Here is a 52,697-nt window from a genome sequence, read left to right on the forward strand (position 1 = left end):
CGCCGTATGAAAACCCGATTCACGTCGAGGGCTTCACCGACAACCTGCCGATCGCCACGGCCCAATATCCCAGCAACTGGGAACTTTCCGCGGCGCGGGCGGCCAGCATAGTGCGGATGCTGTCCATGGACGGCGTCAACCCCGGGCGTCTGGCGGCGGTGGGGTATGGCGAGTTCCAGCCGGTGGCCGACAACGCCACCGCCGAGGGGCGCTCGCGCAACCGCCGGGTGGTACTGGTGGTGTCGCGCAACCTCGACGTGCGCCGTAGCGTCAGTGGCGTGGGCAGCGGCAACGCCAAGCCGGACGACGCACTGAGGCGGGCTGGCACACAATCTGCACCACCGGCTCCAGAGGTGGCGCCACAGAGCGGTCCCGCCAATTTTTCGACGCCGGCGCCGTGAGGCACCGGCCAGTTCTCGGCAAGGTCCCGACAATGCCGGGAGGACGACGAGCATGAAAGTCTGGGCAGTAGCCAATCAGAAAGGTGGGGTCGGCAAGACCACCACATCCATCGCCCTGGCAGGCCTGCTGGCCGAGGCCGGCAAGCGTGTGGTGGTGGTCGACCTCGATCCGCACGGGTCGATGACCAGCTATTTCGGCCACGATCCGGATACCCTCGAACACAGCAACTTCGACCTGTTTTTGCACCAGGGCAACGTGCCCCAGGGCCTGCCGGCCAGCCTGCTGCTGCCGACCAGCCACGAGCGCATCGCCCTGTTACCGTCGAGTACCGCCCTGGCCACCCTGGAGCGCCAGTCCCCGGGCCAGAACGGTCTGGGCCTGGTGATCGCCAAAAGCCTGGCGCAGCTCTGGGACACATTCGATCACGCCGTCATCGACAGCCCGCCGCTGCTCGGTGTGCTGATGGTCAATGCCCTGGCCGCCAGCCAGCAACTGGTGATCCCGGTGCAGACCGAGTTCCTGGCGGTGAAGGGGCTCGAACGCATGGTCAGCACCCTCAACATGGTCAACCGTTCGCGCAAGCAGCCGTTGCCCTACACCATCGTGCCAACCCTGTTCGACCGCCGCACCCAGGCCTCCCTGAGCACCCTGCGGGTGTTGCGCAACACCTATCCCGAGCACCTGTGGCAGGCCTACGTGCCGGTGGACACCCGCCTGCGCGACGCCAGCCGGGCGGGGCTGACGCCTTCCCAGTTCGACGGCAACAGCCGTGGCGTGATCGCCTACCGCGCCCTGCTCAAACACCTGCTGGCGGGGCAGCCGGCCTCTCAGGTAGCCTGATGCAAACGCGCGGGCCGACCGGCCGGGTTCAAGTCTCCGGCCACCCCTGCCGATAGGCTGTACAGACACTTTCGTGGACCATCCTATGAGCCGTACCGCCAGCACCGCCACCCGTCCTCAGCAGGCCTTGCAGTCCTACCTGGATGCACTGCTGCAGGAGGCGGCTGTCGAACTGGAGCAGAGCGTCAGCCTCGACGAATTCGAGGCCGCCGTGCTCGAGGAGCAGGTGCGCGACGCCCGTCGGGAGGAGGCCAGGCCGGTGCTGGCCCGCCCGCTGGCCCTGGCGGAGCCCGGACCGCAGGTGCTGCCGACCATCGAATTGCGCATGCCCGAGGTGATCGCCGAACCGCTGGTGGAGGCCCCGGCCGAGATCAGGATCGAGATCGCCGAGCCGGAGATCGAGGTGCAACCGGTGCCCGAAGTGGCGCCCGCCGCCGCGCCGAGCTTCGACGGTCGGCCGAGCTGGAGCGAGGAACCCTTCGAGTGCCTGCTGTTCGATGTGGCCGGCCTGACCCTGGCGGTGCCGCTGGTCTGCCTGGGCACCATCCACCCCCTGGCGGGAACCGAGCTGACGCCGCTGTTTGGCCAGCCGGACTGGTTTCTCGGTATCCTGCCGGGCCAGGCCGGCAACCTGAAGGTGCTGGACACCGCCCGCTGGGTGATGCCCGAGCGTTACCGCGAAGACTTCCGCGAAGGGCTGCAGTACGTGATTTCCGTGCAGGGCTACGAATGGGGTCTGGCCGTGCACCAGGTCAGCCGCTCGATCCGCCTGGACCCGAGCGAGATCAAATGGCGCAGCCAGCGCTCGCAGCGCCCCTGGCTGGCCGGTACCGTGATCGAACACATGTGCGCGCTGCTGGACGTCTCGGCCCTGGCCGAGCTGATCGCCAGCGGCGCGACGCGCAAGGGCCAGGCCCGCGCGCATTGAATGCAACGCCCTCGTCCGTACGGGGCTCTATAGTTAACGACAAGCGGGCTCACCCGCGAACTTGAGGCTAGGGACATGAAGAAATCGTCAGCGCAAGGTTCCGAAGATCCGATTCTGCAATGGGTGACCTTCCGCCTGGATAACGAGACCTACGGCATCAATGTGATGCAGGTGCAGGAGGTGTTGCGCTACACCGAGATCGCTCCGGTGCCGGGGGCCCCGGCCTACGTGCTGGGCATCATCAACCTGCGCGGCAACGTGGTGACCGTGATCGATACCCGCCAGCGCTTCGGCCTGTCCTCGGCGCCGGTGACCGACAACACCCGCATCGTCATCATCGAGGCCGACAAGCAGGTGGTCGGCATCCTGGTCGACAGCGTCGCCGAGGTGGTCTACCTGCGCCAGTCCGAGGTCGAGACCGCGCCGAATGTCGGCAACGACGAGTCGGCCAAGTTCATCCAGGGCGTGTGCAACAAGAACGGCGAGCTGCTCATCCTGGTCGAGCTGGACAAGATGATGAGCGAGGAAGAGTGGTCCGAGCTGGAGAGCATCTGATCCATGCTGGAGATCGCGGTGGCCGTGCTCGGCCTGTTCTGTGTGCTGCTCGCCGGCTTCTGCTATCAGCTGTCGCTGAAGCTGCGCCAGCAGGCGGAGCTGCAGAAGGAGCGCGATGCACTCCGCGATCAACGCCTCAAGGAGATTTCCCGGCGCCTGGACGCCTACCTCACCGGCAGCATCCGCATGGGCGAGGAGTTGCATGAACTGCGCCGGGTGGTGGCGCCGCTGCCGGACAAGCTGAGCCAGATGGAGCAGCGCGATCCTACCAGCCTGTCCTTCACCCAGGCCGCCCGCCTGGTGGGCATGGGTGCCAGCGTCGACGACCTGACCCATTCCTGCGGCTTGTCCCAGGCCGAAGCGGAACTGGTCAGCCGCCTGCACAAGGCCCAGAAGCAGCGTTCCTGAGCGCTTCCTTACTCCTCCCGGTTCTGAGTCTCCCGCCTCGCGGCGCCAATGGTTCCAAGGCGCCATCCTCCCTCCGTCTAACCTGAACGCATGGGGTCCGGCTTCCGAGGAGGTCCGCCATGCGTGCCGCATTGCTGTTGCTGTTGTGCCTGATCGTGCCGAGCGTGGGAGCCAGCGAAGCGCCGCTGGAAGTCAGGGGAGCGACCACGGTGAATGCCATGCAGGCGCGCCAGCTCTACGAGTACGGGGTGCTGTTCATCGATGTGCGCCCGGCGCGCGAGTGGAGCTGGGGGCATGTGCATGGCGCACTGCACCTGGCGCTGGATGGGCGCTTCGCGGAACTCCAGGGGGATGACTGGCCGCGGGAAATGCCCCTCGTGCTGTACTGCGACAGCGAGGTTTGCCCGCACAGCGCCGAGGCCGCCCGGCGTGCCGTGGGCTGGGGCTTCCAGCAGGTGTACTACTTCCGTTCGGGCTACTTCGCCTGGCAGCTGCTCGACTTCCCGCTGGGCAAGGGCCACGAGGGCGAGCTGTACGCCTTCATCCTCGGGGTGCCGCCAACCGCGGCGGGCCCGATGGTGGAGTGACGTCGCGCTCCGCCGGTTCCTCGACGAAGCCCTCCGGGCGCTTGCCCTTGAGGTACCAGGCGAAGGCGATGATTTCCGCGATGGTGCGATAGAGCGGCTCGGGAATCGCGTCACCCAGTTCCAGCCGCGCCAGCAGGCGCACCAGTTCGGCGTTCTCGTAGATCGGCACTTCGTACTCGCGGGCGATGGCCAGGATCGCCTCCGCCAGTTCGTCGTCGCCCTTGGCGGTAAGGCTGGGCGCGTTGCTGCCATCGTAGGAGAGGGCGATGGCCTGGCGCGGGCGCTTGTCCTGCTTCTTCATGCTGTTTCATCCACCCAGCGCTGTTCCAGATGGGTCTTCGGCCCCTGCGGTGGCATGCCCTGGCGGCAGCTCAGCTCGCCGACCTCGAGGCCGGCGCCGAGCAGGCGCTGACGCAGGTTGTCCAGCTCCCCGGTGATCAGCTCGACGGTGGCGGCGCGCTCGGCCCACAGCTGGCTGGACAGGCTGCCGCGCAGCAGCTGGGCCTGCACCTGCAGCGGGCCCAGCGGGTCGAGGTCGAAGGCCAGTTCGACCCGCCACAGCGTCTCCTTCTGCTCCTTGCGGCTCTCCGTGCCCTGTTCCTCCCGCTGCAATTTGACCTGCAGCGGCACCACGTCATGCTGATTGCGCATCGGCAGCTCCAGCTGCCAGGTGGTCAGCAGATTACCTTCCGGCGTCACCTGGGTCTGCGCCAGGCTCGACAACTGGTGGGTCTGCAACCGCGACACGGCGGCGGCGGCCAGCTTCAGCAGGGTTTCCAGATCGGCTTCCTGATCCATTGATTGCAAGAGGCGCGAGGGCAGGGGAAAGCTCATCGCCTGCTGGCGCAGGCTGACCTGGCCGAGCGCGCCGAGCGCGTTGCGAACGAAGGCGGGCAGGGCCTGGGCCAGGGCGCTGCTGGCGCTGGCGGCGGGTAGGGGGGCGCCGCCGGGCAGGCTGGGCAGCAGCTGCGCCACCAACTTCAGCAGGTTGGCCTTCAGGTCCTGCGGCAGGTTCTGGGTGTGCCCGCTGAGCAGCTTGGCCTCGAGGAACACGCCGCTCTGCTCCAGAGCCTTGGCAAGGCCGTCGGCGCTGCCCAGCTGCTTGCCGTCGGGCATCAGCCCGAGCAGTTTGTCGACGGTGGCGCGCAGCTCCGCCGGCAGGCCGTCCTGCCGGGCCATGCCCTGCAGGCCCTTGAACAGACCTTCGAGCGAACCCTGGCGCCCCTGCTGGGCGGCCAGCTGCTCGCCCAGCACCAACTGATCCAGGCGCCCGCTGAGCGGCAGGAAGGCGAGGTTCTGGCTGCCCTGTACCTGGGCGGTGAGCAGGCTGCCGATGGGCAGCGGCAGCGGCGTCTCGACGTTCAGCTTGCTGCCGGCCAGGGAGGTGTTGAGCAGGTTGACCACCACTCGGTACAGGGTCTGCTGGGCCTTGAGCTGGACGATCTGCTCGCGGGACTCGACCTTGCCCTGCAGCACGGTGCCGGCCGGCAGTTGCTCCAGGTCCAGGCTGCTCAGCAGCTTGGTGTCGCCGCCCTGCAGCGCCAGGGCCAGGCGGGTTTCGGAGATCGCGGTGACGGCCACCGTGGTGCCCTGGGCCAGGGGGCGCGGGCTGCTGGCCTCGAGGGTGGTCTGCTTGCCGCCGTTCAGGGTCAGCTTGAGCAGGAGCTGGAAGCTCTGCGCCACTTCCTTCGCCGCCAGCACCTCGGCCTTGGCGGTCTCGCCGGCGGCCAGCATGCCTTCCAGCGGCTGCAGCAGCTTCACCGCCAGGTCGGCGGCGTTGGGAGCGGCAGGGCGAATGGCCGGTGGCGTCGCGGGAAGCGGGCGAGGACTGCTGATTTCTGCCATGGCCGGGTCACACCCTGTCAAAAAGCCGGCTTCGGAGGGTGAAGCCCGACATGTATAATGCCGCCCCGTTCGGGCTGGCTCTATGGTCAACTTGCCACAGTATAGCGGCCGGCCCCCCTCCGACTTGAACCCCTCCGGGAAGCCATGCAGTGATCAGCCCTCGACTCCAAGCCGTTGCACTCACCTGTGAGCGGGACTGGCGTCTGCTGTTCGAGGGCCTGGAGTTGGACCTCGCGTCCGGCACCCTGTTGCAGGTGGCCGGGCCCAACGGCAGTGGCAAGACCAGCCTGCTGCGCCTGCTCGCCGGGCTGATGCAGCCGACCGCCGGCGATGTGCTGCTGAACGGCAGGCCGCTGGCCCGCCAGCACGGCGAACTGGGCAGCAGCCTGTTGTGGATCGGCCACGCTGCCGGGATCAAGGGCCTGCTCACCGCCGAGGAGAACCTCGCCTGGCTCTGCGCCCTGCACCAGCCGGCCGGGCGCGAGGCCATCTGGCAGGCGCTGGAGGCGGTCGGCCTGCGCGGCTTCGAGGACGTGCCCTGCCACACCCTGTCCGCCGGCCAGCAGCGCCGCGTGGGTCTGGCCCGCCTGTACCTGGACGCGCCGCCGCTGTGGATTCTCGACGAGCCCTTCACCGCGCTGGACAAGCAGGGCGTGGCGCAGCTGGAGAGCCACCTGGCACGGCACTGCGAGCAGGGCGGCCTGGTCGTGATGACCACCCACCACACCCTGGGCGAGAAGCCCGCCGGCTATCAGGTGCTGGACCTGGGGCGCCGCGCCGCATGAACAACGTCTTCTTCCTGCTGTTGTCCCGCGAAGCGCGCCTCTTGTTCCGCCGCCCGGCCGAGCTGGCCAACCCGCTGGTGTTCTTCGCCATCGTCATCGCCCTGTTCCCCCTGGCCGTAGGTCCGGAAACTAATCTGTTGCAGACCTTGTCACCGGGCCTGATCTGGGTGGCGGCGCTATTGGCCGTGCTGCTCTCGCTGGACGGGCTTTTCCGCAGTGATTTCGAGGATGGATCGCTGGAGCAGTGGGTCCTTTCGTCGCACCCGCTGCCTCTTCTGGTCCTGGCCAAGGTGCTGGCACACTGGCTGTTCTCGGGGCTGGCCCTGGTGCTGCTGGCGCCGCTGCTGGCGCTGATGCTCGGCCTGCCCGGGCGCTGCCTGCCGGTGCTGCTGGGCTCGCTGCTGCTCGGCACCCCGGTGCTGAGCCTGCTCGGCGCGGTGGGCGCGGCGCTGACCGTCGGCCTCAAGCGCGGCGGGCTGCTGCTGGCGCTGTTGATTCTGCCGCTGTACATCCCGGTGCTGATCCTCGGCACCGGGGCGATGCAGGCGGCTCTGCAAGGATTGCCGGCGGCCGGCCACCTGTTGTGGCTGGCCAGCCTGACCGCCCTGGCGGTCACCCTGACACCCTTTGCGATCGGCGCCGGACTGCGAATCAGCGTCGGCGAATAAGAAAGAACCGTGATACGTGGCCCGGACGCAATCCGGGCTACGTTTGAATGATGAGACGAATTATGAACTGGACCTGGTTTCACCAGTGGGGTTCGCCCAAGTGGTTCTATGAGCGCAGCGGCCGCTGGTTGCCCTGGCTGGCCGCGGCCGCCGTGCTGCTGCTTGCCGTCGGCATCGTCTGGGGGCTGGCCTTCGCGCCGCCGGAGAAATACCAGGGCAACAGCTACCGGATCATCTACATCCACGTGCCGGCGGCCTTCCTCGCCCAGTCCTGCTACCTGCTGATGGCGGTGGCCGGCGTGGTCGGCCTGGTGTGGAAGATGAAGCTGGCCGACGTGGCCCTGCAGCAGGCCGCGCCGATCGGCGCCTGGCTGTGCTTCATCGCGCTGATCACCGGGGCCATCTGGGGCAAGCCGACCTGGGGCACCTACTGGATCTGGGACGCGCGCCTGACCTCGATGCTGATCCTGCTGTTCCTCTACTTCGGCGTCATCGCCCTGGGCAACGCCATCAGCAACCGCGACAGCGCGGCCAAGGCCTGCGCCGTGCTGGCGCTGGTCGGCGCGGTGAACATCCCGATCATCCAGAAGTCGGTGGAGTGGTGGAACACCCTGCACCAGCCGGCCACCTTCAAGGTCACCGGCAAGGCCAGCATGAACGTCGAGATGTGGCTGCCGCTGCTGCTCTGCGTGCTCGGCTTCTACTGCTTCCTCGGTGCCGTGCTGCTCTACCGCATGCGTACCGAGGTGCTCAAGCGCGAGGCCCGCAGCAGCTGGGTGAAGGCCGAGATCGCGCGGCTGGTGGAGGGCAGGGCATGAGCTTCGAATCCTTCGGCGAATTCCTCGCCATGGGCCACCACGGCCCCTACGTGTGGTCGGCCTACGGCATCAGCCTGGCGGTGCTGGCCCTGAACGTCGCGCTGCCGATCCTGGCCCGCCGGCGTTACCTGCAAGACGAGGCGCGCCGTCTGCGCCGGGAGAAGCAACAGTGAACGCAGTCCGCAAGAAACGCCTGTACATCGTCCTGGCCATCCTGGTCGGCGTCTCTGCCGCCGTGGCCCTGGCCCTCAGCGCACTGCAGGAGAACATCAACCTGTTCTACACCCCGACCCAGATCGCCAACGGCGAGGCGCCGAAAGACACCCGCATCCGCGCCGGCGGCATGGTCGCCGAGGGTTCGGTGAAGCGTTCCGCCGACTCGCTGCAGGTGGAGTTCGTGGTCACCGACTTCGTCAAGAGCGTGACCATCCGCTACCAGGGCATCCTGCCGGACCTGTTCCGCGAGAAGCAGGGCATCGTCGCCCTCGGCAAGCTCAACGACGAGGGTGTGCTGGTCGCCGACGAGGTGCTGGCCAAGCACGACGAGAACTACATGCCGCCGGAGGTCACCAAGGCGCTGAAGGACAGCGGCCGGCTGCCCGCCGGGGGCGAGGCCAAGCAATGAACGCCGCGCTGATGATTCCCGAGCTGGGCCACGTGGCCCTGATCCTCGCCCTGTGCCTGGCCGTGGTGCAGGCGACCCTGCCGCTGGTCGGCGCCTGGCTCGGCGACCGCCAGTGGATGGGCCTGGCCCAGCCGGCGGCCTGGGGCCAGTTCGCCATGCTGGCCTTCGCCTTCGCCTGCCTGACCTGGGCCTTCATGGCCGACGACTTCTCCGTGGCCTACGTGGCCAGCAACTCCAACAGCGCCTTGCCCTGGTACTACAAGTTCAGCGCCGTATGGGGCGCCCACGAGGGCTCGCTGCTGCTGTGGGCGCTGATCCTCGGCGGCTGGACCTTCGCCGTGGCGATCTTCTCGCGCCAGCTGCCGGAGGTGATGCTGGCCCGTGTGCTGGCCGTGATGGGCATGATCAGCGTCGGCTTCCTGCTGTTCCTGATCATCACCTCCAACCCCTTCGAGCGGCTGCTGGTGAACACGCCGATGGACGGCCGCGACCTCAACCCGCTGCTGCAGGACTTCGGCCTGATCGTCCACCCGCCGATGCTGTACATGGGCTATGTCGGCTTCTCGGTGGCCTTCGCCTTCGCCATCGCCGCGCTGCTCGGCGGCAAGCTGGACGCCGCCTGGGCGCGCTGGTCGCGGCCCTGGACCATCGTCGCCTGGGCCTTCCTCGGCGTCGGCATCGCCCTCGGCTCCTGGTGGGCCTACTACGAACTGGGCTGGGGCGGCTGGTGGTTCTGGGACCCGGTGGAGAACGCCTCATTCATGCCCTGGCTGGTCGGCACCGCGCTGATCCACTCGCTGGCGGTCACCGAGAAGCGCGGCGTGTTCAAGAGCTGGACCGTGCTGCTGGCCATCGCCGCCTTCTCCCTCAGCCTGCTCGGCACCTTCCTGGTCCGTTCCGGGGTGCTCACCTCGGTGCACGCCTTCGCCAACGATCCGGCGCGCGGGGTGTTCATCCTGATCTTCCTGCTGATCGTGGTCGGCAGCTCGCTGGCGCTGTTCGCCGTGCGCGCGCCGGTGGTCAAGAGCCAGGTCGGCTTCGCCCTGTGGTCGCGCGAGACCTTCCTGCTGGCCAACAACCTGGTGCTGGTGGTGGCGGCCGCGATGATCCTGCTCGGCACCCTGTATCCGCTGGTGCTGGACGCGCTCTCCGGGGCCAAGCTGTCGGTCGGCCCGCCGTACTTCAACGCCCTGTTCGTGCCGCTGATGGCGCTGCTGATGGTGGTGATGGCGGTGGGCGTGCTGGTGCGCTGGAAGGACACCCCGGTGAAATGGCTGGCCGGCATGCTCACCCCGGTGCTGGTCGGCAGCGTGGTGCTGGGCTTCCTCGCCAACTGGCTGTTCGGTGACTTCCACTGGAGCGTGCTGGCGGTGTTCCTGCTCGGCTTCTGGGTGCTGCTGGCCGGCGTCCGTGACCTGCTCGACAAGTGCCGCCACAAGGGCCTGTTCAAGGGCATGCGCAGCCTCTCCAGCAGCTACTGGGGCATGCAGCTGGCGCACCTCGGCATCGCCGCCTGCGCGATCGGCGTGGTGCTGGTCAGCCACGGCAGCGCCGAGCGCGACCTGCGCCTGGCGCCCGGCGAGTCCCTGGAGCTGGGCGGCTACCTGTTCGTCTTCGAGGGCGCCAAGCACTTTGAAGGCCCCAATTTCACCTCGGACAAGGGCACCGTGCGCGTGCTGGAGGACGGCGAGGAAGTCGCCGTGCTGCACCCCGAGAAGCGCCTGTACACCGTGCAGCAGATGCCGATGACCGAGGCGGGCATTGACGCCGGCTTCACCCGCGACCTCTACGTCGCCCTCGGCGAGCCGCTGGAGAACGGCGCCTGGGCCGTGCGTGTGCACATCAAGCCCTACGTGCGCTGGATCTGGCTCGGTGGCCTGATGATGGGCCTCGGCGGCCTGCTCGCCGCCTTCGATCCGCGCTACCGGGTCAAGGTCCGCACCCGCGTGCGCGACGTGCTGGGCATGAAGGAGGCCACCGCATGAAGCGCCTGATCCTGCTGCTGCCGCTGGCGCTGTTCCTGGCCATGGCGGTGTTCCTCTACCGCGGCCTGTTCCTCAACCCGCAGGAGCTGCCCTCGGCGCTGATCGACAAGCCGCTGCCGGAGTTCAGCCTGCCGGACCTGAAGGACGAGCAGCGCCTGGTCACCGAGAAGGACCTCAAGGGCCCGGCGCTGGTCAACGTCTGGGCCACCTGGTGCCCGACCTGCAAGGCCGAGCACCAGATGCTCAACCGCCTGGCCGAGGCCGGTGTGGTGATCCACGGGGTCAACTACAAGGATGACGGCGAGGCCGCGCGCAAGTGGCTGCAGGACTACCTCGACCCGTACCAGGTCAACGTCGCCGATCCCCAGGGTTCGCTCGGCATCAACCTGGGCGTGTACGGCGCGCCGGAGACCTTCCTGATCGACGCCCAGGGCATCATCCGCCACAAGTACGTCGGCGCTATCGACGAGCGCGTCTGGCGCGAGGAACTGGCGCCGCGCTACCAGGCCCTGCTGGAGGTTAAGCCGTGAAGCGCCTGCTGATCGCCTGCCTGCTGGGGCTGAGCCTGGTCGGCGTGGCCCGCGCCGCCATCGACACCTACCAGTTCAAGGACGAGGTGGAGCGCGAGCGTTTCCGCAGCCTCACCGAGGAACTGCGCTGCCCCAAATGCCAGAACCAGAACATCGCCGACTCCAACGCACCGATCGCCACCGACCTGCGCCGCGAGATATTCCGCATGCTGGAAGAGGGCAGGAGCGACAAGGAGATCGTCGATTTCCTGGTCATGCGCTACGGCGACTTCGTGATGTACAAACCGCCCCTGGACAGCCGTACCTGGCTGCTCTGGTACGGTCCCTTCGGCCTGCTGGGCCTGGGCGCCATCGCCCTCGCCGTGCTGGTGCTGCGCCGCCGCAAGGTGGAGAAGGCCCCCGAACGGGCGGCCCTGAGCGCCGCCGAACGTGAGCGCCTGGACGCTCTGCTGAAAGCCACCCGGGATACCCAAGACTGATGATCGAATTCTGGCTCGCCGTCGGCCTGTTGCTGCTGGTCGGCACGGCTTTTCTGCTGATTCCGCTGCTGCGCGGCCGCCGCGCCCAGGCCGAGGAAGACCGCACCGCGCTCAACGTCGCCCTGTACCAGGAGCGCCTGGCCGAACTGCAGGCCCAGCGCGATGCCGGCACGCTCACCGCCGAGCAGTTCGACGCCGGCCAGGCCGAGGCCGCCCGCGAGCTGCTGGCCGATACCGAAGGCGCAGGCAACGGCCGTGGCCATCGCCTGGGCCGCGCGCTGCCGCTGCTGATCGCCCTGGCCGTGCCGGGCCTGGCCTTCGGCCTGTACTGGCACTGGGGCGCCAGCCAGGAACTGGCGGCCGTGCAGGACCAGCCGAGCATCGCCCAGATGACCGCGCGCCTGGAGCAGGCGGTCAAGGACAACCCGGATTCCGCCGAGGCCTGGTACTACCTCGGCCGCATCTACATGGGCAACGGCGAAGCCGGCAAGTCCGCCATGGCCTACGAACACGCGGTGCGCGCCGCCGGTCGCGCGCCCGAGCTGCTGGGCCTGTGGGCCCAGGCCCTGTACTTCGCCGCCGACAAGCAGTGGAGCACGCAGATGCAGGCGCTCACCGACGAGGCGCTCAAGGCCGATCCCAACGAGGCCACCAGCCTCGGCCTGCTGGGCATCGCCGCGTTCGAGGACGAGCGCTTCGCCGACGCCATCGACTACTGGCAGCGACTGGCGGCGCAGATGCCGGCGCAGGACCCGGCCCGCGCCTCGATCCAGGTCGGCATCGACCGTGCCCGCGAGCAGCTGCAGGCCGCCGGCCAGCCGATGCCGGACGAGGCGCCGAACGCTTCCGTGGCGGCGATCCGGGTCAAGGTCGACCTCGCGCCCGAGGTCAAGGCCGAGGTGCAGCCGGGCGACAGCGTGTTCGTCTTCGCCCGCGCGGCGTCCGGTCCGCCCATGCCGCTGGCGGTCAAGCGCCTGACCGTGGCCGATCTGCCCGCCGAGGTCGAGCTGAGCGACAAGGACGCGATGATGGAGCAGCTCAAGCTCTCCAGCTTCCCGCAGGTGCAGCTGGTGGCGCGGATTTCGCGCAGCGGCGTGGCGACCAAGGGCGAGTGGATCGGCAGCAACCCGCCCATCGCCAGCGCCACCCAGGAGCCCCAGCAACTGCTGATCGACAGCGCGGAGCAGGCGCAGTGACCCGTGCGCTGGCGGCCCTGGCCATGCTGCTCGCCCTGGGCGGCTGCGCCCTGCAGCCTGGCGTCGTGCCCAGGGACGACAAGCCCGCGAACGCCCAGCAGAGCCACCCGCGCTACGCGCCGCCGCCCGGCGGCAACGCCTACTGGGATCCGGCGCTGGGCGTGTACGTGATCCAGGGCAGCACCCGGCTGTACTACCGCGAGCGGGTCTACTACCGCTGGAACCGCGGCTGGAACTGGGCCAGCAGCCCCAGCGGCCCCTGGCAGCCCACTGACAGCAGCGGCGTACCGGCCGGCCTCGGCCGCACCATCGCCGACTGACGCACGTACCGGGCACTTCGGTGCGCATGGCGCACCCTACGGTAGCCCGGATGTAATCCGGGGTAGGCGGCCTGGCCTAGGCTTGCGTCGGCAGCTCGATCCTTGCGCTTTCCCCGGGCACCCGTGGCCAGTTCCACTCGGCCCAGTCGCGCTTGGCCTTTTCCAGCTGCTCGACGTCGCTGGCGACGAAGTTCCAGTACATCCGCCTCGGCCCCAGCGGTTCGCCGCCAATCAGCGCCAGGCGACATTCGCCGCAGGCGCTGAGCAGCATGTCCTCGCCCTCCGGCAGCACTGCCAGGCCGCGCAGCGGCAGGTCGTCGTCTTCCAGCTTGGCTTCGCCCTCGATCAGGTACAGGGCGCGCTCGCGGTGTTCGGCGGGTATCGACAGGTGGGTGCCGGCCTGCAGCTTCAGTTCGGCATAGAGGGTCGGCGAGTGCACGGGGACCGGCGACTCCAGGCAGAAGCCGCTGCCGGCGATCAGAGTGATCTCCACGCCCATGGCCTCGCTGCGCGGCAGGCTGGCGGCCGGATGGTGGCTGTAGGCCGGTTCGCCCTGTTCCAGTTCGCGGGGCAGGGCCAGCCACACCTGCAGGCCGTGCAGGCGCGAGCCACCGCGCCACAGGTGCGCCGGCGTGCGCTCGACGTGGGCCGCGGCGCGCCCGGCGGTCATCCAACTGACGTCGCCCGGCTTCACCAACTGGTCCGAGCCCAGGCTGTCCTTGTGCTGCAGCTCGCCCTCGAACAGGTAGGTGAGGGTGGACAGGCCGATGTGTGGGTGCTGGTCGATGTTCATGCCGCTGCCGGCGGGGTAGTCCTTCTCCAGGATGTGGTCGAAGAACACGAATGGCCCGACGCTGCGGCACCTGGCCGAGGGCAGCGGGCGCAGGATGGGCTGGCCGGCGATGTCCTCGGCCCGGGGGCGGATCAGCAGCGGCGCGCTCATGCGCCGTTGTCCAGGCGGGTCTCGATCTGCACATCGACGCCGGTCATCAGCTTGTGCACCGGGCATTTGTCGGCGATGCGCAGCAGTTGCTGGCGCTGTTCCTCGTCCAGCGTGCCGTGCAGTTCCAGTTCGACGGCCAGGCGGTAGGTACCCTGGCGCTCCTGGCTGTCGTCGTGGTTCACGCGCACGTCCAGGCTGTCCAGCGGCAGGCCGCGCTGCCGGGCGTAGAGCATCAGGGTCAGGGCTTTGCAGGCGCCGAGGGCGGCGTCGAACAGGTCGTGCGGCTCGGGAGCCGAGGCGCCGCCGTGGGCGACCGGTACGTCGGTGTGCAGTTGGTGCTCGCCGATCTCGATGCTGTGGCGCAAGCCGGATTCGGTGCTGATGCGGATCATGGTGGCTCCCGGGCGGGTTGGATGGACTTCCAGTCTAGCGTTACGACACGTATCCAATAGGTAGCCACGTGTTTTCCAGGGTGCTACCTGCTCCCAACGCCCTGTCATCCCCGCGCAGGCGGGGACCCAGAAACCGTGCCGTCGTTTGGATTCCCGCCTGCGCGGGAATGACGGGATTGTCCGGGGGGCTTCCAACCCTGGCCCAGGGCCGCGCGCTCAGACCAGCACGGAGAGGCGCACGTCGGCGCCCAGCACGCGCAGCAGGCGGCCGTCCGCGCCGAGGATGGGCACCGAGACGGTGAAGCAGAAGTCGTCGGTGGCCGACGAGCGATAGACCGGCGTGATGTGGCTGCGCAGGTCGTCCGCCACGCTGCGGAACCAGGGGCGCCGGCTCCAGTCGCGGCCGCGGCAGCTTCCGCTGTCCTGGTGCGGCACGTCGGCGGCGAAGACGTTTTCCGAGAGCTGCACGCCGCCGGCGTCGACCAGGTAGAACAGCTCGAAGCGCGCGTCGCGCCGCAGCGTTTCCGCCAGCAGGCGCTCCGCCGTGTCGACGTCGCCGGCCAGGCGCGGGTCCGCCGCCAGTTGCTCGACGCTGCCCTGCACCGAGCGGTGCAGTTCCAGGCGGAAGTCGCCCAGGCCCTGCAGCAGGCGGTCGCCGTCCTCGCGCACGGCCTGGCTGTGGCGCAGCACCTGGCCGGCCTTGCCGAGCAGGTCGCCGGCCACCTGGGCGATCTGCTGCACGTCGCCGTTGATCGAGCGCACTGCCTGGCCGATCTGCTCGGTGCCGATGGCGATGTGGCCGACCCGCTCGTCCAGCCGGTCCATGGCCTGGCGCGTGCTGTCCAGGCCGTTGCCGACCTGCAGCATGCCTTCGCGGCCATCCTCCACCGCCTGGTGCATGCGTTCGCCGGCCGCGCCGAGCTGGTCCATGCCGTCGCGGAAGCGTTCGATGATCTGGCCCACCTGGCCGGTCGCCTCGGTGGTATGGCCGGCCAGGCGCCGCACTTCCTCGGCGACCACGGCGAAGCCGCGGCCGTGCTCGCCCGCGCGGGCCGCCTCGATAGCCGCGTTGAGCGCCAGCAGGTTGGTCTGCTGGGAGATGCTGGCGATCACGCCGATCACCTTGCTGACTTCCTCCAACTGCCCGGTGAGCTTGCCGATCACCTCGCCGAGCTGGGTCTCGCAGTGGCCGATGGCCTCGACCTGGCCGAGCACGGACTGGCCGCTGCGCTGGCACTGGCGCAGAGTCTCGGAGACTTCGGCGGACAGCCGTGCGACCTCGGCGGTGCCGGGCACTAGTTCCGCGTCCAGGGTGGTGGTGACCTGTTCGCTGGCGCTGGCAATCAGCTCGGAGGACTGGGCCAGGCTCTGCCCGCTGACCTGGTTGGCGCTGGCGATGCTGGCCAGCTGCGGCGCGTGGGCGGCGATGCCGACCGCGGCGCCCAGGCTGGTGCGGATGCGCTGGTGCAGGCCGTCGCTGAAACGGTTGAGGCGGCCCATCCAGGCCTGGTGCTCGGGCAGCCGGGTGGTGAGATCGTGACGGGTGAAGAGGGCGGCGAAGGCTTCTTCGTCCAGTTCGCGTCGCGAGGGTCTGCGCAGCAGCTGCAGCATGGTGCATCTCCGAAGTGTTCTGTCCGGAGCGGTGCAAGCAGGGTGCCATCATCGGCGCGCGCCATGTCGTGGGGCTGGCGCCGGCAAAATGCCGCCGATTGCGCCCCACGCTGGGGCACCGGGGCCTATTGCGGTGCGCCGGGCCGGTACCAGAGCGCCTCGCGCTGGAAGGGCGTCTGGGGCGGCAGGTCGGGGTTTTCCAGCTCGATCACCCGGCGCCGTTCCAGTCCGGCGCGCTTCAGGGCGGCGCCGTGGTACTGCTGGAACAGGCGTTCGTAGCTGCCGTCCGCGATCATCGCCTCCAGCCCGCGTTCGATGGCGGCGGCCAGGTCGGCGCGGGTGCGCGAGGTGAAGAAGTAGAAGGCGGAGGGGTAATGGAGGACGACGTGCTCGTCCACTTCCAGTTCCAATCCTTCCTGGCTGGCCCGCGCCTGCTCGTCCCAGACCACCACCAGCTCACGGGGGAAGACGTCGAAGCGGCCGGCGTCGAGCATGCGGAACAGGCTGTCGTAGCTCTGGCTGGTGATCACCTGCAGGCCGTTGTCGCGCAGCACGCGGGTGTCCGGCCAGTCGGCGCGCTGGCCGAAGCGCATGGGCTTGAGGTCTTCCAGGCTGTGCACCCGGGCCAGCCAGTCCTTGTCCTCGCGCCGCACCAGGGGGATGCGCCAGCCGATCAGGCCCTTGTAGATGGGGATGCGTATCGGCAGCAGGGCTTCCTCGCGGTCGCGGGTGGTCATGGTCCACATCAGCTGCACGCTGCCGTCGTTCTGCTCCAGCGACTGTTCCGCCCGGCTCTGCGGCATGGGCCGCGGCGAGGGTTGCAGCCGGTAGTCTCCGCCGCTCCTGTCCAGGGCCTGGCGCAGCAGTTCGACCACGTAGGCCTCGGGGTCGGTGCCGTTGGAGTGCAGGGGATAGGTCAGGGTCTCCGCCGGCGCGAGGGCCGGGAAGAGGAGGGCGAGCAGCACTGCAAGGCGGGCGATGGGCATGGCGTTATTTCGCGACCGGGGATGAAGCATGATGGCCCCTCGCCGGCATCATCGCCAGTGAACGGCTGCAGCGCGACGGCAGTCTACTCTTGCTCGAAACCTGCCGGAGTCATGCCTTTGTTCGCCAGCCGCCTGTTCATCGCCGCCGTCTGCAGCCTGTTCGCCCTGCAGGCCGGCGCCAGGGATTACCGATACAGCGACGCCCACCTGCACTACGTGGACTTCTTCCAGGAGAGCGAGGGCATGGCGCCGTTGCTCAAGGCGATGAATGCCGGCCAGATCGACCATGTGATGATCAGCGGCATCCCGGTCGCCAAGAAATGGCACGAGGACGAGCCCAAGCGCCCGCGCTACTACGCCGGCGACGACGCTGGCGCCTACTGGTACAGTGCCACCGACGTGTTTGTCGCAGAGGCAGTGCGGCGCCTGCCGGAGGAGCAGCGCACGCGCTTCCACCCGTTCCTCTCCGGCTTCAACCCGGTGGACAAGAACGCCGACGCCCACATCCGCCGCATGCTCGAACTCTATCCCGGGCTGTGGCAGGGCCTGGGCGAGGTATTCACCCGCCACGACGACCTCACCGCGCTGACCTACGGCGACACCCCGCGCGCCAACAACGAGGCGATGACCCGCGTCTATCACCTGGCCGCGGAATACGACCTGCCGGTGATGGTGCACAGCAACATCACCTCCAAGCGCGAGCGCAACCCGCTCTACCTGGAGGAGATCGAGGAGCCGCTGCGCAACCACCCCCACGTCCGCTTCATCTGGGCTCACGCCGGCACCAGCCTGGAGATCCACCGCCATCAGGAGAAGCTGGACTTCCTCCTGTCCACCCTGGAGCGGATGCTCGGCGAGTACCCGAACCTGTACATCGACCTGTCCTGGAGCGTGCTGCGGCCCTACTTGCTGTCCGATGAGGGCCGTCCTGACCCGCGCTGGGTGAAGCTGGTCGGCCGCTACCCGGAGCGCTTCATGCTCGGCTCCGACGTGGTCGGCCGCTTCGACGGGGTGGGGGAGAAGCTGGCCGAATTCCGGCCCTTCCTCGACGCCCTGCCGGAGGACGTGGCGCACAAGGTGGCGCGGGACAACTTTCTCGCCGTGCTGCCGCGCCAGCGCCAGGCCGAGCTGCGCGACTGATTGTCATCAGCCTGTAACCGCCGCGTCATAGCCTCGCGCCATTCCGTCAACGAGGAGCGCGAGATGAAACTGTTCTGTCTGCCGGCCCTGGCCCTTGGCCTGGCTTCCAACCTGGCCTTCGCCGATGTGCGCGTGGAGGGCCCGATCGAGTACGGCGTGTTCACCAGCGCTCCGATCAAGGACCCGCAGCCGGGCGAGCGCGTGCTGACCCGCGCCAACCAGCCGATCGAGCAGACCGACCTGGTGCCGGCGCGCCTGGGCACCAAGTTCGGCATCCGCTATCGCTTGCTCGGCAAGACCGAGAGCGAGCCGCCGCTGACCCTGCTGTACCTCACCCCCGGCCTGGTCGGCCCGGACGGCAAGCGCCAGGACAAGATCGAACTGCAGCAGAAGCTGGTGGTGGATGCCCCGCAGGACGTGATGGCGTTCGAGTTCACCGAGCACTACGAGGCCGTACCGGGCGAATGGCACCTGATGGTGTTCCAGGGCGACCGCAAGCTGGCGGAGCGGCGTTTCACCGTGCAGTGAGGGGGGGCCGCCCGGTGTGCGCGGCGCACCCTGCGAAGGGCTCCGCGCACCGTCGGGCCGGGTTTCAGCCCTCGCCGAGCTCGAAGGCCGTCAGGGTGAAGGTGGGGATGCCCATGTCCTGCAGCTTCCGCGAGCCGCCCAGTTCGGGTAGGTCTATGATCGCGGCGGCCTCGTACACGGTTGCGCCCAGGCGGCGCACCAGGCGGGCCGCGGCGAGCAGGGTGCCGCCAGTGGCGATCAGGTCATCGAAGATCAGCACCCGGTCGCCTTCGCACAGGCTGTCGGCGTGCACTTCCAGCAGTGCCTCGCCGTATTCGGTCTGGTAGCTCTCGGCGAGCACCTCGGCCGGCAGCTTGCCCTGCTTGCGGAACAGGATCAGCGGCTTGTTCAGCTCGTAGGCCATGATCGAGCCGAACAGGAAGCCGCGCGCGTCCATCGCCGCGATGTGGCTGAAGTCGTTCTCGACGTAGCGCTGGATGAAGCTGTCCACCACCATGCGCAGGGCGCGCGGCGACTGGAACAGCGGGGTGATGTCGCGGAACACGACGCCGGGCTTGGGGAAATCCGGCACCGGGCGGATCAGGGACTTGACGGCGAACTCGTCGAAGATCATCCGCTCGCCCTCAGTCCGGCATGTTGCCGCCGGCCAGGGCGCACAGCTCGATCGGGTCGAGGATCTGCACTTCCTTGCCTTCGGCGTTGATCAGGCCGTTCTGCTGGAAGCGGGTGAATACCCGCGACACGGTTTCCACCGCCAGGCCCAGGTAGTTGCCCACCTCGTTGCGTGACATGGCCAGGCGGAACTGGTTGGCCGAGAAGCCGCGGGCGCGGAAGCGCGCGGAGAGGTTGACCAGGAAGGTGGCGATGCGCTCGTCGGCGGTCTTCTTGGAGAGCAGCAGCATCATCTGCTGGTCGTCGCGGATTTCGCGGCTCATCACCCGCATCAGTTGGCGGCGCAGCTGCGGCAGTTGCACGGAAAGCTCGTCCAGGCGATCGAACGGAATCTCGCAGACCGAGGTGGTCTCCAGGGCCTGGGACGACACCGGGTAGACCTCGGTATCGACGCCGGACAGGCCGACCATTTCGCTGGGCAGGTGGAAGCCGGTGATCTGTTCCTCGCCCGAGTCGCTCAGGGTGAAGGTCTTCAGCGCGCCGGCGCGGACCGCGAACACCGAGTCGAAGGCATCGCCCTGGCGGAACAGGAACTCGCCCTTCTTCAGCGGGCGGCCGCGCTTGACGATGCGGTCCAGGGCATCCATGTCCTCCAGGTTCAGGGACAGCGGCAGGCAGAGAGGCGCCAGGCTGCAGTCCTTGCAGTGGGCCTGGTGGGGGCTGTGCACCTTGATGGTTTCTGACATCGGATATCCCTGACTTGGAGATCACACACGAACACAAAGGTTAACCCATAGCCCCGCACCCGGGCCAGCGCGAGCATGGCCGATCAGGCAAATGATTGACCGCAGATTCAAGTTTTCCCGGCGCCGCCCGATAGTTCAGCTATGCATGCGTCGAGGGAAATTCCATGTTGAAGGTGGATGTGAGCGGCCTGACCCAGCGGCTGGCCCAGGGTATCCAGCGCCAGGAGGCACGCGTCGCGGGCCAGGAGCCCAGCGAGCAGGAGGTGCACGAGAGCCTGCGGGTGTCCCTGTCGGAATTGTCGCGCACGCGGGCCAGCGCGAAGAACGAGGATGTGGACGAGGCCGAGCTGCCGGACAACATCAAGGAAATCGTCAAGCTGATTCGCGCGCTGCGCCAGCAGATCGCCGAGAAGCAGGCCGAACTGCAGGCGCTGGCGGCCGACGGTGACATGGACCCGGAGCTGAGGCAGGTCAAGGCGGAGGCCCTGCGCAGCGAACTGGCCACCCTGCAGAGCGCCCTGACCTCGGCCCAGTTCGAGCTGGCCGATGCGCTCAAGGACAAGCGCCTCACCGACGATCAGCGCATGCAGGCGCTCAAGCTGGCCATGTCCTGACCGGCGAGGTCGTTTCCCCGGATTGCATCCGGGCTACGCGCCGGGGAATACCGTAGCCCGGATGCAATCCGGGACCACGAAGCCCACCTTTCAGATCACCCGCGAGAAACGCTGCTGGTTCTGCTGTTCCAGGTAGTGGTCGAACAGCATGCACAGCGAGCGCACCAGCAGGCGGCCGGCCGGGCGCACGTCGATGCCCTGCTCGGTGAGGTCGATCAGGCCGTCGCGGGCCAGTTGCTGCAGCTGTGGCCAGATCGCCGAGAAGTAGTTGCGGAAGTCGATGGCGAAACGCTCCTCGATATCACGGAAACTCAGCTGGAACTGGCAGATCAGCGCCTGGATCACGGCGCGGCGGATGCGATCATCGTCGTTGCATAGCAGGCCGCGCTGGGTCGCCAGCTGGCCGTTGCCCAGGCTCTGCTGGTAGTTGGCGAGGTCGCTGCTGTTCTGGCTGTAGAGGTCGCCGACCTGGCTGATGGCCGATACGCCCAGGCCGATCAGGTCGCAGTGGCCGTGGGTGGTGTAGCCCTGGAAGTTGCGTTGCAGGGTGCCGTCTTCCTGAGCCATCGCCAGTTCGTCGTCGGGCAGCGCGAAGTGGTCCATGCCGATGTAGCGGTAGCCGGCGGCGGTGAGCTGCTCGATGCTGCCCTGCAGCATGGCCAGCTTGTCCACCGGTGCGGGCAGTTCGTTGGTATTGATCCGCCGCTGCGGCATGAAGCGTTCCGGCAGGTGGGCGTAGTTGAACACCGACAGCCGGTCCGGCTGCATCGCGATCACTTCGTCCACGGTGCGGGCGAAGCTTTCCGGGGTCTGGCGGGGCAGACCGTAGATCAGGTCGATGTTCAGCGAGCGGTACTGCAGGGCGTGGGCCGCGTCGACGATGGCACGGGTCTGCTCCAGGGTCTGCAGGCGGTTGACGGCGCGCTGCACCTCCGGGTCGAGGTCCTGCACGCCGAGGCTGACGCGGTTGAAGCCCAGCTCGCGGAGCAGGCCCATGGTCGACCAGTCGGCCTCGCGCGGGTCGATCTCGATGCCGTAGTCGCCGCTGTCGTCGTCCAGCAGGGTGAAGTGCTGGCGCAGGGAGCCCATCAGGCGGCGCAGCTCGTCGTGGCTGAGGAAGGTCGGGGTGCCGCCGCCGAAGTGCAGCTGCTCGACCACCTGGTTGCGGTCGAGGTGGCAGGCGATCAGGGCGATCTCCTGCTCCAGTTGCTCCAGGTACGGCAGAGCGCGGCCGCGATCCTTGGTGATCACCTTGTTGCAGGCGCAGTAGTAGCAGATGTTGGCGCAGAACGGCACGTGCACGTAGAGCGACAGCGGCCGCTGGGCCTTGCGGCTGTCGCGCAGGGCGTGCAGCAGGTCGAAGGAGCCGACGTCGCCATGGAACTGCACGGCGGTGGGGTAGGAGGTATAGCGCGGGCCTGGCCGGTCATGGCGGCGGATCAGGTCGGCGTCCCAGCGGATGGCATCGAGCATTTGGAGTATCCCTGGAGTGACAGTGTTGCCAGTCTAGGGGGCGTGCAGGGTCGGCTCCTTGATCTGAGTCAGGCCGTCGCATGTTCTGTAGGGTGCGCCGTGCGCACCGGGGTGGCGAGTGGTGGCGTGCACCCTACGTGCGCGGGCTGCCAGGAGAGTCAGTGGCCCATCAGCCAGTGCTGGTGCGGGCCGGGCAGCGTCCACAGGCCGAACAGGATCACCAGCAGGCCGCCGGCCACGCGCACGCCGCGCCTGCGCAGCAGGGCGGTCAGCCGCTCGGCGGCCATGCCGGTGGCCAGCAGCACCGGCCAGGTGCCCAGACCGAAGGCCAGCATCAGCAGCGCGCTGTCCGTCGGCGAGCCCTGGCTGGAAGCCCACAGCAGGGTGCTGTAGACCAGGCCGCAGGGCAGCCAGCCCCAGACGGCGCCGAGCAGCAGGGCGCGGGGCAGGCTGCTGACCGGCATCAGCCGGCTCGCCAGCGGCTGCAGGTGGCGCCAGAGGTGGCGGCCGACGGCTTCGATGCGGGTCAGCCCGCTCCACCAGCCCGCCAGGTACAGGCCCATGGCGATCAGCAGCAGGCCGGCGGCCACCCGCAGCGCCATCGCCGCCGGGCTGCTGGCCACGGCCCAGCCAGCCAGGCCGATGAGCAGGCCGGCGGTGGCGTAGCTGAGGATGCGGCCGAGGTTGTAGGCCAGCAGCAGGCGCAAGCGGCGGGCGCGCTGCTCGGGCGGGATGGCCAGGGTCAGCGCGCCCATCAGGCCGCCGCACATGCCCAGGCAGTGGCCGCCGCCGAGCAGGCCGAGGATCAGCGCGGAAGCCAGCAGGGGCGCCAGCGCCGGCACACCCAGTTCAGGCACGCGGCTCGTCCTTGTCGCCGTTCTTGTCGGCCTCGGCGACGCCGGCCTTGTGCTGTGGGTCCTCGTCGTCGAACAGGATGCTGTGGGCTGGGCTGTCCAGGTCGTCGTACTGGCCGTTGTCCACGGCCCAGACGAACAGCCAGATGGCGAAGCCGACCAGGACCACGGCAATCGGGATCAGGATGTAGATGGCGGACATGGCTCAGTGGCTCCGGCGGAAGAATGGCCGCAGATCGAGGTTGGCGACCGGGAACAGCTTGGCGGGGCTGCGCCCGGTCAGGGCGACGAAGGCAAACAGGAGGTTGATAAACACCAGCAGCAGGGCATCCAGTGGCTCGGCCAGCAGGTCGCCGGGCAAGGTCCGCTGGTCGATCAGCGAGATCGCGACATGGCCGGCGATGAAGAGCTGGACGCAGAGCAGGGCGATGGCCAGTAGACGGACCCACCAGGCGACCTTGCATGCCGTGTTGTTCTGCATAAGACCTCGTCGAGCACCACGATAGGGGGCTTATTGTCTTGGGACGCGAGCCAGGCGCAGGGCGTTCAACACCACCAGCAGCGAACTGACCGACATGCCGAGTGCGGCCCACAGCGGGGTGACCCAGCCGAGTGCCGCGAACGGCAGCACCAGGCCATTGTACAGGGTGGCCCAGGTCAGGTTCTCGACGATGATGCGGCGCGTGCGGCGGGCCAGGGCGAAGGCCTGCACCAGGCTGCCGAGGCGGTTGGACAGCAGCACGGCGTCGGCGCTGGTCTTGGCCAGGTCGGTGGCGCTGCCCATGGCCACGCTGATGTCGGCGCCGGCCAGCACCGGCACGTCGTTGACCCCGTCGCCGAGCATCAGCACGCGCCGGCCCCGTTCGTGCAGGTCCTTGAGCACGGCCAGCTTGGCGTCCGGCGTCAGGCCACCACGGGCGTCGGCGATGCCGAGCTGGCGGGCCACCTCGCCGACCATCGGCGAGCTGTCCCCGGACAGCAGGATGATGCCCCAGCCCTGGGCGCGGCAGGCGGCGATCAGCTCCGGCGCGTCCTCGCGCAGGCGGTCGCCGAGGACGAACCAGGCCAGCGGGCCGTGTTCGTCGCCCAGCAGCAGCCACTGGCCGTGTTCGCCGGGAATGGCCGGGGCCGCCTGATCGGCGAGGGCGGCGACGTAGGCCGGCTGGCCGATGCGCAGGCGGCGGCCGTCGAGCACCCCCTCCAGGCCTTGGCCGGGTTCGTTGACCAGTTGCTCGGCCGCCCGTGGGCTATGACCGAAGGCGCGGGCGATGGGGTGTTCGGAACCCTGCTCCAGCGCGGCCGCGAGGGCCAGGCAGGCGTCGGCGTCCAGCTCGCCCAGCGGCTCGATGCGCTCCAGGGTCAGGCGGCCTTCGCTGAGCGTGCCGGTCTTGTCGAAGATCACCGTGTCGATCTGCTTCAGGCCCTCCAGCACGTGGCCGCGGGTCAGCAGCAGGCCGAGCCTGTGCAGGCTGCCGGTGGCGGTGGTGAGGGCGGTGGGCGTGGCCAGCGACAGGGCGCAGGGGCAGGTGGCGACCAGCAGCGACAGGACGATCCAGAACGCCCGCTCGGTGTCGATCTGCCACCAGACCAGGCCGACCACCGCGGCCAGGCCGAGCACGATCAGCAGGAACCACTGGGCCACCCGGTCCGCCATCTCGGCCATGGGCGGCTTGTCGGCTTGGGCGCGTTCGAGCAGGCGGACGATGGAGGACAGCCGGGTGTCGTTGCCGAGGGCCTGCACCTCCACGGTCAGCGGGCCCTCGACGTTGAGGGTGCCGGCGGTGACCGCGTCGTCCTCGCCACGGGCCAGCGGCAGGTATTCGCCGGTGAGCAGGGATTCGTCGACGCTGGACTGGCCGGCGACGATGCGGCCGTCCGCCGGCAGCATGGCGCCGGGCTGGACCAGCACGCGGTCGCCGACCGCCAGTTCACGCAACAGGATGCGCTCGGCCTTGCCCTGGTCGTCCAGGCGCAGGCAGGAGGGCGGCAGCAGGCTGACCAGCTGGGTGGTGGCCGCCGCCGTGCGCTCGCGGGCGCGCCGTTCCAGGTAGCGGCCGGCCAGCAGGAACAGGGCGAACATGCCCACCGCGTCGAAGTACAGCTCACCCACCCCGGTGACGGTGGACCAGATGCCGGCCGCGTAGGCGCCGCCGATGGCCAGGGACACCGACACGTCCATGGTCAGGTGGCGGGTGCGCAGGTCGCGCAGGGCGCCGCGGAAGAACTGGCCGCAGCAGTAGAAGACGATGGGCGTGGTGAGGAACAGGCTGGTCCAGCGCAGGATCTTGTCCAGCTCCGGCGAGAGGTCGACGTTGAATTCCGGCCAGGTGGCCATGGTCGCCATCATCACCTGCATCCACAGCAGGCCGGCGATGCCGATCTGGCGCAGCGACTTGCGGTTCTCCGCGGCCAGCCGCTCGCTCGCCTCGTCCGCCTGCCAGGGGTGGCCGGCGTAGCCGATGCGGCGCAGTTCGGCGAGCAGCTGGCTGAGCGGTATCTGGCTGTCGGCCCAGCGCACCTGCAGGCGCTGGTTGGACAGGTTGAGCCGGGCCTCGGCGACCCCGGGCAGGGTGCGCAGGTGCTTCTCGATCAGCCAGCCGCAGGCGGCACAGCTGATGCCTTCGATCATCAGGCTGGTTTCGCTGAGTTCGCCCTCGTGCTGGACGAAGCCGCGCTGCACCTCGTCGCGGTCGTACAGCGCCAGTTCGTCCGGCAGGGCCTTGGGCAGGGTCTGCGGGTTGACCGCGCTGTCGCTGCGGTGGCGGTAGTAGTTCTCCAGCCCGCCGGCGACGATCGCCTCGGCCACCGCCTGGCAGCCCGGGCAGCAGAAGGCCCGCGGCTGATCCAGGACGCGGGCCTCGAAGCGGCTGCCGGCGGGAACCGGCAGCCCGCAGTGATAGCAGGGGAGGGGTGTGCTCATGCTCGGCGGGGCATTACTCGCCAAGCTGGATGCGCTGGCCGCTGGCCAGGTTTTCTTCTTCGAACAGGCGCCAGTCCTTGCCGCCTTCCTGGCCGATCAGTTCGACGAAGCGGCGGCCCTCGACGGCGTCCAGCAGGTTGCCGGCGTAGCTGCCGTCGCCCTGGGCCTGCATCACCACCCGGCGATCGCGCTCCGGCTGGGTCGGCGAGATCAGGTTGAGTACCAGCTGCGGCGGGTTGCTGTAGCCCTCCAGCTGCAGGGCAGCGGTGCCCTTCTCGTTGTCCAGCACCAGCTCGGCGCGCAGCTTCAGGCGGGTCGCCAGTTCCTCGCGCTCCAGCGAGGTGTTGATGCCCTTGCCGACGTCGTAGTAGTTGTCCGACAGCAGTCCCGGCGGGTTCCTGGTGGCGATCACCAGCATGCTGGTGCCGAGTACCACGGACATGCCGAGGAGACCGAGGATGAGCCAGACCCAGGTGACTTTGTACCAGGGGACGACCGGAGGTTGTTGCTGCGACATGTAGGAACCTGTGTTCAACGTACGCTCGGGCCGATGAAGCGGCTGTCGGCGTCGTTCTCGATGGACGGATCTTCCAAGGCCTGGACCTTGAACACGACTTCATTGGCGCTGGAAGGCAGCTTCTCCGGCGGGATGGACAGCTCCACCGGAATCGACAGCACCTCGCCGGCCGCCGCCTTGACCTCGTTCCTGCCTTCGTACTCGATACCCTCGATGCCTTCGACGGAGATCACGTAGGTCAGGTCGCGCTGGGCCTTGTTCATCAGCTTCACGGTGTAGACGTTCTCGATGTGGCCTTCTTCGTTCTCGCGGAACAGCACGCGGTCCTTGAGCACGTCGATTTCCACCAGCGAGCGGCTGGCGACGGCCCAACCGAACAGGCCGATCATCGCCACCAGCGCGGTGGCGTAGCCTATCAGGCGCGGACGCACCAGGTGCGTCTTCTGCCCGGAAAGATTGTGTTCGGTTGTGTAGCTGATCAGGCCTCGCGGGTAGCCCATCTTGTCCATGATGCTGTCGCAGGCGTCGATGCAGGCGGCGCAGCCGATGCATTCGATCTGCAGGCCGTCGCGGATGTCGATGCCGGTGGGGCAGACCTGGACGCACATGGTGCAGTCGATGCAGTCGCCCAGCCCCTGGGCCTTGTAGTCGAGGGTCTTCTTGCGCGGGCCGCGCTTCTCGCCGCGACGCGGGTCGTAGGAGACGATCAGGGTGTCCTTGTCGAACATCACGCTCTGGAAGCGCGCGTAGGGGCACATGTAGATGCACACCTGTTCGCGCAGCCAGCCGGCGTTGCCGTAGGTGGCCAGGGTGAAGAAGCCGACCCAGAAGTAGGCCCAGCCGTCGGCCTCGCCATTGAGCAGGCTGGGGATCAGGTCGCGGATCGGCGAGAAGTAGCCGACGAAGGTCAGGCCGGTGACCAGGCCGATGAGAATCCACAGGCCGTGCTTGGCGGCCTTGCGGCCGAACTTGTTGGCGCTCATCGGCGCCTTGTCCAGCTTCATGCGCTGGTTGCGGTCGCCCTCGGTGACTTTCTCGCACCACATGAAGACCCAGGTCCACACGCTCTGCGGGCAGGTGTAGCCGCACCAGACGCGGCCGGCGAACACGGTGATGAAGAACAGGCCGAAGGCGCAGATGATCAGCAGCCAGGACAGCAGGGCGAAGTCCTGCGGCCAGAAGGTGGCGCCGAAGATGAAGAATTTGCGTTCCGGCAGGTTCCACCAGACGGCCTGATGGCCATCCCAGTTGAGCCAGACGGTGCCGAAGTAGAGCAGGAACAGGAAGGCGCCGCCGCTGAGGCGGAGATTGCGGAACAGGCCGGTGAAGGCGCGGGTGTAGATCTTTTCGCGGCTGGCGTAGAGGTCGACGGTTTCGCCGCCCTTGGCCGGGGGAGGGGTGATGTTTCGGACGGGAATCTGTTCGCTCATCAGGGACGTACCACGGCTTGTGTGGGCGCTCCCCCGATACTTGCCGAGGGAGTCAGAATTTCACGTCACTATGGTACGCCTGATCGAGCGGTGGCCGGGTGCGACCAGCGGTCGCGCCAAGCCTTTGTAACCTTACTTCTCTGCTTGCTTGCCGTGCGACAGGCTGTACACGTACGCCGCCAGCAGGTGCACCTTGTCTTCGCTGCCCACGTACTGCAGCTGCGCCGGCATGCTGCCGTTGCGGCCGTAGCGAATGGTCTGCTGCAGTTGAGCGTAGCTGCTGCCGTAGATGAAGGCGCTCGGGTTGGTCAGGTTCGGCGCGCCCATGCTCGGGGTGCCGGTGCCTTCCTTGGTGTGGCAGGCGAAGCAGACGCTCTCGAACACCTGCTTGCCGGCGGCGACGTCGGCGGTGACGCCTTCGGGCAGCTTGCGGCCGGCCAGTTCGGTCAGCACGTAGGCGGCCACGTTGCGTACGCCTTCCTCGCCGATGGTCGGCGCCTGGGCAGGCATCATGCCGTGACGGCCGGCGGTGATGGTCTGCTTGATGTCTTCCGGCGTGCCGCCCCAGCGCCACTCGTTGTCGGTCAGGTTGGGGAAGCCGTAGGCGCCCTTGGCGTCGGAGCCGTGGCAGACCGAGCAGTTGGAGGCGAACAGACGACCGCCCATCTTCAGGGCCTGCTCGTCCTTTGCCACTTCCTCGATCGGCATGCCGGCGTACTTGGCGTAGATCGGCGCGTATTGCTTGTCGGCGCGAACCATCTCGCGTTCCCACTCGTGCACGCCGGTCCAGCCACGCTCGCCGCTGCTGAACGGCTTGCCGTCGCCGGCTTCGTTGTAGCCGGGCAGCAGGCCTTTCCAGTTACCCAGGCCCGGGTAGAGGACCAGGTAGCCGAGGGCGAAGATGATGGTGCCGACGAACAGCATGAACCACCACTTGGGCAGCGGGTTGTCGAACTCCTCGATGCCATCGAAGGAGTGGCCGACGGTGTCCTCGGTGGTGTCGGCGCGCTGACCCTTGCGCACCCCGAAGATCAGCCAGGTGAGCGCGACGATGGTGCCGAGGCTCAGTACGCTGATGTAGATACTCCAGAACGAAGTCATTCTTTATTGCTCCCAGAATCTTGCTCGTCACGCTTCTTGGCTGGGACGTCGTCGGCGAAGGGCAGGTTGGCTGCCTCGTCGAAGCTGCTCTTGCGCTTCTTGCTGTAGGCCCAGAGCACCACGCCGATGAAGGCGATGAAGACCACTGCGGTGCCTATACCGCGAATCATCCCGATATCCATGGCGCGTTACCGTTTGTTCTTGATAGAGGTGCCCAGGCCTTGCAGGAAGGCGACCAGGGCGTCCATCTCGGTCTTGCCCTTGACGGCTTCGCGAGCGCCGGCGATGTCCTCGTCGGTGTACGGCACGCCGAGCGTGCGCAGAGCTTCCATCTTGGCCGCGGTGTCCTTGCCGTCGAGCTTGTTCTCGACGAGCCAGGGGTAGGCCGGCATCTTCGACTCCGGCACCACGTTGCGCGGGTTGTACAGGTGCGCGCGGTGCCAGTCGTCCGAGTAGCGACCGCCGACGCGGGCCAGGTCCGGGCCGGTACGCTTGGAGCCCCACAGGAACGGGTGGTCCCAGACGCTTTCACCGGCGACGGAGTAGTGGCCGTAGCGCTCGGTCTCGGCGCGGAACGGACGGATCATCTGCGAGTGGCAGCCGACGCAGCCTTCCTTGATGTAGATGTCGCGGCCTTCGAGTTCCAGGGCAGTACGCGGCTTCATGCCTTCGACCGGGGTGTTGGTGACGTCCTGGAAGAACAGCGGAACGATCTGGGTCAGACCGCCGATGCTCACGGCGATGACCATGAACAGCGTCAGCAGACCGATGTTCTTTTCGAGAAATTCGTGTTTGCTACCGGCCATCAGTGAGCAACCTCAGCAGGAATCAGGGCGGCGTTCTCGTATTCGGCCTTGTTCGCGGCACGGACGGTACGCCAGGTGTTGTAAGCCATCAGCAGCATGCCGGTGAGGAAGAATGCACCACCGATCATGCGCACCAGGAAGCCCAGGTGGCTGGCCTCGAGCGCCTCGACGAAGGAGTAGGTGAGGGTGCCGTCCTCGTTGACCGCGCGCCACATCAGGCCCTGGGTGATGCCGTTGACCCACATCGAAGCGATGTAGAGCACGGTGCCGATGGTGGCGAGCCAGAAGTGGGCGTTGATCAGGCCGATGCTGTGCATCTGCTCGCGGCCGAACACCTTGGGAATCAGGTGGTAGAGCGAGCCGATGGAGATCATCGCTACCCAGCCGAGGGCGCCGGCGTGCACGTGGCCGATGGTCCAGTCGGTGTAGTGGGAGAGGGCGTTGACGGTCTTGATGGCCATCATCGGGCCTTCGAAGGTGGACATGCCGTAGAAGGCCAGGGATACCACCAGGAAGCGCAGGATCGGGTCGGAACGCAGCTTATGCCAGGCGCCGGAGAGGGTCATCATGCCGTTGATCATGCCGCCCCAGCTCGGTGCCAGCAGGACCAGCGACATCACCATGCCGAGGGACTGGGCCCAGTCCGGCAGGGCGGTGTAGTGCAGGTGGTGCGGACCGGCCCAGATGTACAGGGTGATCAGCGCCCAGAAGTGCACGATGGACAGGCGATAGGAGTAGACCGGACGCTCGGCCTGCTTCGGCACGAAGTAGTACATCATCCCCAGGAAGCCTGCGGTCAGGAAGAAGCCCACGGCGTTGTGGCCGTACCACCACTGGACCATGGCGTCGGTGGCACCGGCGTACAGCGAGTAGGACTTGGTCAGGGTGATCGGCACTTCCAGGTTGTTGACGATGTGCAGGATCGCCACGGTCAGGATGAAGCCGCCGAAGAACCAGTTGCCCACGTAGATGTGCTTGGTCCGGCGCTTCATCAGGGTGCCGAAGAACACCAGCGCGTAGGCGACCCAGACGATGGTGATCAGGATGTCGATCGGCCACTCCAGCTCGGCGTACTCCTTGGAGGAGGTCCAGCCCAGCGGCAGGCTGATGGCGGCCAGCACGATCACCAGCTGCCAGCCCCAGAAGGTGAAGGCGGCGAGCTTGTCGGAGATCAGGCGGGTCTGGCAGGTCCGTTGCAGCGAGTAGTAGCTGGTGGCGAACAGCGCGCAGCCGCCGAACGCGAAGATCACCGCATTGGTGTGCAGCGGGCGCAGACGGCCGAAGCTGGTCCACGGCAGGTTGAAGTTCAGTTCAGGCCAGGCCAGCTGGGCGGCGATGAACACGCCGAGCCCCATCCCGACTATGCCCCAAACCACCGTCATAATGGCGAACTGGCGGACAACCTTATAGTTGTATGCCGCAGTGCTGGTTGTGTTCATGTGTTGGGCTTCCATCCACGGTTTGTGAAAAGCAGGGCAAGCATGGGTAATGGCACGATGATGGTTATTGACGGGGATCAATGCCGCGCGCGGGGATGGCTGTGGAACGGGGCGGACACGATGTCGCAGGGGGTGCTGATCCTCGCCCACGGCGCCGGCGCGCCGATGGACAGCCCGTTCATGCAGCGCATGGCCGAGCTGCTGGCGGAGCGTGGAGTGGGCGTGCTGCGCTTCGAGTTTCCCTACATGGCGGAGCGGCGCCGCAGCGGCGGCAAGCGCCCGCCGAACCCGCAGGCGCAGCTGCTGGAATGCTGGCGCGAGGTCTATCGGCTGGTGCGCGAACAGGTGTCAGGGCCGCTGGCCGTGGGCGGCAAGTCCATGGGCGGGCGCATGGCCAGCCTGCTGGCGGACGAATTGCAGGCCGATGCGCTGGTCTGCCTGGGTTACCCCTTCCATGCCGCGGGCAAGCCGGAGAAGCCGCGGGTGGCGCACCTGGCGGAGATGCGCACGCCCACGCTGATCGTCCAGGGCGAGCGCGATGCGCTGGGTAGTCGGGAGAGAGTGGAGGGCTACAGCCTTTCGCCGAGCATCGAGATGCTGTGGCTGGAGGCCGCCGACCACGACCTGAAACCGCTCAAGGCGTCAGGCTTCAGCCACGAACAGCACCTGCAGCGCGCGGCGCAGGCCGTGGCGGACTTTTTACTCACGGGAACGGTGGGCGGGAGGGGCAGCCGCTAGGGCGTCCTCTCCGCGGCACCGGCCTCGCGGCTCTGGGCCAGCTGTTCGGCGGCTTCCAGGCGCAGCATCTCGCGTTCGTCGAAACGCTCCTTCGCCATCCGCTCGATGCTGGCCTGCTTGTCCTCGGCGGAGAGACCGCTGCTTTCGATGCGTGCCTTCTCGCGCCGGTAGTCGCCGAGGCGGCGCTGCCATTGCTCGCGGGTCTGGTCCAGGGCTTCGAGCCGGGCGGTGGCTTCGGCGCCGACCAGCTGCATACGCAGCTGCTGGATCTGCGCGGCGCTGGCGCCCTGGGCCTGCAGGGCGGCGGTCTGCTGGCGCAGTTCGGCCTGTAGCTGCGGCACCACCATGTCCTGCATCTCCTCGGGCAGGCTGGCGCGCAGGCTGTCCAGCGCCTCGGCCTTCTGCCGGTCGTCCAGCGACTGGTCGTGGCGGATCGCCAGGCGTTGCAGGGTGAACTGGTTGTAGGCCTCCTCCTGGGCGAAGAAGGCCTGGTGCGCCTCGGCGCTGAAGATGCTGGCGCGCAGGTTCTGCACCGCCTGCTCGCGCTGGCGCAGGGCGTCCAGGCTGGCCATCTGCGGCAGGTCCTTCTCCAGCTGGATCAGCTGGCGCTTGTAGTCCAGGTACTGGTCGAGCAGGGCCAGGGCCTGGCTCAGCGCCGGCTCCTCGAGCTGGCTGCGCACGTAGGCGCGCAGGCGCTCGACGCTGGTGGTGATGGTCTCCTCCTCGCCATAGGCGCTGAGGAAGTAATCGAAGATGCGCCGGATATCCATGGTGATCAGCAGGTTGCCAGCCTCGTCGAGGCGGAACTGCCCATCCACCTGGGTGCCGGCGAACGAGCGCGGCAGTGGCGTGATGCCGGCCGTCAGGGACGGGGGCTGGTGCGTACTTTGTTCCGGTTGCGGCAGTGTCATGGGCACGGGCGCGCCGGCGGGGGGCTGCGGTGCCGGAGCCGACTGGTCATCGGGTTCGAGCGGATTCAGGTGGAGCGTGACGGCGATACCGACCCCGATCACCAGGGGCGCGGCCAATAGCAGGAGCTTGTTCACGGCGAGACTCGGCAGGGAGGGGACATCGGGGCCTCGTGGGCCCCGATCCTGGGCTCAGAGGCCGGCCAGCTTGAGGCGGTTGGCCTGCTGGCGATAAACGGTGACCGGATCGGTCTCGAACAGGCTGGTCAGGCCGAAGGTCTGGTTGACCTCGTCCAGGTGGTTCATCCGGTAGTTGTCGCGGATCACCATGCCCAGGTGCGAGCTGCAGCGGCCGACCAGGCCGTCGTTGGGCTCGTTGAAGGTCAGCGAGCTGGCGCCCAGCATCAGGTCGCTGATGTCCAGGAAGTTGGTCAGCGGGCTGGTGCCGCTCCAGGAGTAGTAGCTGACGCCGTTGACCTTGTAGGCGCCCTCGCCGCAGGCGCTGGTCGGGATGCCCTGCGGGAACTTGGCGTTGAACACCGCGGCGCCCTGGCTGTTCAGCGACTCGAGGGAGCCGAGGGAGTTCTGCGGCGCATTGCTCGGGCTGCCGGAGAGGAAGTTGATCAGCGCGCCCAGGCCGTTGACGATACCGGCCAGCATGGCTTCGCCAGCGGAACCCGGCGGGACCTTGCGCAGGAAGTCGGCGGTGGCCGAACCCTTGTGCGGCGCGCCGACGCTGGTGACCGAGGCGACCAGATCGGGGCGGATGGCGGCGACGTAGCGCACGGTGGGGCCGCCGTGGCTGTGGCCGATCAGGTTGACCTTGCCCTTGCCGCTGATGGCGGCGATTTCTTCCACCTGATCCAGCAGTTCCTCACCGCGCAGCTCGGAAGTGTTCAGCTGGCTGACTTCGGTGATGTAGACGCTGGCTCCGTCCGAGCGCAGGGAGGAGGGGATGCCGTACCAGTAGTCGACCCCGAGGATGCTGTCGAAACCCAGCATGCCGTGGGTCAGGACGATCGGGTACTTGGTCTTGGTGTAGCCGCTGGGGCCGAACAGGCCGGCGTCGGCATAGCCGGACAGCAGCAGGGTGGTTCCGGCGCAGAGGGCGAGCAGGGTCTTCTTATTATTCATCGGTTGCTCTCGAACGGTGGTTGGGCGGTGGTTCCGTCCTTGTGTCAGCCACCCGTTTCCCTCCTGGAAGCGGTACTTCAGCAGTGCGAGAGGGGCATGATCTGTGCCAGATCGCGACAAATTTAGAACGAAGGCTCTAAACGGGCGTTTGCGATGCAGGCCCCGTAATCCGAGGGCTCCTGCCGGTAATGAGGATTGTTACCGAGGGAAACAGGCCAGCCCCCTCCCTGGGAGGGTGACAGCTACCTGTGGCTCTGTTCGAGCGCTACCGGCTCAGCCCAGCGGCCACCGGGAGAGGGGGATATAGCGGCCCTGCTCGGACTGGTAGAGCACCATTTCCTCGACCCGCCAGGCGAAGGTCGGAGGGGCCTGCCGTTCGGCCAGGCGACTGTCGCGCGCCAGGGTCAGGTGGGGGCGGTAGGCGCGCCGCTCCGTCGGCAGGCCCGCCTCGTTGAGCAGGTCGTCGAGGCCGCTGGCCAAAGCCAGCAGTTGCTCGGGAGTCTGGCCAGGAGCCAGGTGCAGCAGCCCGCCCTGCCAGCAGTCGAGGCGGTCCAGGCGCAGGTCGAAGGCCAGCTTCGCCAGCGGCAGCCGTGGTGGCAACTGGCGGAGCAGTTCGAGCCGGCTCTCCGGCAGGTGGCCGAGAAAGGCCAGCGTCAGGTGGAAGTTGGCGGCGGGCACGGGCCGGCCGGCGAAATGGCAGCCGTCGCGCCAGGCGGCGATCCGCTCGGCGATCTCGGTGGGACAGGGCAGGGCGAAGAACAGTCGCATGGGCTTACCTTGACAGCGTTGGGCGGCGTTTTTAGCATCGCACCCCATGGCGCCGATTTAAGAGCAACTTGCGGGGCGCCGCCCGGTCGGGCGAATACCGCTAAAGCGCTGGCCGGTGTCGCCTCCCACCGCAGCCCGGCGGGAATCCGAGGCTGAGACTGCATCCATGAGTTGTCCGCGCACCCACCTGCATTTTTCCCCCCTGCCGCACGCCGCGGTCAATCGCCACCCGCATGTCCTGCTGGTCGGCAGCCATCAGCCGCGTTTGCTCAAGAGCCTGGAAGGCTGGCCCAAGCATTGGCCGGGCTCGCGCAATTTCCTCGTCCGCTTCGCCGGCGCCCAGGTTCAGGACCTCACGCGGCTGCCGGCGGACGCCTTCGACCTGGTGGTGGTCGGCGCCGAGGCGCGCCCGCTGGAGGGCGAGTTGATCGGCCAGTTGGTGCGGGTGGCCCGCCAGGGCCTGATCAGCCTGCGCTGAACCCCGGGTAGTCGATGGCGGTGATGTAGAAGGTCTGCTCGCCGCTCGGCGTCTGCACCCGTACCTCGGCGTCCAGCGCCTTGCCCACCAGGGCGCGCGCCAGCGGCGAATCGATGCTGATCAGGCCCCGCTTGAGGTCCAGCTCGTCGGGGCCGACGATGCGGTAGCGCGACTCGGCGCCATCGTCGTCTTCCAGCGTCACCCAGGCGCCGAAGTAGACCTTGTTCGGATCGGCCGGGCGGCTGTCCACCACCTTCAGGTTCTCCAGGCGCTTGGTCAGGAAGCGCACGCGGCCGTCAATCTCGCGCAGCATCTTCTTGCCATAGATGTACTCGGCGTTCTCCGAGCGGTCGCCGAGGGCGGCCGCCTCGCTGACCGCCTGGGTCACCTGGGGGCGGCGCACGTGCCAGAGTTCGTGCAGCTCGGCGCGTAGGCGCGCCTCGCCTTCGGGGGTGATCAGCGGAGTGCCGGCGGTGCGGGGTGGACGATAACGGCTCATGGTGCTCGCGAAGTCTCGGGGTCGGGCGATTCTATCTCAGACTTCGCGCAGCACCGTCAGCGGCGAGGCATTCAGCGCACGCCGCGTGCCCCAGACGCCGGCCGTCCCCACCAGCAGCGCGCCGATCAGCGGCAGCAGCAGGAGCCAGGGATGCGGCTGCCACTGCAGGTCGAGGGCGTAGCGGTACAGCAGGAAGCTCACCAGCTCGCAGCCGAGCGCCGCCAGCAGGCCACTGGCCGCGCCGAGCAGGCCGAACTCGGCGCGGCGCGCGCTCATCAGCAACCGCCGCTCGGCGCCGAGCGCACGCAGTAGCGCACCCTGGCGCAGGCGCTCGTCGAGCGTCGCCTGCAGGCCGGCGAACAGCACCGTGAGGCCGGCGGCGAGGACGAACAGCAGCACGTACTCCACCGCCAGGCTGACCTGGGCCATGATGCTGCGCAGCTGCTCCAGCAGCGCCTCGACCTGCAGCAGGGTGACGGCGGGGAATTCCCGCGCCAGCGCCACCAGCTGCTTCTCGCTCTGCGGCGGCAGGTAGAAGCTGGTCAGGTAGGTGGCCGGCAGGTCCTGCAGGGTGCCGGGCTCGAAGACCATGTAGAAGTTGGGCTGGAAGCTGTCCCACTCGACTTCGCGCAGGCTGGCGACCCGCGCCTGCTTCTCCAGGCCGCCGACGTTGAAGGTGAGGGCGTCGCCGAGCTTGAGCCCCAGGCTCTCGGCCAGCTTGGACTCCACCGAGACGCCGGGCATGTCACCCTCCGGCCCGGGTTGCCACCATTGTCCTTCCACCACCTTGTTGCCTTCCGGCAGCTCGGCAGCCCAGGTCAGGCTGAGGTCGCGGCGGACGGCCCGTTCGCCCTGGCTGTCCTTGCTCACATGGCTGCGCACCGGCTCGCCGTTGATCTGGGTCAGGCGCCCGGCGACGATCGGGTAGAGCGGCATCGGATGAGGCGACAGCTGCTGCAGGCGGGCGGCGAAGGCGTCGCGCTCGGCGGGTAGCACGTTGAGGGCGAAATGGTTGGGCGCCTGTTCAGGCAACTGCTCCTGCCAGGTGTCGAGCAGCTCGCCGCGCAGCAGCGCAATCAGCGCCATGGCTAGCAGGATCAGGCCGAAGGCCAGCGATTGGCCGGCGGCGGCGAGTGGGTGGCGCAGCAACTGGCCGAGGCCCAGGCGCCAGGGCAGGGAGGCGCGGGCCAGCAGGCGGCGCAGGGCGTTCAGGCCCAGCAGCAGCGCGCCGCCGAGCAGCAGGGCGGCGAGCAGGCCGCCGCCGAGCAGGCCGAGGGTCAGCTTCAGGTCCAGACTCAGGCGCCACATAATCAGGCCCAGCGCCAGCAGCGCGGCGCCATACACCAGCCAGGAACTGGGCGGCACCGGCAGCAGGTCGCGGCGCAGCACCCGCAGCGGCGGCACCCGGCCGAGGGCGGCCAGCGGCGGCAGGGCGAAGCCTGCCAGGGCCACCAGGCCGGTGGCGATGCCGGCGAGGGCCGGCAGCAACCCGCCCGGCGGAACGCCCGACGGCAACAACCCTTGCAGCAGCTTGAACAGGATCAACTGGCCGCCCCAGCCGAGCAGGGCGCCGGCCAGGCTGGCGAACAGACCGAGCATGGCCAGCTGCAGGCCGAACAGGGCCAGCGCCTCGCGGCGCGACAGGCCCAGGCAGCGCAGCAGCGCGCTGGCGTCGAAGCGGCGGGCGGCGAAGCGCGCCGCCGACAGGGCGACGGCGACACCGGCCAGCAGCACGGCGGCCAGGCTCGCCAGGTTCAGGTAGCGCTCGGCACGGCCAAGGGCGCCGCCGATCTGGCGGTTGCCGTCGCGGGCATCTTCCAGTCGCTGGCTCGGCTCCAGGCCGCTCTTCACCTCGGCGCGGTAGCTGGCCAGCGCCGTGCTTTCCCCTCGCCACAGCTCGCGGTAGCGTACCCGGCTGCCTGGCTGGACCACGCCGGTGGAGGCCAGGTCGTCCAGATGCATCAGGACGCGGGGCGTGAGGCTGTAGAAGTCGCCGGCGCGATCTGGCTCGTGGGTCAGCACACGGGTCAGGCGCAGCTGCCGGTTGCCGACCTCGATGTCCTGGCCGATTTTCAGGTCGAGCGCGGCAAACAGCCGTGCCTCCGCCCAGGCCTCGCCCGGGGCGGGGCCGCCGCCGGTCTCTTCGGCGCCGTAGGGTTCGGCGGCGCTCTTCAGCTCGCCACGCAGCGGATAGCCGGCGCTGGCGGCCTTGACGCTGGACAGCTGGATGCCCTGCTCGCCGGCGATCACGCTGGTGAACTCCACCACCTGGGCATGTTCCAGGCCCAGCCGGCGGCCCGCTTCTATCTGTTGCGGCGTCGCCGGTGCGCTGCCGCCCAGCACCAGGTCGGCGCCGAGGAATTCCGTGGCGCGCAGCATCATCGCGCCGTTCAGGCGCGCGCCGAAGTAGCCGATGGCGGTGCTGGCGGCCACCGCGACCAGCAGGGCGAAGAACAGTACGCGCAACTCGCCGGCGCGGGCGTCGCGCAGCAGCTGGCGCCAGGCGAGGACGAACAGGCGGGCGAGCATCAGGGTTCCACGCTGTCGACCAGATGCCCGGCTTCCAGGCGGATCAGGCGGCGGCAGCGGTGTGCCAGACGCTCGTCGTGGGTCACCAGGACCAGGGTGGTGCCCCGTTCCTGGTTCAGCTCGAACAGCAGGTCGCTGATGCGCTCGCCGGTGTGGCTGTCCAGGTTGCCCGTGGGCTCGTCGGCGAACAGGATCGCCGGCTCGGCGGCGAAGGCCCGGGCGATGGCGACGCGCTGCTGCTCGCCGCCGGAGAGCTGGCGCGGGTAGTGGGTGAAGCGCTGGCCGAGGCCGACGCGCTCCAGCAGGGTGGCGGCGCGCTGGCGGGCGTCGCTGCGGCCTTCCAGTTCCAGCGGCAGCATGACGTTCTCCAGGGCGTTGAGGTTGTCCAGCAGCTGGAAGGACTGGAACACGAAGCCCACGTGCTCGGCGCGGACCCGCGCGCGGCGGTCCTCGTCCAGCGATTGCAGGGCGTTGCCGGCCAGTTCGACTTCTCCGGTGCTGGGCAGGTCGAGTCCGGCCAGCAGGCCGAGGAGGGTGGATTTGCCCGAGCCGGAGCTGCCGACGATGGCCAGGCTGTCGCCGCGGGCGAGGTCGAGGGAGAGATCGTGGAGGATGACCAGATCGCCTTCCGTGCTGGGAACCACTTTGCTAAGGTGCCGCGCAGTGAGAATGCTTGCGCTCATGGAGAGTCCGATGCGTGCATTGTGGATGAGCGGTGCGCTGAGCCTGCTGCTGTGGGCGCAGGGCGCCCTGGCCGGCACCGTGCTGGTGGTCGGCGATAGTATCAGCGCCGCTTTGGGCCTGGATACCCGCCAGGGCTGGGTCTCCCTGCTGCAGGAACGGCTGCGGGAGGGTGGTTTCGAGCACCAGGTGGTGAATGCCTCGATCAGCGGCGACACCACCTCGGGCGGCCTGGCGCGGCTGCCGGCGCTGCTTTCGCAGCATCGGCCGCAGCTGGTGATCATCGAGCTGGGCGGCAACGACGGCCTGCGCGGGCAGCCCGCCGCGCAATTGCAACAGAATCTTGCCCGCATGGTGGATCTGTCCAAGGAGGCCGGTGCCGGTGTGCTGCTGCTCGGCATGCGCCTGCCGCCCAATTACGGCCAGCGCTACACGGAAGCCTTCGCCCGCACCTTCGCGGACGTGGCGCAGGACAAGCAGGTGCCCCTGGTGCCCTTTCTGCTCGAGGGTGTCGGTGGCGTGCCCGGCATGATGCAGGCCGACGGCATCCATCCCGCCGTGGCGGCGCAGGGCAAGCTGCTGGACAACGTCTGGCCGACCCTGAAACCGCTGCTCTGAGCCTTCCCCGGCTGCGGGCTTTCGGCTATCTTGGCGGCCCGCCTCGGAGCCCCGAATGCCGCGTCCCGCCTGGTCCCTGTACGCCTACCAACTGATCGTGCCCGACGAACAGCTCGACCTGTTCGCCTGCCGCGAGGCGAAGGTGCATCTGGTGGCGCGGCAACTGGAACTGGGCGGCTTCGCCGATCGCACATTGTGTGGCGGTTTGTTACCGGCGTTGCCCGTGATGCGTGCGGTGGACAAGGCCGGCCTGCGCGACAGGCGCCTGTGCCCGGCCTGTCGCGAGGTGCTGGATGCCGAGCGTCGTGGCGAGCGGCTGCCCTGGTCCGGCGCCTGATGTCTCTCCCGGACACCCCGCCGCCCATGTACAATTCCGACTTTCTCCATCAGCCATTTACCCCAAGGATCAACGGATGTTGTCGCTCGCCCGCTCGCTGAGCCTCGCCAGCCTGGCCGTCGTCGGCCCCGCCGCCGCGCTCGAGTTGCCCCTGCCGCCCCCGGGCGAAGATATCGTCGGCCAGGTCCAGGTGATCAAGGCCCGCTACGAGGACACCTTCGCCGACATCGCCACGGCGAGCGACCTGGGCTATCTGGAGATGGTGGCGGCCAACCCGGGCGTCGACCCGTGGCTGCCGGGCGAGGGCAGCGAGATCATCCTGCCGACCCGCTACATCCTGCCGCCGGGCCCGCGCGAAGGTATCGTGATCAACCTGGCCGAGTACCGCATGTACTACTTCCCCAAGGGGCAGGACGTGGTGCACACCTTCCCGCTGGGCATCGGCCGCGAGGGCTGGGGCTCGCCGATCGCCCACACCACCATCACCGCGAAGACGCCGAACCCGGGCTGGACACCGCCGGCGTCTATCCGCGCCGAGCATGCCGCCGATGGCGATCCGCTGCCGGCCTACGTGCCGCCGGGCCCGGACAATCCGCTGGGGCCGTTCAAGTTCACCCTGGGTACGCCCGGCTACCTCATCCATGGCTCGAACAAGAAGTTCGGCATCGGCATGCGCGTCAGCCACGGCTGTTTCCGCATGCTCAACAACAACGTGCTGGAACTCGCCAGGATGGCGCCGGTTGGAACTTCGGTGCGCATCATCAACGAGCCCTACAAGTTCGGTGTCAGTGGCGGCAAGGTCTATCTCGAGGCCCATGCGCCGCTGACCGACGAGGGCGAGCCGTCCGTGGTCGACAAGCACACGGCGGTGATCAACGCGCTGCTGAAGAACGAGGCCATGGGCGGCAGCATGCGTCTGGACTGGGACATGGTGCGCGAAGTGGTGGCTTCCGAGGACGGCATTCCGATCGAGATCGCCATTCCCGACCAGGCCGTCGCCACTCATGAAGAGGCACCGGCCTTCTAGTCCTTCCTATTTAAGAAGAGCCTGGCGGTGAAGTAACGACAGGTTCCTCTTTCCGAAGGGCGGGCAATAAAAAAGCCGATCCGGGTAACCGGATCGGCTTTTTCAAAGCCTTGGCAAGAATTACTTGCGGCTGGCTTTTTCCAGCATGCGCAGAGCGCGCTCGTTGGCTTCGTCAGCGGTCTGCTGAGCCTTCTGAGCAGCGGCCAGAGCTTCGTCGGCTTTGCGGTAGGCTTCGTCAGCACGAGCCTGGGCGCGAGCGGCGGCGTCTTCGGTAGCGGTCAGACGGGCTTCGGTTTCTTTGGATACGCTGCTGCAACCAGTTGCCAGAACGGCGGCCAGGGCCAGAGCAGAGAATTTCAGAACGTTGTTCATCGTGTTCCCCTTAAGGTGGACTTTCCATGAAAAGCAATTCCCCGAGCTTGGGAAATTAGCCGAGCCACATACTACCCGTTACTCTGGGCAAGTAAAATGAGCGGCAATAGGGTAGAGCAAAAAAATTTCATAACGGTTCAAGCTTTTTTGTTTAAAAAACATACAGTTCGCTTGGCTGCTAGGAAAGCCCCGACACTCTTACTGTCTGTCTCTAGTTCTTCGCTTGTATTGGCCGGGGCATCTTGGCGCAACTTCGATACCGGCCCACTGTCGTAATTTTCCCGTTCGCAACTGCGTTGTAGTGTCGGCGTTGCTGTTTCCCGTCCAAGTGTTCGGCCTCGAAGCTGCCCGGCGGGACCTGTCCACTGCCTTTGGCAGCGGCTACAGTAGAGTGCGTATGTCCATGGTGGATGAAGTCCTTGGCAAGGTTCGCAGCGTCGGCCCGGGTGTTTCTTCATCTGCAGAATATCGATTAAGGTAGGGATCGTTGCGAGGTCCCACTGAGGAGTTGAAATGAGCGAAGGGCTGTCCATCCACCATGACCAGGCGGGTCATCAGTTCGAGGCCGTGATCGACGGTCACCGCGCCTATCTGGCCTATATGGATTTGGGCAAGCAGACGCTCGACATCTATCGCACCTTCGTACCGAACGCGCTGCGTGGGCGCGGCATTGCCGCAGCGCTGACCGAGCAGGCGCTGGTCTATGCGGAGTCGATGGGCTACACGGTGATTCCGTCCTGCTCCTATGTGGAGCGCTACCTGGAGCGTCGTCAGCGGCAGCGCTTGAAGCACTGAATGGATCGAAACGAAAACGCCGGGCAATGCCCAGCGTTTTCGTTGGGGCGCAGGATCAGCCGCGCTGGCGCTTCGGAAGCACATCCTTGAGCTTGGTGTGCATGCTGCGCAGGGTCTTCTCGGTGGTTTCCCAGTCGATGCAGGCATCGGTGATGGAGACGCCGTACTTGAGGTCGCAGAGATTCTTCGGAATCGACTGGTTGCCCCAGCCCAGATGACTTTCCACCATCAGACCGACGATCGAGTTGTTGCCTTCGAGGATCTGGTTGGCCACGTTTTCCATGACCAGGGACTGCAGGGCCGGGTCCTTGTTGGAGTTGGCATGGCTGCAGTCGACCATGATGTTCGGGCTGATCTTGGCCTTGGCCAGTTCCTGCTCGCAGACGGCCACGCTGACCGAGTCGTAGTTGGGCTTGCCGTTGCCGCCGCGCAGCACGACATGGCCGTAGGCGTTGCCCTTGGTGGTGACGATGGAGACGCCGCCTTCCTGATTGATGCCGAGGAAACGGTGTGGGCTGGAAACCGATTGCAGGGCGTTGATGGCCACGGTCAGGCCGCCGTCGGTGCCGTTCTTGAAGCCGACCGCCGAGGATAGGCCGGAGGCCATCTCGCGGTGGGTCTGGGACTCGGTGGTGCGGGCGCCGATGGCCGACCAGCTGATCAGGTCCTGCAGGTACTGCGGGGAGATCGGGTCGAGCGCCTCGGTGGCGGTGGGCAGGCCCATCTCGGCCAGGTCGCGCAGCAGCTGCCGGCCGATGTGCAGGCCATCCTGGATCTTGAACGAGTCGTCCAGGTACGGATCGTTGATCAGCCCCTTCCAGCCGACCGTGGTGCGCGGCTTCTCGAAATACACGCGCATCACCAGGTAGAGACTGTCGGAGACCTCGGCGGCCAGGACCTTGAGGCGCTCGGCATACTCGTGGGCGGCCTTGATGTCATGGATGGAGCAGGGGCCCACCACCACGAACAGGCGATGATCCTTGCCGTCGAGAATATTGCGGATCACCTCGCGGCCCTGGGCGACGGTGCGCTGGGCGGCTGCGGTAAGGGGGATTTCGCGCTTGAGTTGCGCCGGGGTGATCAGGGTTTCATTGGATGAAACGTTGAGATCGTCAATCGGTAGATCAGCCATCGTGGTACTCGTCAGGTCACGGGAGCCGAGCGCCTCGTCAGGCGGAATCAGGGGGCGCAGCGGGGGAGAGGAACCTTAACGCTTTCGGGGCTGCCTAGACAATGGGAGAAACCGTGCGGTTTCAGTGGATTTGCGCGCCGGGAAACTCGGCAGCATGCAGGGCTATCCACTCGCGGGCGACCGATTCGACTTCCAGTTGCGCGCCCAACTCCTGTTCGCGCTGATGGCGGTAATGTTCGATCTGGCAGACCTGCTCTACCATGCGAGCCCGGAACAGGGTGTCTTCGTCGATGAAGGCGATGCCGACCAGATAGCCTTCCGCCTGTTTGCGGCACCAGGCCACGACGCCCGGATAGCGGGCCTGATCGCCGAACAGGGGGATGCGCAGTTCGACGGCCGTGCCTTTGCGGAATCCCTTGCCGGAGTTGCAGGCCACTCCGCCCAGGCTGATGTTGTTGAGTCGCTGTCGGGGCAGGAAGGCGTGCCGACGCTGAACCAGTTCCACCGGCATGTCGGTCGGGTGACGCAGGAAACGACGCATTGTGACCACTTTGGGTGCCATCCATTTGATATCACACGAGGGCAGTATAGTGCCCGATCTGGAGCTGACCGACTTCGACGCGGACAAGCGGTTATTGGCGCTGCCGGGCATCTCCCTGCTTATATTCACCAGCACAGGCTGTGCCAGTTGCCGTTGGGCTCGTCGCGAACTGCCCGGCATGGCATTGCCCGTGGATCGCTTGTGCTGGGTGGACGCGGGCGTCAACGGTGGACTGGTACAGCGCTATGGCGTGTTTCACCTGCCCAGCCTGTTCCTCGTTCGCGATGGCGAGTTCCTGGGCAGTTTGCAATCCCGCCTCGATCCGGTCGGGCTTTCTGCAGTGATCGCCCAGGCGCTCGCGCGCGAGCCGGAAGAACTGCCCTGATCGTATTGCTCTGGATAGTGGGGTAGGAGAAGCGTCACCGACTTCGCTGCTAATCTCCAGGCAGGTCCCAGCAAGAAGTCAGGAGGCCGCATGTTGCGTTCGATTCTCTACGCCACCGATCTGGGGCTCTATGCGCCCTATGTCCTGCAGCACGCCCTCTCTCTGGCCAGGGCTTTTCAGGCGGAGCTGCACGTGGTGCACGCGGTGGAGCCGCTGGGGCTGTTCGCCGAGTCCGTGCTGAACACCTATCTGGACGAAAAGACCCTTGAAGAGCTACGCAGCAAAGGCCTGACGACGGTCATGGCAAGCATCGAGCAGCGGGTGCTGGAGGGCTTCCGCGACGAAGTGGGCGAGGCGCAGCAGGACATGCAGATGATCCGCAGCGTGCGGGTGGCGCAAGGCGACCCGGCCCAGGTGATTCTCGAGGAGGCCCGGAAACTCGGGGTGGATCTGCTGGTCGTAGGCAGTCACAGCCATGGCGCAGCGCAGGATATCCCCTTGGGCAGGACGGCCGCGCGCCTGTTGCAGCTGGCGGAGACTCCCGTCTATCTGGTGCCGATGCTGCAGCATCGCTAGCGGCTCTTATCGCCAACCGTTAGACGAACGGCATACATGAATCAAAAAAACGTCTAGATTTAATCATCAAACCGTTAATATGGTTATATCGCTGCATTGGCACATTCGGGCAGCGCCTATCTGCTTTGAGGGATATCTATGAAGCTGCAGCAACTGCGCTACATCTGGGAGGTGGCGCACCATGACCTCAACGTCTCCGCGACCGCGCAGAGCCTCTATACCTCACAACCCGGTATCAGCAAGCAGATCCGCCTGTTGGAGGACGAGCTGGGGGTCGAGGTCTTCGCCCGTAGCGGCAAGCACCTGACCCGTGTCACCCCCGCAGGTGAGCGCATCATCACCACCGCCGGGGAAATCCTGCGCAAGGTGGAGAGCATCAAGCAGATCGCCCAGGAATTCTCCAACGAGAAGAAGGGCACCCTGTCCATCGCTACCACCCATACCCAGGCGCGCTATGCGCTACCCGGGGTGATCAGCGGCTTCATCAAGCAATACCCGGAAGTGGCCCTGCACATGCACCAGGGTACGCCCATGCAGATTGCCGAGATGGCCGCCGACGGCACCGTGGACTTCGCCATCGCCACCGAGGGCCTGGAGCTGTTCAACGACCTGGTGATGATGCCCTGCTATCGCTGGAACCGCTGCGTGATCGTGCCCCAGGGGCATCCGCTGACCAAGCTGCCGAAGCTGACGCTGGAGGCCCTGGCCGAGCATCCGATCGTCACCTACGTGTTCGGCTTTACCGGCCGCTCCAAGCTGGACGAGGCCTTCAGCCACAAGGGCCTGACGCCCAAGGTGGTGTTCACCGCGGCCGACGCCGACGTGATCAAGACCTACGTTCGCCTGGGCCTGGGCGTCGGCATCGTCGCCCGCATGGCGGTCGACACCAAGCTGGACAACGATCTGGTGATCCTCGATGCCAGCGAGCTGTTCGAGGCCAGCATCACCAAGATCGGCTTCCGCCGCGGCACCTTCCTGCGCGGCTTCATGTGCGACTTCATCGAGAAGTTCGCTCCGCACCTGACCCGCGACGTACTGGCCAAGGCTGTGCAATGCCACACCAAGGCTGAGTTGGATGAGCTGTTCGACGGGGTCGAACTGCCGGTGCACTAGTTGGAGCCAGTTCTTCCAGGCTTCAGAGCGCCCGACCTATTGCGTCGGGCGTTTTGCATTGTGGGGAGCAGCGATCTGCTGTTGTAGGGTGCGCTGTGCGCACCGAAAGCCGGCAAGGGCTCTTCTGGTGCGCACGGCGCACCCTACCGTGGTCAGGGATTCGGCGAGCAGCCGAGAGCGTCGCTGAAAACAAAAAAGCCCCAGGTTTTCACCTGGGGCTTTTGAATTTGGCTCCGCGACCTGGACTCGAACCAGGGACCCAATGATTAACAGTCATTTGCTCTACCGACTGAGCTATCGCGGAACAGCGGTGCGTATCCTACTGATTAAAAAGGGGAAGTCAACACCCGGAAGGCGCTTTTTCCCCTGATTCGTCTTAGAGCACCTGGACGATGGCTTTGGTGACGGCGTCCAGGTTGCTGCGGTTCAGCGCGGCGACGCAGATACGGCCGGTGCTGACGGCGTAGATGCCGAACTCGGTGCGCAGACGCTCCACCTGCTCGGCGGTCAGGCCGGAGTAGGAGAACATGCCGCGCTGGCGAGCGACGAAGCCGAAGTCGCGCTTGGCGCCCAGGGCCGCCAGTTGCTCGACCATGGCCAGGCGCATGTCGCGGATGCGGGTGCGCATCTCGCCCAGTTCCTCTTCCCACAGGGCGCGCAGCTCGGGGCTGTTGAGCACGCTGGCGACCACGGTGGCGCCGTGGGTCGGCGGGTTGGAGTAGTTGGTGCGGATCACGCGCTTGGCCTGGGACAGCACGCGGCCAGCCTCGTCCTTGTCGGCGGTGACGATGGATAGCGCGCCGACCCGCTCGCCATACAGCGAGAAGGACTTGGAGAACGAGCTGGAGACGAAGAACGGCAGGCCGGACTCGGCGAACAGGCGCACGGCGAAGGCGTCCTGGTCGATGCCCTCGCCGAAGCCCTGGTAGGCGATGTCGAGGAAGGGCACGTGCTCGCGTTCGCGCAGAACTTCCAGTACGGCTTTCCAGTCATCCAGAGAGAGGTCGACGCCGGTCGGGTTGTGGCAGCAGGCATGCAGCACGACGATCGAGCGGGCCGGCAGGGCCTTGAGGTCTTCCAGCAGGCCGGCGCGGTTCACGCCGTGGGTGTCGGCGTCGTAGTAGCGGTAGTTGCGCACCGGGAAGCCGGCGGATTCGAACAGGGCGCGGTGGTTTTCCCAGCTCGGGTCGCTGATGGCGACCAGGGCGTTCGGCAGCAGGCGCTTGAGGAAGTCGGCGCCGGTCTTCAGGGCGCCGGTGCCGCCGACGGCCTGGGTGGTGACCACGCGGCCTTCGGCCAGCAGGGCCGAGCCTTCGCCGAACAGCAGCTTCTGCACGGCGCTGTCGTAGGCGGCGATGCCCTCGATCGGCAGGTAGCCGCGCGGCGCGTGGGCCTCGATGCGGGCCTTCTCGGCCTCGGCGACGGCGCGCAGCAGGGGAATTCGGCCTTCCTCGTTGTAGTACACCCCCACGCCCAGGTTGACCTTGGTGCTGCGGGTATCGGCGTTGAAGGCTTCATTCAGGCCCAGGATCGGGTCGCGCGGCGCCAGCTCGACGGCGGAGAACAGACTCATGATTGCGGCGGTCTCGAGAGGAGAGGGTGGGAACCGGCAACTCCCGGCACGGAATCGGGCTTGGGGTTGCATAAACGGGTCGCTAGTATAGCGGCCCAGTCTGTGCGCGGCGACAGCGCCAGCGCTCATTCAGAAGCTATGACGCCGGCCGTTGAGCCGCGTCACAGTGTCATCGCGAGGTCGCATCATGTCGGATTTCCAGCTCGTCACCCGTTTCAAGCCCGCCGGCGACCAGCCGGAGGCCATCCGCCAGATGGTCGAGGGGCTGGAGGCCGGCCTTTCGCACCAGACCCTGCTGGGGGTGACCGGCTCGGGCAAGACCTTCAGCATCGCCAACGTGATCGCCCAGGTGCAGCGCCCGACACTGGTGCTGGCACCGAACAAGACCCTGGCCGCGCAGCTCTACGGCGAGTTCAAGAGCTTCTTCCCGAACAACGCGGTGGAGTACTTCGTTTCCTACTACGACTACTACCAGCCGGAGGCCTACGTCCCGTCCTCAGACACCTTCATCGAGAAGGATGCGTCGATCAACGACCATATCGAGCAGATGCGCCTGTCGGCGACCAAGGCGCTGATCGAGCGGCAGGATGTGATCGTGGTCTGCACCGTGTCCTCCATCTACGGTCTGGGCAGCCCCGAGGAGTACCTGAAGATGGTGCTGCACCTCGACCGGGGCGACAAGATGGACCAGCGCGCCCTGCTGCGTCGCCTGGCCGAGCTGCAGTACACCCGCAACGACATGGACTTCGCCCGCGCCACCTTCCGCGTGCGTGGCGACGTGATCGACATCTTCCCGGCGGAATCCGACCTGGAGGCGATCCGCGTCGAGCTGTTCGACGACGAGGTGGAGAGCATCAGTGCCTTCGACCCACTCACCGGCGAGGTGATCCAGAAGCTGCCGCGCTTCACCTTCTACCCCAAGAGCCACTACGTCACTCCGCGCGAGACGCTGCTGGATGCAGTGGAGCAGATCAAGGTGGAACTCAAGGAGCGCCTAGACTACCTGCGCGGCGCCAACAAGCTGGTGGAAGCCCAGCGCCTGGAGCAGCGCACCCGCTTCGACCTGGAGATGATCCTCGAGCTGGGCTACTGCAACGGTATCGAGAACTACTCGCGCTACCTGTCCGGCCGTCCTGCCGGCGCACCGCCGCCGACTCTGTACGACTACCTGCCGGACGAAGCCTTGCTGGTGATCGACGAGTCCCACGTCTCGGTGCCGCAGGTCGGCGCCATGTACAAGGGCGACCGCTCGCGCAAGGAGACCCTGGTGGAGTACGGCTTCCGCCTGCCCTCGGCGCTGGACAACCGGCCCATGCGCTTCGAGGAATGGGAAGCGGCCTGCCCGCAGACCATCTTCGTTTCCGCCACGCCGGGCCCCTACGAGGCCGAGCACGCCGGCCGGGTGATCGAGCAGGTGGTGCGCCCCACCGGCCTGGTCGACCCGGAAGTGGAGGTGCGCCCGGCGCGCACCCAGGTCGACGACCTGCTCTCGGAAATCCGCAAGCGGGTGGCCGCCGAACAGCGGGTGCTGGTCACCACCCTGACCAAGCGCATGGCCGAGGACCTGACCGACTACCTGGCCGACCACGACGTCAAGGTGCGCTATCTGCACTCGGACATCGAGACGGTGGAGCGCGTGGAGATCATCCGTGACCTGCGCACCGGCGCCTTCGACGTGCTGGTGGGCATCAACCTGCTGCGCGAGGGCCTGGACATGCCCGAGGTGTCGCTGGTGGCGATCCTCGACGCGGACAAGGAAGGCTTCCTGCGCAGCGAGCGTTCGCTGATCCAGACCATCGGCCGCGCCGCGCGCAACCTGCACGGCAAGGCGATCCTCTACGCCGACAACATGACCGGCTCGATGCAGCGGGCGATCGGCGAGACCGAGCGGCGCCGCGAGAAGCAGGTGGCCTTCAACCAGGCCCATGGCATCGTGCCGAAAGGGGTGCAGAAGGACATCAAGGACATCCTCGAAGGCGCCGTGGTGCCGGGCGCGCGCAGCAACAAGCGCAAGGCCGCGGCCAAGGCGGCGGAGGACAGCGCCCGCTACGAGGCCGAACTGCGCTCGCCGAACGAGATCACCAAGCGCATCCGCCAACTGGAAGAGAAGATGTACCAGCTGGCCCGTGACCTGGAGTTCGAGGCCGCCGCGCAGCTGCGTGACGAGATCCAGAAGCTGCGTGACCGGCTGCTGCAGGTCTGAAATACGTCTCTGTGGGAGCGGCCTTGGCCGCGATCGGGGCCGCCCAAGAGCATCGCGGCCAAGGCCGCTCCCACAAAAAGGCCGCTCCCACGAAGCAGAGAACTCAGCGCCGGCCGAAGATGATCATCGATACCCCGGCCAGGACCGCCAGGCTGGCGAGCCCGGCGGACAGGCCGAGACGCTCGTCGAGGATCAGGTAGCCCAGCAGCAGGGCCACCACCGGGTTGACGAAGGCGAAGGTCGACACCAGGCTCGGCCGCACCTCGCGCAGCAGCCAGAAATAGGCCGGATACACGCCCAGGCTCACCGGCAGCACCAGGTAGGCCAGCCAGAGCCAGCCGGAAGTGCTCAGCTGGTCCAGTCGCAATCCCTGCCAGTCACCATGCCAGAGGCCGAAACCGGCCAGCACCAGCGCCCCCACCAGCATCTGCAGGCCCAGGCCGGTGGCAGGCGAGCGTAGCGGCGGGCGCTGGCGCAACCACCAGGCGCCGATCGCCCAGAGCAGGGTAGCCAGCAGCACCAGCGCGCCGGAGAACCATTGCAGCAGGCCGGCGCCTTCGCCCAGGCCGCCGCCCATCAGCAGCACGATGCCGCCGCTGGCGACGGCCAGGCCGAGCAGCACCCAGACCGGTGGACGCTCGTCCAGCAGCCACTCCAGGGCCACGCTCCACAGCGGCAGGGTGGTATAGAGCATCGCCAGCATGCCGGTGGGCAGGTGCTGGTTGGCGTAGATCAGCGCGCCCTGGCCGACCGCGATCAGCAGCAGGCCGCCGATCAGGGCGGCACCCCAGTCGCTGCGCTGCACCTTCAGCCCGCCCTGCACGGCCACCCAGAGCAGCGCCAACAGGCCCGCCAGGCAGAAGCGCAGGGTGCCGATGACGAAGGGCGGCAGCTCGCGCAGGAGGAAGTGGTTGGCCAGGTAGGTGGTGCCCCAGCCGACATAGATGACCAGGAAGGCGCCGACCAACAGGAAGGAGCGGTAACGCGAGGCGGGCATGTCGAAACCAGAAAGCGGGAGGTGGCGGGCTCAGTGAGCCGCGCCACCAGTGGCGCCGGCGGGCAGGGCGCGGGTCAGCAGCACGGCGAACATGCTGATGGCCAGGGCCAGGCCGACGAAATGGAAGGCGTCATTGTAGGCCATGATGGCGGCCTGCTGGTGGGTGATCTCGCTGAGCTTGCCCAGCGCGGCCTGCTGGCTGCCGAGCTGTTCGGCGAGCAGCGCCAGGCGCTCGTCCACCTGTGGGTTGCCCGGTACCACGGCTTCGCGCAGGTAGTCGAAGTAGGTCTTGGCGCGGCTGTCGAGCAGGGTGGCGAGGAGGGCGATGCCGATGGCGCCGCCTAGGTTGCGCAGGATGTTGAACAGGCTCGACGCGGAACCGGCGTCCTGCGGCTGGATATAGGCGGTGGCGATCAGCGAGATGGTCACCATGATCATCGGCTGGCCCAGGGCGCGGATGATCTGGATATGGTTGAACTGCTCGCCGGCGAAGTCCGGGTTGAGCACCCCGGAGAAGAAGCTGGAGATGCCGAACAGGGCGAAGCCCCCGGCGCACAGCCACTTCGGCGAGATCATCTTCATCAGTTTCGGCACCAGCGGGATGATGAACAACTGCGGTAGGCCCATCCACATGATCACCTCGCCGATCTGCAGGGCGTTGTAGCCCTGGATCTGCGCCAGGTACAGCGGCAGCAGGTAGATCGAGCCGTACAGGCCCAGCCCCATGCCCAGGCTGGCGATGCTGGTGAGGCCGAAGTTGCGTTCGCGCAGGATGCGCAGGTTGATCAGCGGGTTGTCCCGCGAAAGCTGCAGGATGACGAACAGGATCAGGCTGACCACCGCCACGCTGCCCAGGCCGACGATCAGCTGGGATTCCAGCCAGTCCTTGCGGTGGCCCTCCTCGAGGAACACCTGCAGGCAACCCAGGCCCAGCCCCAGGGTGACGATGCCGGCGTAGTCGGTGCTCTTCAGCAGCTCCCAGTGCGGCGCCTTCTTCTCCAGGCCGTACATCAGGCCGGCGATCATCAGCAGGCCCGGCGGCACGTTGATATAGAAGATGTATTCCCAGCCCCAGTTCTCGGTCAGCCAGCCGCCCAGGGTCGGGCCGATGGAGGGGGCGAAGGTGGCGGTGATGGCGAACAGCGCCATGCCCTTGGCCCGGTGGTGCTCGGGCAGCTTGATCAGGGTCAGGGTGAAGGCCAGGGGGATCAGCGCGCCGCCGGTGAAGCCCTGCAGGGCGCGGAACACGATCATGCTCTCCAGGCTCCAGGCGAACGAGCAGAGCAGGGAGGAGGCGAGGAAGCCCAGCGAGACCCACACCGCCAGGCGCCGCGCCGAGAGCAGCTGCACCAGCCAGGCGGTGAGCGGGATCATGATGATCTCGGCCACCAGGTAGGAGGTGGAGATCCACGAGCCTTCCTCCAGGGTGGCCGACAGCGCGCCCTGGATGTCCTTCAGCGAGGAGTTGGTGATCTGGATGTCCAGCACCGCCATGAACGCGCCGAGCATGGCGCTCATCACCGCGATCCAGTCGCGCCGGGTCGGCTCGCCGACCGGGCGCAGCAGGGCGTCAGCCGCCATGCTGGGCGTCGCTGGAGATGTCCACGTTCACTTCCACCGACATGCCGGGGCGGATTCTGCCCTTGAGCGGGTTGTCGGCGGCGAAGGTGAGTTTCACCGGGATGCGCTGGACCACCTTGGTGAAGTTGCCGGTGGCGTTGTCCGGTGGCAGCAGGCTGAACTGCGCGCCGGAGGCGGCGAACAGACTGTCGATGCGGCCCTCGATGGGGGTGTCCGGGTAGGCGTCGAAGGTCAGCTCGGCGACCTGGCCCGGCTGCATGCGGCCGATCTGGGTCTCCTTGAAGTTGGCCTGCACCCAGATATCGTCGCTGGGCACGATCGACAACAGGTAGGCGCCGGCCTGCACCACCTGGCCGCTACGCGCCGAGCGCTGGCCGATCACGCCGCTGATCGGGGCGTGGATCTCGGTGCGCCTGAGGTTCAGCTCGGCCTGCTCGATATCGGCGCGGGCGTTGGCGATCTGCGCGTTCAGGCGCTTGATGTCGGCCTGCAGGGCATCGACCTGCTGATGCTGGGCGGCCAGGTCGGCCTCGGCCTTGGACAGCTGCGAGCGGGCCACCCGGCTGTCGGCGGAGAGGGTGGTGACCCGTTCCTCGGAGACGAAGCCCGGCTTGCGCAGGGCCTGGGCG

Annotated in this window: 61 protein-coding genes and 1 tRNA gene (2 of these 62 cut by a window edge); 29 read left to right on the forward strand and 33 right to left on the reverse strand. The window is 67.4% G+C overall.

All coding sequences use genetic code 11. The annotated features are described in order from the left end of the window. The 6 genes from motD to N7640_RS09540 all read left to right on the forward strand — a co-directional run. Positions 1 to 401, forward strand: the final stretch of a protein-coding gene (motD, locus tag N7640_RS09515) for a flagellar motor protein MotD (RefSeq protein ID WP_220813381.1). Its footprint begins 487 nt before the window's first position; the window shows 401 of its 888 coding nt (coding positions 488-888); the start codon falls outside the window, past its left edge; it ends in the stop codon at positions 399 to 401. A gap of 52 nt (positions 402 to 453) precedes the next feature. Then, complete coding sequence (locus N7640_RS09520; protein ID WP_279902237.1) at positions 454 to 1,242, forward strand: ParA family protein; 789 nt, start codon at positions 454 to 456, stop codon at positions 1,240 to 1,242. Between the two features lie 85 nt (positions 1,243 to 1,327). Then, positions 1,328 to 2,170, forward strand: a complete 843-nt coding sequence (locus N7640_RS09525; protein ID WP_220813379.1) for a CheW domain-containing protein — start codon at positions 1,328 to 1,330, stop codon at positions 2,168 to 2,170. A 75-nt stretch (positions 2,171 to 2,245) separates the two neighbouring features. Continuing rightward, positions 2,246 to 2,725 carry a chemotaxis protein CheW gene (locus tag N7640_RS09530; protein ID WP_043310542.1) on the forward strand — a complete coding sequence of 160 codons (480 nt, stop codon included), beginning with the start codon at positions 2,246 to 2,248 and terminating at the stop codon, positions 2,723 to 2,725. A gap of 3 nt (positions 2,726 to 2,728) precedes the next feature. Next, positions 2,729 to 3,133, forward strand: coding sequence for a DUF2802 domain-containing protein (locus N7640_RS09535; RefSeq protein WP_279902236.1), 405 nt, complete (start codon positions 2,729 to 2,731; stop codon positions 3,131 to 3,133). Between the two features lie 119 nt (positions 3,134 to 3,252). Beyond that, positions 3,253 to 3,720, forward strand: a complete 468-nt coding sequence (locus N7640_RS09540; RefSeq protein ID WP_279902235.1) for a rhodanese-like domain-containing protein — start codon at positions 3,253 to 3,255, stop codon at positions 3,718 to 3,720. Here N7640_RS09540 and N7640_RS09545 read toward each other — a convergent pair. Next, positions 3,674 to 4,021 (reverse strand): EscU/YscU/HrcU family type III secretion system export apparatus switch protein, encoded by a 348-nt coding sequence (locus N7640_RS09545; protein ID WP_279902234.1) that lies wholly within the window; start codon positions 4,019 to 4,021, stop codon positions 3,674 to 3,676. The two genes, N7640_RS09540 and N7640_RS09545, sit on opposite strands and share 47 nt — an antisense overlap. Beyond that, positions 4,018 to 5,565: a flagellar hook-length control protein FliK gene (locus N7640_RS09550; RefSeq protein WP_279902233.1), complete on the reverse strand. Its 1,548-nt coding sequence runs from the start codon at positions 5,563 to 5,565 to the stop codon at positions 4,018 to 4,020. The genes N7640_RS09545 and N7640_RS09550 overlap by 4 nt, the downstream gene beginning before the upstream one ends. A gap of 149 nt (positions 5,566 to 5,714) precedes the next feature. On the opposite strand from N7640_RS09550, the gene ccmA reads away from it, so the two are divergent. From ccmA to N7640_RS09600, 10 genes are read left to right on the forward strand one after another with little or no spacing between them, the layout of a single operon-like run. Further along, complete coding sequence (ccmA, locus tag N7640_RS09555) at positions 5,715 to 6,350, forward strand: cytochrome c biogenesis heme-transporting ATPase CcmA (protein ID WP_279902232.1); 636 nt, start codon at positions 5,715 to 5,717, stop codon at positions 6,348 to 6,350. After that, positions 6,347 to 7,018 carry a heme exporter protein CcmB gene (gene ccmB, locus N7640_RS09560; RefSeq protein ID WP_220813373.1) on the forward strand — a complete coding sequence of 224 codons (672 nt, stop codon included), beginning with the start codon at positions 6,347 to 6,349 and terminating at the stop codon, positions 7,016 to 7,018. Before ccmA ends, ccmB begins: the two co-directional genes overlap by 4 nt. A 59-nt stretch (positions 7,019 to 7,077) precedes the next feature. Continuing rightward, positions 7,078 to 7,836, forward strand: coding sequence for a heme ABC transporter permease (locus N7640_RS09565; protein ID WP_279902312.1), 759 nt, complete (start codon positions 7,078 to 7,080; stop codon positions 7,834 to 7,836). Beyond that, entirely contained in the window at positions 7,833 to 8,009 is a 177-nt protein-coding gene (ccmD, locus tag N7640_RS09570; RefSeq protein ID WP_220813371.1) for a heme exporter protein CcmD, read from the forward strand. The genes N7640_RS09565 and ccmD overlap by 4 nt, the downstream gene beginning before the upstream one ends. After that, positions 8,006 to 8,461 carry a cytochrome c maturation protein CcmE gene (gene ccmE / locus N7640_RS09575; RefSeq protein WP_279902231.1) on the forward strand — a complete coding sequence of 152 codons (456 nt, stop codon included), beginning with the start codon at positions 8,006 to 8,008 and terminating at the stop codon, positions 8,459 to 8,461. Before ccmD ends, ccmE begins: the two co-directional genes overlap by 4 nt. 11 nt (positions 8,462 to 8,472) lie before the next feature. Then, positions 8,473 to 10,446, forward strand: coding sequence for a heme lyase CcmF/NrfE family subunit (locus N7640_RS09580; protein ID WP_279902311.1), 1,974 nt, complete (start codon positions 8,473 to 8,475; stop codon positions 10,444 to 10,446). Continuing rightward, positions 10,443 to 10,976 carry a DsbE family thiol:disulfide interchange protein gene (locus N7640_RS09585; RefSeq protein ID WP_279902230.1) on the forward strand — a complete coding sequence of 178 codons (534 nt, stop codon included), beginning with the start codon at positions 10,443 to 10,445 and terminating at the stop codon, positions 10,974 to 10,976. Before N7640_RS09580 ends, N7640_RS09585 begins: the two co-directional genes overlap by 4 nt. Then, positions 10,973 to 11,455 carry a cytochrome c-type biogenesis protein gene (locus N7640_RS09590; RefSeq protein WP_220813368.1) on the forward strand — a complete coding sequence of 161 codons (483 nt, stop codon included), beginning with the start codon at positions 10,973 to 10,975 and terminating at the stop codon, positions 11,453 to 11,455. Before N7640_RS09585 ends, N7640_RS09590 begins: the two co-directional genes overlap by 4 nt. Continuing rightward, complete coding sequence (ccmI, locus tag N7640_RS09595) at positions 11,455 to 12,651, forward strand: c-type cytochrome biogenesis protein CcmI (RefSeq protein WP_279902229.1); 1,197 nt, start codon at positions 11,455 to 11,457, stop codon at positions 12,649 to 12,651. Before N7640_RS09590 ends, ccmI begins: the two co-directional genes overlap by 1 nt. Next, complete coding sequence (locus N7640_RS09600) at positions 12,648 to 12,971, forward strand: hypothetical protein (RefSeq protein WP_279902228.1); 324 nt, start codon at positions 12,648 to 12,650, stop codon at positions 12,969 to 12,971. The genes ccmI and N7640_RS09600 overlap by 4 nt, the downstream gene beginning before the upstream one ends. A 76-nt stretch (positions 12,972 to 13,047) precedes the next feature. Here N7640_RS09600 and N7640_RS09605 read toward each other — a convergent pair whose 3' ends face one another. The 4 genes from N7640_RS09605 to N7640_RS09620 all read right to left on the reverse strand — a co-directional run bounded on the left by N7640_RS09605 (position 13,048) and on the right by N7640_RS09620 (position 16,903). Continuing rightward, positions 13,048 to 13,914 (reverse strand): pirin family protein, encoded by an 867-nt coding sequence (locus N7640_RS09605; protein WP_279902227.1) that lies wholly within the window; start codon positions 13,912 to 13,914, stop codon positions 13,048 to 13,050. Then, complete coding sequence (locus tag N7640_RS09610) at positions 13,911 to 14,306, reverse strand: OsmC family protein (RefSeq protein ID WP_279902226.1); 396 nt, start codon at positions 14,304 to 14,306, stop codon at positions 13,911 to 13,913. The genes N7640_RS09605 and N7640_RS09610 overlap by 4 nt, the downstream gene beginning before the upstream one ends. A gap of 216 nt (positions 14,307 to 14,522) precedes the next feature. Continuing rightward, positions 14,523 to 15,917 carry a methyl-accepting chemotaxis protein gene (locus tag N7640_RS09615; protein ID WP_279902225.1) on the reverse strand — a complete coding sequence of 465 codons (1,395 nt, stop codon included), beginning with the start codon at positions 15,915 to 15,917 and terminating at the stop codon, positions 14,523 to 14,525. Between the two features lie 125 nt (positions 15,918 to 16,042). Continuing rightward, positions 16,043 to 16,903 carry a transporter substrate-binding domain-containing protein gene (locus N7640_RS09620; protein ID WP_279902224.1) on the reverse strand — a complete coding sequence of 287 codons (861 nt, stop codon included), beginning with the start codon at positions 16,901 to 16,903 and terminating at the stop codon, positions 16,043 to 16,045. Positions 16,904 to 17,014: 111 nt separating this feature from the next. Here N7640_RS09620 and N7640_RS09625 point away from each other — a divergent pair, with 111 nt between their 5' ends. Both N7640_RS09625 and N7640_RS09630 read left to right on the forward strand, forming a co-directional pair. Then, on the forward strand, positions 17,015 to 18,043 hold the full coding sequence (locus tag N7640_RS09625) for an amidohydrolase family protein (RefSeq protein ID WP_279902223.1): 1,029 nt from the start codon (positions 17,015 to 17,017) through the stop codon (positions 18,041 to 18,043). A 63-nt stretch (positions 18,044 to 18,106) separates the two neighbouring features. Further along, positions 18,107 to 18,571 carry a DUF3859 domain-containing protein gene (locus N7640_RS09630; RefSeq protein ID WP_279902222.1) on the forward strand — a complete coding sequence of 155 codons (465 nt, stop codon included), beginning with the start codon at positions 18,107 to 18,109 and terminating at the stop codon, positions 18,569 to 18,571. Positions 18,572 to 18,635: 64 nt separating this feature from the next. On the opposite strand, the gene N7640_RS09635 is transcribed toward N7640_RS09630, so the two are convergent. Both N7640_RS09635 and fnr read right to left on the reverse strand, forming a co-directional pair. Next, entirely contained in the window at positions 18,636 to 19,184 is a 549-nt protein-coding gene (locus tag N7640_RS09635; protein ID WP_220813361.1) for an adenine phosphoribosyltransferase, read from the reverse strand. Between the two features lie 10 nt (positions 19,185 to 19,194). Further along, positions 19,195 to 19,929 (reverse strand): fumarate/nitrate reduction transcriptional regulator Fnr, encoded by a 735-nt coding sequence (gene fnr / locus N7640_RS09640; RefSeq protein WP_220813360.1) that lies wholly within the window; start codon positions 19,927 to 19,929, stop codon positions 19,195 to 19,197. 164 nt (positions 19,930 to 20,093) lie between these two features. On the opposite strand from fnr, the gene N7640_RS09645 reads away from it, so the two are divergent. Next, complete coding sequence (locus tag N7640_RS09645) at positions 20,094 to 20,543, forward strand: hypothetical protein (protein ID WP_279902221.1); 450 nt, start codon at positions 20,094 to 20,096, stop codon at positions 20,541 to 20,543. Between the two features lie 90 nt (positions 20,544 to 20,633). Here N7640_RS09645 and hemN read toward each other — a convergent pair whose 3' ends face one another. The 11 genes from hemN to ccoN all read right to left on the reverse strand — a co-directional run bounded on the left by hemN (position 20,634) and on the right by ccoN (position 31,083). After that, a complete protein-coding gene (gene hemN / locus N7640_RS09650) occupies positions 20,634 to 22,016 on the reverse strand; it encodes an oxygen-independent coproporphyrinogen III oxidase (protein ID WP_220813358.1) in 1,383 nt (460 codons plus the stop codon). A gap of 158 nt (positions 22,017 to 22,174) precedes the next feature. Continuing rightward, complete coding sequence (locus N7640_RS09655; RefSeq protein ID WP_279902310.1) at positions 22,175 to 22,858, reverse strand: sulfite exporter TauE/SafE family protein; 684 nt, start codon at positions 22,856 to 22,858, stop codon at positions 22,175 to 22,177. Between the two features lie 7 nt (positions 22,859 to 22,865). Then, positions 22,866 to 23,072, reverse strand: coding sequence for a cbb3-type cytochrome oxidase assembly protein CcoS (gene ccoS / locus N7640_RS09660; protein WP_220813357.1), 207 nt, complete (start codon positions 23,070 to 23,072; stop codon positions 22,866 to 22,868). Positions 23,073 to 23,075: 3 nt separating this feature from the next. Beyond that, positions 23,076 to 23,351 carry a hypothetical protein gene (locus tag N7640_RS09665; RefSeq protein ID WP_279902220.1) on the reverse strand — a complete coding sequence of 92 codons (276 nt, stop codon included), beginning with the start codon at positions 23,349 to 23,351 and terminating at the stop codon, positions 23,076 to 23,078. A 30-nt stretch (positions 23,352 to 23,381) separates the two neighbouring features. After that, positions 23,382 to 25,790 (reverse strand): heavy metal translocating P-type ATPase, encoded by a 2,409-nt coding sequence (locus N7640_RS09670; RefSeq protein WP_279902219.1) that lies wholly within the window; start codon positions 25,788 to 25,790, stop codon positions 23,382 to 23,384. 13 nt (positions 25,791 to 25,803) lie between these two features. Beyond that, complete coding sequence (locus tag N7640_RS09675; RefSeq protein ID WP_279902218.1) at positions 25,804 to 26,307, reverse strand: FixH family protein; 504 nt, start codon at positions 26,305 to 26,307, stop codon at positions 25,804 to 25,806. A gap of 14 nt (positions 26,308 to 26,321) precedes the next feature. Then, positions 26,322 to 27,737, reverse strand: coding sequence for a cytochrome c oxidase accessory protein CcoG (gene ccoG / locus N7640_RS09680; protein ID WP_279902217.1), 1,416 nt, complete (start codon positions 27,735 to 27,737; stop codon positions 26,322 to 26,324). Positions 27,738 to 27,869: 132 nt separating this feature from the next. Beyond that, positions 27,870 to 28,838 carry a cytochrome-c oxidase, cbb3-type subunit III gene (ccoP, locus tag N7640_RS09685; protein WP_220813352.1) on the reverse strand — a complete coding sequence of 323 codons (969 nt, stop codon included), beginning with the start codon at positions 28,836 to 28,838 and terminating at the stop codon, positions 27,870 to 27,872. Continuing rightward, on the reverse strand, positions 28,835 to 29,020 hold the full coding sequence (locus N7640_RS09690; RefSeq protein ID WP_220813351.1) for a cbb3-type cytochrome c oxidase subunit 3: 186 nt from the start codon (positions 29,018 to 29,020) through the stop codon (positions 28,835 to 28,837). Before N7640_RS09690 ends, ccoP begins: the two co-directional genes overlap by 4 nt. Before the next feature lie 6 nt (positions 29,021 to 29,026). After that, positions 29,027 to 29,644, reverse strand: coding sequence for a cytochrome-c oxidase, cbb3-type subunit II (ccoO, locus tag N7640_RS09695; RefSeq protein WP_220813350.1), 618 nt, complete (start codon positions 29,642 to 29,644; stop codon positions 29,027 to 29,029). After that, positions 29,644 to 31,083 (reverse strand): cytochrome-c oxidase, cbb3-type subunit I, encoded by a 1,440-nt coding sequence (gene ccoN, locus N7640_RS09700; protein WP_279902216.1) that lies wholly within the window; start codon positions 31,081 to 31,083, stop codon positions 29,644 to 29,646. The genes ccoO and ccoN overlap by 1 nt, the downstream gene beginning before the upstream one ends. A gap of 42 nt (positions 31,084 to 31,125) precedes the next feature. Between ccoN and N7640_RS09705 the strand changes: the two genes are divergently transcribed. Continuing rightward, the gene (locus N7640_RS09705; RefSeq protein WP_279902215.1) at positions 31,126 to 31,821 is read left to right on the forward strand and encodes an alpha/beta family hydrolase; all 696 of its coding nucleotides are present in this window, start codon (positions 31,126 to 31,128) and stop codon (positions 31,819 to 31,821) included. On the opposite strand, the gene N7640_RS09710 is transcribed toward N7640_RS09705, so the two are convergent. The 3 genes from N7640_RS09710 to thpR all read right to left on the reverse strand — a co-directional run bounded on the left by N7640_RS09710 (position 31,818) and on the right by thpR (position 34,631). Continuing rightward, positions 31,818 to 32,867 (reverse strand): lipase secretion chaperone, encoded by a 1,050-nt coding sequence (locus N7640_RS09710; RefSeq protein ID WP_279902214.1) that lies wholly within the window; start codon positions 32,865 to 32,867, stop codon positions 31,818 to 31,820. The genes N7640_RS09705 and N7640_RS09710 overlap by 4 nt on opposite strands. Before the next feature lie 54 nt (positions 32,868 to 32,921). Then, on the reverse strand, positions 32,922 to 33,863 hold the full coding sequence (locus tag N7640_RS09715; RefSeq protein WP_220813343.1) for a triacylglycerol lipase: 942 nt from the start codon (positions 33,861 to 33,863) through the stop codon (positions 32,922 to 32,924). A gap of 273 nt (positions 33,864 to 34,136) precedes the next feature. Continuing rightward, entirely contained in the window at positions 34,137 to 34,631 is a 495-nt protein-coding gene (gene thpR, locus N7640_RS09720; RefSeq protein WP_279902213.1) for an RNA 2',3'-cyclic phosphodiesterase, read from the reverse strand. A gap of 166 nt (positions 34,632 to 34,797) precedes the next feature. Between thpR and N7640_RS09725 the strand changes: the two genes are divergently transcribed. Next, positions 34,798 to 35,109 carry a class I SAM-dependent methyltransferase gene (locus N7640_RS09725; RefSeq protein ID WP_279902212.1) on the forward strand — a complete coding sequence of 104 codons (312 nt, stop codon included), beginning with the start codon at positions 34,798 to 34,800 and terminating at the stop codon, positions 35,107 to 35,109. Here N7640_RS09725 and greB read toward each other — a convergent pair. Genes greB through N7640_RS09740 form a run of 3 tightly spaced genes read right to left on the reverse strand, consistent with a single transcriptional unit; the run spans position 35,096 to position 38,820 of the window. Next, a complete protein-coding gene (greB, locus tag N7640_RS09730) occupies positions 35,096 to 35,608 on the reverse strand; it encodes a transcription elongation factor GreB (protein WP_279902211.1) in 513 nt (170 codons plus the stop codon). The genes N7640_RS09725 and greB overlap by 14 nt on opposite strands. Positions 35,609 to 35,644: 36 nt before the next feature. Further along, positions 35,645 to 38,137 carry an FtsX-like permease family protein gene (locus N7640_RS09735; RefSeq protein WP_279902210.1) on the reverse strand — a complete coding sequence of 831 codons (2,493 nt, stop codon included), beginning with the start codon at positions 38,135 to 38,137 and terminating at the stop codon, positions 35,645 to 35,647. Then, positions 38,137 to 38,820 (reverse strand): ABC transporter ATP-binding protein, encoded by a 684-nt coding sequence (locus N7640_RS09740; RefSeq protein ID WP_279902209.1) that lies wholly within the window; start codon positions 38,818 to 38,820, stop codon positions 38,137 to 38,139. The genes N7640_RS09735 and N7640_RS09740 overlap by 1 nt, the downstream gene beginning before the upstream one ends. A 10-nt stretch (positions 38,821 to 38,830) precedes the next feature. Between N7640_RS09740 and N7640_RS09745 the strand changes: the two genes are divergently transcribed. The 3 genes from N7640_RS09745 to N7640_RS09755 all read left to right on the forward strand — a co-directional run bounded on the left by N7640_RS09745 (position 38,831) and on the right by N7640_RS09755 (position 40,800). Continuing rightward, positions 38,831 to 39,436 carry an arylesterase gene (locus N7640_RS09745; protein ID WP_279902208.1) on the forward strand — a complete coding sequence of 202 codons (606 nt, stop codon included), beginning with the start codon at positions 38,831 to 38,833 and terminating at the stop codon, positions 39,434 to 39,436. 55 nt (positions 39,437 to 39,491) lie between these two features. Then, entirely contained in the window at positions 39,492 to 39,773 is a 282-nt protein-coding gene (locus N7640_RS09750; protein ID WP_220813336.1) for a hypothetical protein, read from the forward strand. A 76-nt stretch (positions 39,774 to 39,849) separates the two neighbouring features. Continuing rightward, the gene (locus tag N7640_RS09755; protein ID WP_279902207.1) at positions 39,850 to 40,800 is read left to right on the forward strand and encodes a L,D-transpeptidase family protein; all 951 of its coding nucleotides are present in this window, start codon (positions 39,850 to 39,852) and stop codon (positions 40,798 to 40,800) included. Positions 40,801 to 40,920: 120 nt separating this feature from the next. On the opposite strand, the gene oprI is transcribed toward N7640_RS09755, so the two are convergent. Continuing rightward, on the reverse strand, positions 40,921 to 41,172 hold the full coding sequence (gene oprI / locus N7640_RS09760; RefSeq protein WP_003448337.1) for an outer membrane lipoprotei OprI: 252 nt from the start codon (positions 41,170 to 41,172) through the stop codon (positions 40,921 to 40,923). A 513-nt stretch (positions 41,173 to 41,685) separates the two neighbouring features. Between oprI and N7640_RS09765 the strand changes: the two genes are divergently transcribed. Beyond that, positions 41,686 to 41,967, forward strand: coding sequence for a GNAT family N-acetyltransferase (locus tag N7640_RS09765; RefSeq protein WP_220813334.1), 282 nt, complete (start codon positions 41,686 to 41,688; stop codon positions 41,965 to 41,967). 55 nt (positions 41,968 to 42,022) lie between these two features. Here the strand turns inward: N7640_RS09765 and N7640_RS09770 are convergent, their stop codons facing one another. After that, positions 42,023 to 43,099 (reverse strand): 3-deoxy-7-phosphoheptulonate synthase, encoded by a 1,077-nt coding sequence (locus N7640_RS09770; protein ID WP_279902206.1) that lies wholly within the window; start codon positions 43,097 to 43,099, stop codon positions 42,023 to 42,025. Positions 43,100 to 43,220: 121 nt separating this feature from the next. Beyond that, positions 43,221 to 43,640, reverse strand: coding sequence for a PilZ domain-containing protein (locus N7640_RS09775; RefSeq protein WP_220813332.1), 420 nt, complete (start codon positions 43,638 to 43,640; stop codon positions 43,221 to 43,223). A gap of 10 nt (positions 43,641 to 43,650) precedes the next feature. Here N7640_RS09775 and N7640_RS09780 point away from each other — a divergent pair, with 10 nt between their 5' ends. From N7640_RS09780 to cysB, 3 genes are all read left to right on the forward strand, one after another. Beyond that, a complete protein-coding gene (locus N7640_RS09780) occupies positions 43,651 to 44,025 on the forward strand; it encodes a thioredoxin family protein (protein WP_279902309.1) in 375 nt (124 codons plus the stop codon). 90 nt (positions 44,026 to 44,115) lie between these two features. Continuing rightward, complete coding sequence (locus tag N7640_RS09785; protein ID WP_220813331.1) at positions 44,116 to 44,601, forward strand: universal stress protein; 486 nt, start codon at positions 44,116 to 44,118, stop codon at positions 44,599 to 44,601. 138 nt (positions 44,602 to 44,739) lie between these two features. Continuing rightward, entirely contained in the window at positions 44,740 to 45,714 is a 975-nt protein-coding gene (gene cysB / locus N7640_RS09790; protein ID WP_220813330.1) for an HTH-type transcriptional regulator CysB, read from the forward strand. Between the two features lie 228 nt (positions 45,715 to 45,942). Here cysB and N7640_RS09795 read toward each other — a convergent pair. Then, positions 45,943 to 46,018, reverse strand: a tRNA-Asn gene (locus N7640_RS09795). 72 nt (positions 46,019 to 46,090) lie between these two features. Then, on the reverse strand, positions 46,091 to 47,287 hold the full coding sequence (locus N7640_RS09800) for an aspartate/tyrosine/aromatic aminotransferase (RefSeq protein ID WP_279902205.1): 1,197 nt from the start codon (positions 47,285 to 47,287) through the stop codon (positions 46,091 to 46,093). Between the two features lie 187 nt (positions 47,288 to 47,474). Between N7640_RS09800 and uvrB the strand changes: the two genes are divergently transcribed. After that, positions 47,475 to 49,490, forward strand: coding sequence for an excinuclease ABC subunit UvrB (gene uvrB, locus N7640_RS09805; RefSeq protein WP_279902204.1), 2,016 nt, complete (start codon positions 47,475 to 47,477; stop codon positions 49,488 to 49,490). 103 nt (positions 49,491 to 49,593) lie between these two features. On the opposite strand, the gene N7640_RS09810 is transcribed toward uvrB, so the two are convergent. The 3 genes in view from N7640_RS09810 to N7640_RS09820 are tightly spaced (at most 49 nt apart) and all read right to left on the reverse strand, a layout consistent with a single transcriptional unit that may run on beyond the window. Further along, positions 49,594 to 50,487: an EamA family transporter gene (locus N7640_RS09810; protein ID WP_220813327.1), complete on the reverse strand. Its 894-nt coding sequence runs from the start codon at positions 50,485 to 50,487 to the stop codon at positions 49,594 to 49,596. Positions 50,488 to 50,517: 30 nt separating this feature from the next. Next, positions 50,518 to 52,008: an MDR family MFS transporter gene (locus N7640_RS09815; protein ID WP_279902308.1), complete on the reverse strand. Its 1,491-nt coding sequence runs from the start codon at positions 52,006 to 52,008 to the stop codon at positions 50,518 to 50,520. Positions 52,009 to 52,057: 49 nt separating this feature from the next. After that, on the reverse strand, positions 52,058 to 52,697 hold the 3' portion of the coding sequence (locus N7640_RS09820) for an HlyD family secretion protein (protein ID WP_220813326.1). It continues 410 nt past the right edge of the window; 640 of the gene's 1,050 nt are visible here — the last part of the coding sequence; its start codon lies off the right edge, out of view; its stop codon occupies positions 52,058 to 52,060.

This window comes from Pseudomonas sp. GD04015, assembly GCF_029837675.1.
GTDB classification, from domain to species: Bacteria; Pseudomonadota; Gammaproteobacteria; order Pseudomonadales; family Pseudomonadaceae; genus Aquipseudomonas; species Aquipseudomonas paralcaligenes.

Excerpts from the sequence above, each read along its gene's own strand:
- N7640_RS09810 (WP_220813327.1), bottom strand. The coding sequence starts at position 50,487 with ATGCCCGCCTCGCGTTACCGCTCCTTCCTGTTGGTCGGCGCCTTCCTG.
- N7640_RS09525 (WP_220813379.1), top strand. The coding sequence starts at position 1,328 with ATGAGCCGTACCGCCAGCACCGCCACCCGTCCTCAGCAGGCCTTGCAG.
- oprI (WP_003448337.1), bottom strand. The coding sequence starts at position 41,172 with ATGAACAACGTTCTGAAATTCTCTGCTCTGGCCCTGGCCGCCGTTCTG.
- N7640_RS09740 (WP_279902209.1), bottom strand. The coding sequence starts at position 38,820 with ATGAGCGCAAGCATTCTCACTGCGCGGCACCTTAGCAAAGTGGTTCCC.
- N7640_RS09670 (WP_279902219.1), bottom strand. The coding sequence starts at position 25,790 with ATGAGCACACCCCTCCCCTGCTATCACTGCGGGCTGCCGGTTCCCGCC.
- N7640_RS09765 (WP_220813334.1), top strand. The coding sequence starts at position 41,686 with ATGAGCGAAGGGCTGTCCATCCACCATGACCAGGCGGGTCATCAGTTC.
- uvrB (WP_279902204.1), top strand. The coding sequence starts at position 47,475 with ATGTCGGATTTCCAGCTCGTCACCCGTTTCAAGCCCGCCGGCGACCAG.
- N7640_RS09785 (WP_220813331.1), top strand. The coding sequence starts at position 44,116 with ATGTTGCGTTCGATTCTCTACGCCACCGATCTGGGGCTCTATGCGCCC.
- N7640_RS09585 (WP_279902230.1), top strand. The coding sequence starts at position 10,443 with ATGAAGCGCCTGATCCTGCTGCTGCCGCTGGCGCTGTTCCTGGCCATG.
- ccmD (WP_220813371.1), top strand. The coding sequence starts at position 7,833 with ATGAGCTTCGAATCCTTCGGCGAATTCCTCGCCATGGGCCACCACGGC.
- N7640_RS09750 (WP_220813336.1), top strand. The coding sequence starts at position 39,492 with ATGCCGCGTCCCGCCTGGTCCCTGTACGCCTACCAACTGATCGTGCCC.
- N7640_RS09610 (WP_279902226.1), bottom strand. The coding sequence starts at position 14,306 with ATGATCCGCATCAGCACCGAATCCGGCTTGCGCCACAGCATCGAGATC.
- N7640_RS09580 (WP_279902311.1), top strand. The coding sequence starts at position 8,473 with ATGATTCCCGAGCTGGGCCACGTGGCCCTGATCCTCGCCCTGTGCCTG.
- greB (WP_279902211.1), bottom strand. The coding sequence starts at position 35,608 with ATGAGCCGTTATCGTCCACCCCGCACCGCCGGCACTCCGCTGATCACC.
- N7640_RS09755 (WP_279902207.1), top strand. The coding sequence starts at position 39,850 with ATGTTGTCGCTCGCCCGCTCGCTGAGCCTCGCCAGCCTGGCCGTCGTC.
- N7640_RS09635 (WP_220813361.1), bottom strand. The coding sequence starts at position 19,184 with ATGATCTTCGACGAGTTCGCCGTCAAGTCCCTGATCCGCCCGGTGCCG.
- thpR (WP_279902213.1), bottom strand. The coding sequence starts at position 34,631 with ATGCGACTGTTCTTCGCCCTGCCCTGTCCCACCGAGATCGCCGAGCGG.
- fnr (WP_220813360.1), bottom strand. The coding sequence starts at position 19,929 with ATGTCAGAAACCATCAAGGTGCACAGCCCCCACCAGGCCCACTGCAAG.
- N7640_RS09605 (WP_279902227.1), bottom strand. The coding sequence starts at position 13,914 with ATGAGCGCGCCGCTGCTGATCCGCCCCCGGGCCGAGGACATCGCCGGC.
- N7640_RS09800 (WP_279902205.1), bottom strand. The coding sequence starts at position 47,287 with ATGAGTCTGTTCTCCGCCGTCGAGCTGGCGCCGCGCGACCCGATCCTG.
- N7640_RS09545 (WP_279902234.1), bottom strand. The coding sequence starts at position 4,021 with ATGAAGAAGCAGGACAAGCGCCCGCGCCAGGCCATCGCCCTCTCCTAC.
- N7640_RS09735 (WP_279902210.1), bottom strand. The coding sequence starts at position 38,137 with ATGCTCGCCCGCCTGTTCGTCCTCGCCTGGCGCCAGCTGCTGCGCGAC.
- N7640_RS09675 (WP_279902218.1), bottom strand. The coding sequence starts at position 26,307 with ATGTCGCAGCAACAACCTCCGGTCGTCCCCTGGTACAAAGTCACCTGG.
- ccoS (WP_220813357.1), bottom strand. The coding sequence starts at position 23,072 with ATGTCCGCCATCTACATCCTGATCCCGATTGCCGTGGTCCTGGTCGGC.
- N7640_RS09520 (WP_279902237.1), top strand. The coding sequence starts at position 454 with ATGAAAGTCTGGGCAGTAGCCAATCAGAAAGGTGGGGTCGGCAAGACC.
- ccmB (WP_220813373.1), top strand. The coding sequence starts at position 6,347 with ATGAACAACGTCTTCTTCCTGCTGTTGTCCCGCGAAGCGCGCCTCTTG.
- N7640_RS09535 (WP_279902236.1), top strand. The coding sequence starts at position 2,729 with ATGCTGGAGATCGCGGTGGCCGTGCTCGGCCTGTTCTGTGTGCTGCTC.
- N7640_RS09620 (WP_279902224.1), bottom strand. The coding sequence starts at position 16,903 with ATGCCCATCGCCCGCCTTGCAGTGCTGCTCGCCCTCCTCTTCCCGGCC.
- N7640_RS09630 (WP_279902222.1), top strand. The coding sequence starts at position 18,107 with ATGAAACTGTTCTGTCTGCCGGCCCTGGCCCTTGGCCTGGCTTCCAAC.
- N7640_RS09690 (WP_220813351.1), bottom strand. The coding sequence starts at position 29,020 with ATGGATATCGGGATGATTCGCGGTATAGGCACCGCAGTGGTCTTCATC.
- ccmI (WP_279902229.1), top strand. The coding sequence starts at position 11,455 with ATGATCGAATTCTGGCTCGCCGTCGGCCTGTTGCTGCTGGTCGGCACG.
- ccoP (WP_220813352.1), bottom strand. The coding sequence starts at position 28,838 with ATGACTTCGTTCTGGAGTATCTACATCAGCGTACTGAGCCTCGGCACC.
- N7640_RS09705 (WP_279902215.1), top strand. The coding sequence starts at position 31,126 with ATGGGTAATGGCACGATGATGGTTATTGACGGGGATCAATGCCGCGCG.
- N7640_RS09645 (WP_279902221.1), top strand. The coding sequence starts at position 20,094 with ATGTTGAAGGTGGATGTGAGCGGCCTGACCCAGCGGCTGGCCCAGGGT.
- hemN (WP_220813358.1), bottom strand. The coding sequence starts at position 22,016 with ATGCTCGATGCCATCCGCTGGGACGCCGACCTGATCCGCCGCCATGAC.
- N7640_RS09775 (WP_220813332.1), bottom strand. The coding sequence starts at position 43,640 with ATGCGTCGTTTCCTGCGTCACCCGACCGACATGCCGGTGGAACTGGTT.
- N7640_RS09625 (WP_279902223.1), top strand. The coding sequence starts at position 17,015 with ATGCCTTTGTTCGCCAGCCGCCTGTTCATCGCCGCCGTCTGCAGCCTG.
- N7640_RS09770 (WP_279902206.1), bottom strand. The coding sequence starts at position 43,099 with ATGGCTGATCTACCGATTGACGATCTCAACGTTTCATCCAATGAAACC.
- N7640_RS09540 (WP_279902235.1), top strand. The coding sequence starts at position 3,253 with ATGCGTGCCGCATTGCTGTTGCTGTTGTGCCTGATCGTGCCGAGCGTG.
- N7640_RS09550 (WP_279902233.1), bottom strand. The coding sequence starts at position 5,565 with ATGGCAGAAATCAGCAGTCCTCGCCCGCTTCCCGCGACGCCACCGGCC.
- ccoN (WP_279902216.1), bottom strand. The coding sequence starts at position 31,083 with ATGAACACAACCAGCACTGCGGCATACAACTATAAGGTTGTCCGCCAG.
- N7640_RS09725 (WP_279902212.1), top strand. The coding sequence starts at position 34,798 with ATGAGTTGTCCGCGCACCCACCTGCATTTTTCCCCCCTGCCGCACGCC.
- N7640_RS09615 (WP_279902225.1), bottom strand. The coding sequence starts at position 15,917 with ATGCTGCAGCTGCTGCGCAGACCCTCGCGACGCGAACTGGACGAAGAA.
- N7640_RS09715 (WP_220813343.1), bottom strand. The coding sequence starts at position 33,863 with ATGAATAATAAGAAGACCCTGCTCGCCCTCTGCGCCGGAACCACCCTG.
- N7640_RS09530 (WP_043310542.1), top strand. The coding sequence starts at position 2,246 with ATGAAGAAATCGTCAGCGCAAGGTTCCGAAGATCCGATTCTGCAATGG.
- ccoO (WP_220813350.1), bottom strand. The coding sequence starts at position 29,644 with ATGGCCGGTAGCAAACACGAATTTCTCGAAAAGAACATCGGTCTGCTG.
- cysB (WP_220813330.1), top strand. The coding sequence starts at position 44,740 with ATGAAGCTGCAGCAACTGCGCTACATCTGGGAGGTGGCGCACCATGAC.
- N7640_RS09745 (WP_279902208.1), top strand. The coding sequence starts at position 38,831 with ATGCGTGCATTGTGGATGAGCGGTGCGCTGAGCCTGCTGCTGTGGGCG.
- ccoG (WP_279902217.1), bottom strand. The coding sequence starts at position 27,737 with ATGAGCGAACAGATTCCCGTCCGAAACATCACCCCTCCCCCGGCCAAG.
- N7640_RS09665 (WP_279902220.1), bottom strand. The coding sequence starts at position 23,351 with ATGCAGAACAACACGGCATGCAAGGTCGCCTGGTGGGTCCGTCTACTG.